At 72.8% G+C, this 57262-nt stretch carries 52 protein-coding genes and 1 pseudogene (2 of these 53 only partly in view); 34 read left to right on the forward strand and 19 right to left on the reverse strand.

Features of this window, described 5'->3' with window-relative positions; genetic code table 11:
* The 8 genes from AC4H2H_RS06530 to AC4H2H_RS06565 all read left to right on the forward strand — a co-directional run.
* Positions 1-262, forward strand: partial view of a type II toxin-antitoxin system Phd/YefM family antitoxin gene (locus AC4H2H_RS06530; protein WP_494369990.1) — the 3' portion only. 11 nt of this gene lie to the left of the window's left edge; only the last 262 of its 273 coding nucleotides appear in the window; the start codon falls outside the window, past its left edge; it ends in the stop codon at positions 260-262.
* A complete protein-coding gene (locus AC4H2H_RS06535) occupies positions 259-534 on the forward strand; it encodes a type II toxin-antitoxin system RelE family toxin (protein WP_494369991.1) in 276 nt (91 codons plus the stop codon). The genes AC4H2H_RS06530 and AC4H2H_RS06535 overlap by 4 nt, the downstream gene beginning before the upstream one ends.
* 98 nt (positions 535-632) lie before the next feature.
* The gene (locus tag AC4H2H_RS06540; RefSeq protein WP_494369992.1) at positions 633-1703 is read left to right on the forward strand and encodes a DUF389 domain-containing protein; all 1071 of its coding nucleotides are present in this window, start codon (positions 633-635) and stop codon (positions 1701-1703) included.
* A 100-nt stretch (positions 1704-1803) separates the two neighbouring features.
* Positions 1804-3693, forward strand: a complete 1890-nt coding sequence (locus tag AC4H2H_RS06545; protein ID WP_494369993.1) for an alkyl/aryl-sulfatase — start codon at positions 1804-1806, stop codon at positions 3691-3693.
* Between the two features lie 79 nt (positions 3694-3772).
* Positions 3773-5665, forward strand: a complete 1893-nt coding sequence (locus AC4H2H_RS06550; protein WP_494369994.1) for an alkyl/aryl-sulfatase — start codon at positions 3773-3775, stop codon at positions 5663-5665.
* A gap of 187 nt (positions 5666-5852) precedes the next feature.
* Positions 5853-13805 (forward strand): DUF5979 domain-containing protein, encoded by a 7953-nt coding sequence (locus AC4H2H_RS06555; protein WP_494369995.1) that lies wholly within the window; start codon positions 5853-5855, stop codon positions 13803-13805.
* Positions 13802-15595 carry a SulP family inorganic anion transporter gene (locus tag AC4H2H_RS06560; protein WP_494370098.1) on the forward strand — a complete coding sequence of 598 codons (1794 nt, stop codon included), beginning with the start codon at positions 13802-13804 and terminating at the stop codon, positions 15593-15595. Before AC4H2H_RS06555 ends, AC4H2H_RS06560 begins: the two co-directional genes overlap by 4 nt.
* A 49-nt stretch (positions 15596-15644) precedes the next feature.
* Positions 15645-16064: a phage holin family protein gene (locus tag AC4H2H_RS06565; RefSeq protein ID WP_494369996.1), complete on the forward strand. Its 420-nt coding sequence runs from the start codon at positions 15645-15647 to the stop codon at positions 16062-16064.
* Here the strand turns inward: AC4H2H_RS06565 and AC4H2H_RS06570 are convergent.
* Positions 16000-17058 (reverse strand): RNA polymerase subunit sigma-70, encoded by a 1059-nt coding sequence (locus AC4H2H_RS06570; protein WP_494369997.1) that lies wholly within the window; start codon positions 17056-17058, stop codon positions 16000-16002. The genes AC4H2H_RS06565 and AC4H2H_RS06570 overlap by 65 nt on opposite strands.
* A 98-nt stretch (positions 17059-17156) precedes the next feature.
* Between AC4H2H_RS06570 and AC4H2H_RS06575 the strand changes: the two genes are divergently transcribed.
* Entirely contained in the window at positions 17157-17948 is a 792-nt protein-coding gene (locus tag AC4H2H_RS06575) for an SDR family NAD(P)-dependent oxidoreductase (protein ID WP_494369998.1), read from the forward strand.
* Between the two features lie 20 nt (positions 17949-17968).
* Here the strand turns inward: AC4H2H_RS06575 and AC4H2H_RS06580 are convergent, their stop codons facing one another.
* Positions 17969-19747 carry a SulP family inorganic anion transporter gene (locus AC4H2H_RS06580; protein ID WP_494369999.1) on the reverse strand — a complete coding sequence of 593 codons (1779 nt, stop codon included), beginning with the start codon at positions 19745-19747 and terminating at the stop codon, positions 17969-17971.
* Positions 19748-19938: 191 nt separating this feature from the next.
* On the opposite strand from AC4H2H_RS06580, the gene AC4H2H_RS06585 reads away from it, so the two are divergent.
* Both AC4H2H_RS06585 and AC4H2H_RS06590 read left to right on the forward strand, forming a co-directional pair.
* Entirely contained in the window at positions 19939-20436 is a 498-nt protein-coding gene (locus tag AC4H2H_RS06585) for a DUF1269 domain-containing protein (protein WP_494370000.1), read from the forward strand.
* A 243-nt stretch (positions 20437-20679) separates the two neighbouring features.
* The gene (locus tag AC4H2H_RS06590; RefSeq protein ID WP_494370001.1) at positions 20680-21354 is read left to right on the forward strand and encodes a GAP family protein; all 675 of its coding nucleotides are present in this window, start codon (positions 20680-20682) and stop codon (positions 21352-21354) included.
* 19 nt (positions 21355-21373) lie between these two features.
* Here AC4H2H_RS06590 and AC4H2H_RS06595 read toward each other — a convergent pair whose 3' ends face one another.
* Positions 21374-22672: an AI-2E family transporter gene (locus AC4H2H_RS06595; protein ID WP_494370002.1), complete on the reverse strand. Its 1299-nt coding sequence runs from the start codon at positions 22670-22672 to the stop codon at positions 21374-21376.
* Positions 22673-22832: 160 nt separating this feature from the next.
* On the opposite strand from AC4H2H_RS06595, the gene AC4H2H_RS06600 reads away from it, so the two are divergent.
* The 4 genes from AC4H2H_RS06600 to AC4H2H_RS06615 all read left to right on the forward strand — a co-directional run bounded on the left by AC4H2H_RS06600 (position 22833) and on the right by AC4H2H_RS06615 (position 24767).
* Positions 22833-23240, forward strand: a complete 408-nt coding sequence (locus AC4H2H_RS06600) for a DUF7144 family membrane protein (protein ID WP_494370003.1) — start codon at positions 22833-22835, stop codon at positions 23238-23240.
* 85 nt (positions 23241-23325) lie between these two features.
* On the forward strand, positions 23326-23757 hold the full coding sequence (locus AC4H2H_RS06605; protein WP_494370004.1) for a DUF6325 family protein: 432 nt from the start codon (positions 23326-23328) through the stop codon (positions 23755-23757).
* Positions 23758-23901: 144 nt separating this feature from the next.
* A complete protein-coding gene (locus AC4H2H_RS06610; RefSeq protein WP_494370005.1) occupies positions 23902-24258 on the forward strand; it encodes an SHOCT domain-containing protein in 357 nt (118 codons plus the stop codon).
* A 26-nt stretch (positions 24259-24284) separates the two neighbouring features.
* A complete protein-coding gene (locus AC4H2H_RS06615) occupies positions 24285-24767 on the forward strand; it encodes a DUF1269 domain-containing protein (RefSeq protein WP_494370006.1) in 483 nt (160 codons plus the stop codon).
* 26 nt (positions 24768-24793) lie between these two features.
* On the opposite strand, the gene AC4H2H_RS06620 is transcribed toward AC4H2H_RS06615, so the two are convergent.
* From AC4H2H_RS06620 to AC4H2H_RS06650, 7 genes are all read right to left on the reverse strand, one after another.
* Positions 24794-25891, reverse strand: coding sequence for a sigma-70 family RNA polymerase sigma factor (locus AC4H2H_RS06620; RefSeq protein ID WP_494370007.1), 1098 nt, complete (start codon positions 25889-25891; stop codon positions 24794-24796).
* A gap of 118 nt (positions 25892-26009) precedes the next feature.
* Entirely contained in the window at positions 26010-28178 is a 2169-nt protein-coding gene (locus AC4H2H_RS06625; protein WP_494370008.1) for a SpoIIE family protein phosphatase, read from the reverse strand.
* Positions 28179-28266: 88 nt separating this feature from the next.
* Entirely contained in the window at positions 28267-28887 is a 621-nt protein-coding gene (locus AC4H2H_RS06630) for a mobile mystery protein B (RefSeq protein ID WP_494370009.1), read from the reverse strand.
* Positions 28884-29342 (reverse strand): mobile mystery protein A, encoded by a 459-nt coding sequence (locus AC4H2H_RS06635; RefSeq protein ID WP_494370010.1) that lies wholly within the window; start codon positions 29340-29342, stop codon positions 28884-28886. Before AC4H2H_RS06635 ends, AC4H2H_RS06630 begins: the two co-directional genes overlap by 4 nt.
* Before the next feature lie 128 nt (positions 29343-29470).
* Entirely contained in the window at positions 29471-30265 is a 795-nt protein-coding gene (locus tag AC4H2H_RS06640) for a 2,3-bisphosphoglycerate-dependent phosphoglycerate mutase (RefSeq protein ID WP_494370011.1), read from the reverse strand.
* A gap of 3 nt (positions 30266-30268) precedes the next feature.
* A complete protein-coding gene (locus AC4H2H_RS06645) occupies positions 30269-33205 on the reverse strand; it encodes a helix-turn-helix transcriptional regulator (RefSeq protein WP_494370012.1) in 2937 nt (978 codons plus the stop codon).
* A 104-nt stretch (positions 33206-33309) separates the two neighbouring features.
* Positions 33310-33456 (reverse strand): hypothetical protein, encoded by a 147-nt coding sequence (locus AC4H2H_RS06650; protein ID WP_494370013.1) that lies wholly within the window; start codon positions 33454-33456, stop codon positions 33310-33312.
* 235 nt (positions 33457-33691) lie between these two features.
* Here AC4H2H_RS06650 and AC4H2H_RS06655 point away from each other — a divergent pair, with 235 nt between their 5' ends.
* The 5 genes from AC4H2H_RS06655 to AC4H2H_RS06675 all read left to right on the forward strand — a co-directional run bounded on the left by AC4H2H_RS06655 (position 33692) and on the right by AC4H2H_RS06675 (position 37611).
* Positions 33692-34534, forward strand: coding sequence for an alpha/beta fold hydrolase (locus AC4H2H_RS06655; protein ID WP_494370014.1), 843 nt, complete (start codon positions 33692-33694; stop codon positions 34532-34534).
* 42 nt (positions 34535-34576) lie between these two features.
* The gene (locus tag AC4H2H_RS06660; RefSeq protein WP_494370015.1) at positions 34577-35419 is read left to right on the forward strand and encodes a helix-turn-helix domain-containing protein; all 843 of its coding nucleotides are present in this window, start codon (positions 34577-34579) and stop codon (positions 35417-35419) included.
* An 83-nt stretch (positions 35420-35502) separates the two neighbouring features.
* The gene (locus AC4H2H_RS06665; RefSeq protein WP_494370016.1) at positions 35503-36195 is read left to right on the forward strand and encodes a hypothetical protein; all 693 of its coding nucleotides are present in this window, start codon (positions 35503-35505) and stop codon (positions 36193-36195) included.
* Between the two features lie 62 nt (positions 36196-36257).
* Entirely contained in the window at positions 36258-36602 is a 345-nt protein-coding gene (locus AC4H2H_RS06670) for a UBP-type zinc finger domain-containing protein (protein ID WP_494370099.1), read from the forward strand.
* Positions 36603-36768: 166 nt separating this feature from the next.
* Positions 36769-37611: a VOC family protein gene (locus tag AC4H2H_RS06675; RefSeq protein WP_494370017.1), complete on the forward strand. Its 843-nt coding sequence runs from the start codon at positions 36769-36771 to the stop codon at positions 37609-37611.
* Between the two features lie 24 nt (positions 37612-37635).
* Here the strand turns inward: AC4H2H_RS06675 and AC4H2H_RS06680 are convergent, their stop codons facing one another.
* Positions 37636-38598 carry a helix-turn-helix transcriptional regulator gene (locus tag AC4H2H_RS06680; RefSeq protein WP_494370018.1) on the reverse strand — a complete coding sequence of 321 codons (963 nt, stop codon included), beginning with the start codon at positions 38596-38598 and terminating at the stop codon, positions 37636-37638.
* Positions 38599-38685: 87 nt separating this feature from the next.
* On the opposite strand from AC4H2H_RS06680, the gene AC4H2H_RS06685 reads away from it, so the two are divergent.
* A complete protein-coding gene (locus AC4H2H_RS06685; protein ID WP_494370019.1) occupies positions 38686-40062 on the forward strand; it encodes an FAD-binding oxidoreductase in 1377 nt (458 codons plus the stop codon).
* A gap of 34 nt (positions 40063-40096) precedes the next feature.
* Here the strand turns inward: AC4H2H_RS06685 and AC4H2H_RS06690 are convergent, their stop codons facing one another.
* Complete coding sequence (locus tag AC4H2H_RS06690; RefSeq protein ID WP_494370020.1) at positions 40097-40510, reverse strand: VOC family protein; 414 nt, start codon at positions 40508-40510, stop codon at positions 40097-40099.
* A gap of 198 nt (positions 40511-40708) precedes the next feature.
* On the opposite strand from AC4H2H_RS06690, the gene AC4H2H_RS06695 reads away from it, so the two are divergent.
* The 4 genes from AC4H2H_RS06695 to AC4H2H_RS06710 all read left to right on the forward strand — a co-directional run bounded on the left by AC4H2H_RS06695 (position 40709) and on the right by AC4H2H_RS06710 (position 43797).
* Entirely contained in the window at positions 40709-41050 is a 342-nt protein-coding gene (locus AC4H2H_RS06695) for an S-adenosylmethionine decarboxylase family protein (protein WP_494370021.1), read from the forward strand.
* On the forward strand, positions 41047-41805 hold the full coding sequence (locus tag AC4H2H_RS06700) for a hypothetical protein (protein WP_494370022.1): 759 nt from the start codon (positions 41047-41049) through the stop codon (positions 41803-41805). Before AC4H2H_RS06695 ends, AC4H2H_RS06700 begins: the two co-directional genes overlap by 4 nt.
* Positions 41806-41893: 88 nt before the next feature.
* A complete protein-coding gene (locus AC4H2H_RS06705) occupies positions 41894-42124 on the forward strand; it encodes a DUF350 domain-containing protein (protein ID WP_494370023.1) in 231 nt (76 codons plus the stop codon).
* 2 nt (positions 42125-42126) lie between these two features.
* A complete protein-coding gene (locus tag AC4H2H_RS06710) occupies positions 42127-43797 on the forward strand; it encodes a polyamine aminopropyltransferase (RefSeq protein ID WP_494370024.1) in 1671 nt (556 codons plus the stop codon).
* A gap of 138 nt (positions 43798-43935) precedes the next feature.
* On the opposite strand, the gene AC4H2H_RS06715 is transcribed toward AC4H2H_RS06710, so the two are convergent.
* From AC4H2H_RS06715 to AC4H2H_RS06730, 4 genes and pseudogenes are all read right to left on the reverse strand, one after another.
* On the reverse strand, positions 43936-44580 hold the full coding sequence (locus AC4H2H_RS06715; protein ID WP_494370025.1) for a 3-phosphoshikimate 1-carboxyvinyltransferase: 645 nt from the start codon (positions 44578-44580) through the stop codon (positions 43936-43938).
* Positions 44580-44801: pseudogene (locus AC4H2H_RS06720) on the reverse strand (carboxyvinyltransferase); the annotation flags it as partial. The gene AC4H2H_RS06715 and the pseudogene AC4H2H_RS06720, both read right to left, overlap by 1 nt.
* Before the next feature lie 55 nt (positions 44802-44856).
* Positions 44857-45624, reverse strand: coding sequence for a methyltransferase domain-containing protein (locus AC4H2H_RS06725; protein ID WP_494370026.1), 768 nt, complete (start codon positions 45622-45624; stop codon positions 44857-44859).
* 77 nt (positions 45625-45701) lie between these two features.
* Positions 45702-46469, reverse strand: a complete 768-nt coding sequence (locus tag AC4H2H_RS06730) for an SAM-dependent methyltransferase (RefSeq protein WP_494370027.1) — start codon at positions 46467-46469, stop codon at positions 45702-45704.
* 185 nt (positions 46470-46654) lie between these two features.
* Here AC4H2H_RS06730 and AC4H2H_RS06735 point away from each other — a divergent pair, with 185 nt between their 5' ends.
* Positions 46655-48076, forward strand: a complete 1422-nt coding sequence (locus AC4H2H_RS06735) for a dihydrolipoyl dehydrogenase family protein (protein ID WP_494370028.1) — start codon at positions 46655-46657, stop codon at positions 48074-48076.
* Entirely contained in the window at positions 48069-48839 is a 771-nt protein-coding gene (locus AC4H2H_RS06740) for a class I SAM-dependent methyltransferase (protein ID WP_494370029.1), read from the forward strand. The genes AC4H2H_RS06735 and AC4H2H_RS06740 overlap by 8 nt, the downstream gene beginning before the upstream one ends.
* On the opposite strand, the gene AC4H2H_RS06745 is transcribed toward AC4H2H_RS06740, so the two are convergent.
* The gene (locus AC4H2H_RS06745) at positions 48787-49227 is read right to left on the reverse strand and encodes a DoxX family protein (protein WP_494370030.1); all 441 of its coding nucleotides are present in this window, start codon (positions 49225-49227) and stop codon (positions 48787-48789) included. The genes AC4H2H_RS06740 and AC4H2H_RS06745 overlap by 53 nt on opposite strands.
* A gap of 128 nt (positions 49228-49355) precedes the next feature.
* On the opposite strand from AC4H2H_RS06745, the gene AC4H2H_RS06750 reads away from it, so the two are divergent.
* On the forward strand, positions 49356-49973 hold the full coding sequence (locus AC4H2H_RS06750) for a TetR/AcrR family transcriptional regulator (protein ID WP_494370031.1): 618 nt from the start codon (positions 49356-49358) through the stop codon (positions 49971-49973).
* 185 nt (positions 49974-50158) lie between these two features.
* A complete protein-coding gene (locus AC4H2H_RS06755) occupies positions 50159-51331 on the forward strand; it encodes a serine hydrolase domain-containing protein (RefSeq protein ID WP_494370032.1) in 1173 nt (390 codons plus the stop codon).
* Positions 51332-51363: 32 nt separating this feature from the next.
* Here AC4H2H_RS06755 and AC4H2H_RS06760 read toward each other — a convergent pair whose 3' ends face one another.
* On the reverse strand, positions 51364-51795 hold the full coding sequence (locus AC4H2H_RS06760) for a DUF1905 domain-containing protein (RefSeq protein WP_494370033.1): 432 nt from the start codon (positions 51793-51795) through the stop codon (positions 51364-51366).
* A gap of 119 nt (positions 51796-51914) precedes the next feature.
* Between AC4H2H_RS06760 and AC4H2H_RS06765 the strand changes: the two genes are divergently transcribed.
* The 3 genes from AC4H2H_RS06765 to AC4H2H_RS06775 all read left to right on the forward strand — a co-directional run bounded on the left by AC4H2H_RS06765 (position 51915) and on the right by AC4H2H_RS06775 (position 55229).
* Positions 51915-52643 (forward strand): DedA family protein, encoded by a 729-nt coding sequence (locus tag AC4H2H_RS06765; RefSeq protein ID WP_494370034.1) that lies wholly within the window; start codon positions 51915-51917, stop codon positions 52641-52643.
* 64 nt (positions 52644-52707) lie between these two features.
* A complete protein-coding gene (locus tag AC4H2H_RS06770; protein WP_494370035.1) occupies positions 52708-54387 on the forward strand; it encodes a bifunctional lysylphosphatidylglycerol flippase/synthetase MprF in 1680 nt (559 codons plus the stop codon).
* On the forward strand, positions 54384-55229 hold the full coding sequence (locus tag AC4H2H_RS06775; RefSeq protein WP_494370036.1) for a hypothetical protein: 846 nt from the start codon (positions 54384-54386) through the stop codon (positions 55227-55229). The genes AC4H2H_RS06770 and AC4H2H_RS06775 overlap by 4 nt, the downstream gene beginning before the upstream one ends.
* A 13-nt stretch (positions 55230-55242) precedes the next feature.
* Here AC4H2H_RS06775 and AC4H2H_RS06780 read toward each other — a convergent pair whose 3' ends face one another.
* Positions 55243-55665, reverse strand: a complete 423-nt coding sequence (locus AC4H2H_RS06780) for a MarR family winged helix-turn-helix transcriptional regulator (protein WP_494370037.1) — start codon at positions 55663-55665, stop codon at positions 55243-55245.
* Positions 55666-55752: 87 nt separating this feature from the next.
* Here AC4H2H_RS06780 and AC4H2H_RS06785 point away from each other — a divergent pair, with 87 nt between their 5' ends.
* Complete coding sequence (locus AC4H2H_RS06785) at positions 55753-56781, forward strand: quinone oxidoreductase family protein (protein WP_494370038.1); 1029 nt, start codon at positions 55753-55755, stop codon at positions 56779-56781.
* A 10-nt stretch (positions 56782-56791) separates the two neighbouring features.
* On the forward strand, positions 56792-57262 hold the beginning of the coding sequence (locus AC4H2H_RS06790; protein WP_494370039.1) for an aminotransferase class I/II-fold pyridoxal phosphate-dependent enzyme. 783 nt of this gene lie beyond the right edge of the window; the window shows 471 of its 1254 coding nt (coding positions 1-471); the start codon lies at positions 56792-56794; the stop codon falls past the right edge of the window.

Consider the following 57262-nt stretch of genomic DNA (forward strand, 5'->3'; position numbering starts at 1 on the left):
CCCGTTGAGCGAGGCGAAGACCAACCTGTCCGCGCTGGTGGACGGGCTCGAAAGAACGCACGAGCCGGTGACGATCACCCGGCACGGGAAGGCTGCGGCGGTGCTCATCGCCCCGGAGGACCTGGCAACCTTGATGGAGACGTTGGCGTGGCTCTCGGACCCCGATCATGCGGCTGAGATGGCTGAGGCGGAGGAGGCGATCAAGCAGGGTCGCACGTTGAGCCTGGACGAGGTGCGCGAGCAGCTGGCCGCGCGTCGATGACCGACGCCGACCGGTGGGAGGTGCGCCTGACACCTCCCGCGTCGCGCACCCTGCACGAGCTCCCGCCGCGGCTGGCCGATGCGGTGATCCGGTTCTGCTCGGAACCCTTGGCAAGCAACCCGTACCGGGTGACCAAGCCGTTGGGCGCGGAGCTCGTCGGCCAGCGCGCCGGATACGTCGGGATCGGGTTCCGCGTCCTGGTCCGCATCGACGACGACGAGCGCGTCGTCTACGTCATGCGCATGGCCTACCGTGCCGACGGCTACCGATAGGGGCTCGGCACCAGTTCGGGTGGCATCTCGCCGACCACGCTCCTACTGTTCGACGCGCCGGGGCGTCCCCGGCCAGCCGCACGTCGTGGGAGGCACACATGCCCGAGTCGTCCCGGCCGGAAGCCGTCTCGGCAGAACCGGCAGAGCGTGAACGACGACGCCGGATCCTGAGCCTGCTCGTCCCCTCGGCCCAGCGCCGCACGCTCGCCGAGGTGGCGGACCGGCTCGACCTCGACGTCGGGGACGTGCGCGCCAAGCGGTCGGCGTTCTGGACGATGCTCGTCCTGTCCGGGTTCATCGCGGTCGCGGGCGTCGTCACGGACTCCACCGCGACGGTGATCGGCGCGATGATCGTCGCGCCCCTGTCGACCCCGATCCTCGGGATGGGGCTCGGCATCGTCGCGGGGGACCGGTCGAAGATCGTGCGCTCCGCCGCGTACGTCGTGGGCGGGCTGGCGGTGGTCGTCGCCATCGGGCTCCTCGCGACGCTCGTGCTCCCCGCCTCGTCCGCGGTCGTCACCAACTCCCAGGTGACGGGCCGCACCTCGCCGGGCGTGGGCGACCTCGTCGCGGCGTTCGCGACCGGGTTCGCCGGGGCGATCGCGCTCGCGCGCCGGGACCTCGGCGACGTCCTGCCCGGGATCGCCATCGCGATCTCCCTCGTCCCGCCGCTCGGCGTCGTCGGCGTGTGCCTCGGCGAGGGCCAGCCGGCGCTCGCGGCCGGAGCGCTCCTGCTCTTCGTGTCCAACGCGGTCGCGCTCGTCGTCGCCGCCACGGTGGTCTTCTCGGGCGCCGGGTACCTGGACGACGCGCGGGCGGCGCATATCGGGGCGGCGGCTCCGCGGCGTCGTACCGCCGTCGTCGTGGCCACGGTCGCCGTGCTCCTGGTCGCCGTCCCCATGGTCGCGAACACCGTGCAGGCCACGCTCTCGGATCTCTGGCTGAGCCAGAGCCGCGCGGCCGCGGAGGCGTGGCTCGGCCAGACGGACGGCGCGACGGTCGACGACGTGCACTGGCAGGGTCAGGACCTCGTCGTCGAGGTCCGCTACCCGGGCGACGTGCCCGACGTCGCGCCCCTGCGGGAGCAGATCGACGCCCTGATCCCGTGGCGACCGGAGATCGTCGTCGTGCACACGGTCGGCGAGCGTGTGGAACCCGCGACCGGCTGACCGGGGCCCCGCACGACCGGCCGCTGAACGGACATCCGCGTGATTTCGGCCCACGGACGCTCCGGATGCACGACCTTTCCGCGGCTGGGACTCTCGAAGCATGTCGACTCCGAAGCCAGCAACGCCCGCCATCGTCCAGCAGCAGCAGGCTCTCCTGGAGTCGCTGCCCTTCTCCGACACCCAGGACTTCGACGACGCCGGTCGCGGTCTGCTCGGTTCTCGCGAACCGGGCGCGGTCACCCAGGACGACGGCAGCGTCGTCTGGGACGGCGACACCTACTCCTTCATCGAGGGAGACGCACCGGACACGGTCAACCCGAGCCTGTGGCGCCAGTCGCAGCTCGTCGCCCGTCAGGGCCTGTACGAGGTGGTCGAGGGGATCTACCAGGCGCGCGGGTTCGACCTGTCGAACATCACGTTCGTGGAGGGAAAGACCGGCGTCATCGTCATCGACCCGCTGATCTCGACGGAGACCGCCGCCGCCGCCCTCGCCCTGTACCGCGAGCACCGCGGCGACCGCCCGGTCACGGGCGTCATCTACACGCACTCGCACGTCGACCACTTCGGCGGGGTCAAGGGCGTGACGTCGCAGGAGGACGTCGACGCCGGTCGCGTCCCGGTCCTCGCGCCCGCCGGGTTCGTCGAGCACGCAGTCTCGGAGAACGTGTACGCGGGCACGGCGATGGGCCGTCGGGCCGGGTACATGTACGGCGCCGCGCTCGCGCGCGGGCCGCAGGGCGCGGTCGGTGCCGGCCTGGGCCAGACGACGTCGACCGGCACGGTCACGCTGATCCCCCCGACGCTCGAGATCACGACCACCGGTCAGGAAGAGGTCGTCGACGGCGTGCGGATCGTCTTCCAGATGGCGCCGGACACCGAGGCGCCGTCGGAGATGCTGTTCTTCTTCCCGGACCACAAGGCGCTGTGCGCCGCGGAGGACGCGACGCACAACCTGCACAACCTGCTGACCCTGCGCGGTGCGCTCGTGCGCGACCCGCACGTCTGGTCGCACTACCTCACCGAGACGGTCGACCTGTTCGGGAGCGACGTCGAGGTCGTGTTCGCCTCCCACCACTGGCCGACGTGGGGCAACGAGCGCGTCGTCGACTTCCTCAGGATCCAGCGCGACCTGTACGCCTACCTGCACGACCAGACGCTGCGCCTGCTGAACAAGGGTCTGACCGGTTCGGAGATCGCCGAGGAGATCACGCTGCCTCCGGCGCTGGAGAACGCGTGGAGCACGCGCGGCTACTACGGGACCGTGAGCCACAACGTCAAGGCGATCTACCAGCGCTACATGGGCTGGTTCAACGGCAACCCGGCCACGCTGTGGGAGCACGTCCCGGTCGAGCGAGCCACGCGCTACGTCGACTACATGGGTGGCGCGGACGCCGTCGTCGAGAAGGCGCGCGCGGCGTTCGACGCAGGGGACTTCCGCTGGGTCGCGGAGGTCGTCAACCACGTCATCTTCGCCCAGCCCGACCACGCCGGTGCGCGCGACCTGCTCGCCGACACCTACGAGCAGCTCGGCTACGGCTCGGAGAACGGCACGTGGCGCAACTTCTACCTGTCGGGTGCGACGGAGCTGCGCGACGGCCAGTTCGGCACGCCCACGGTCACCGCGTCGCCGGACATGGTCGCCCAGCTCTCGCCGGCGATGCTGTTCGACGCCCTCGCGGTCCAGGTGGACGGCCCGAACGCGTGGGACGAGACGCTCTCGATCGACGTCGTGCTCACCGACGCGGACGAGCGGTACCGCTTGCGGCTCGCCAACGGTGCGCTCACCTACAGCGCCGCACCCCAGCAGGGCGACGCGGACGTCACGCTCACCACGTCGAAGCGCGCGCTCCCCGCGCTCGCTGCCGGCGCCCTCACGCCTGACCGTCTCGCGCAGGCCGGCATCGAGGTCGGCGGCGACGCGTCCGTCCTCGGCCGGCTGGGCGCGGTCCTCGACCCCGGGGACTCGGACTTCGCGATCGTCACGCCCTGACGACGGCGCCCGAGCGGGCCGTCGCGCGCGGGTCGTGCTTCCGGATGCACGACCTGCGCGCCGCTGCGACGATCCGAGCATGACGACGACACCGAAGCCAGCAACTCCGACCATCGTCCAGCAGCAGCAGGCCATCCTCGAGTCGCTGCCCTTCTCGGACACCAGCGACTTCGAGGACGCCACGCGTGGGCTGATCGCGAGCCGTACCCCCAACGCGGTGTCGGCCGAGGACGGCACGGTCGTGTGGGACAACGACACGTACGACTTCCTCCAGGGCGACGCCCCGGACACGGTGAACCCGAGCCTGTGGCGGCAGTCGAGGCTCAACATCGCGCAAGGTCTGTTCGAGGTCGTCCCCGGCATCTACCAGGTGCGGGGCATGGACCTGTCGAACACGTCGTTCATCGAGGGCGACGAGGGCGTCGTCGTCATCGACACCCTCCTGACGGTCGAGACGGGCCGGGCGGCGCTCGAGCTGTACCGCGAGCACCGCGGGGACCGACCGGTCAAGGCGATCGTCTACACGCACTCGCACGCGGACCACTACGGGGGCACCCGGGGCTTCGTCTCGCAGGAGGAGGTCGACTCCGGTGCGGTGAAGGTCTTCGCGCCCGAGGGTTTCGTGGAGCACGCGGTCTCGGAGAACGTGTACGCGGGCACGGCGATGAACCGCCGCGCCGGGTACATGTTCGGCGCTGCGCTCGCGCGCGGCCCGCAGGGCGGTGTCGGTGCGGGGCTCGGCCAGACCCTGTCGACGGGCGAGGTCTCGTTCATCCCGCCGACGGACATCGTCTCGACGACGGGCGAGGAGGTCGTCGTCGACGGCGTCCGCATGGTGTTCCAGATGGCGCCTGGCACCGAGGCCCCGTCCGAGCTGCTGCTGTACCTGCCGGACCACAAGGCGCTGTGCGCGGCTGAGGACGCCACCCACACGCTGCACAACACGCTGACCCTGCGCGGCGCCGTCGTGCGCGACCCGCACGCGTGGGCGCACTACCTCACCGAGACCGTGGACCTGTGGGGCGGCGACGTCGAGGTCGTCTTCGCGTCCCACCACTGGCCCATGTGGGGCAAGGACCGCGTCGTCGAGTACCTGCAGGTCCAGCGCGACATCTACGCCTACCTGCACGACCAGACGCTGCGCATGCTCAACAAGGGCCTCACCGGCCCGGAGATCGCCGAGGAGATCACGCTCCCGCCGGCGCTCGAGAACGCGTGGCACGTGCGCGGCTACTACGGGTCCGTGAGCCACAACGTCAAGGCGATCTACCAGCGCTACCTCGGCTGGTTCAACGGCAACCCCGCCACCCTGTGGGAGCACGTGCCCGTCGAGCGCGCCAAGCGATACGCGAAGCTCGCCGGCGGCGTCGCCGCGCTGGTGACGAACGCGCGCGAGGCCTTCGACGCCGGCGACTTCCGCTGGGCCGCCGAGGTCGCCAACCACGCCGTCTTCGCCGAGCCGGACCACGCCGGCGCGCGCGAGGTGCTCGCCGACACCTACGAGCAGCTCGGCTACGGGTCGGAGAACGGCACGTGGCGCGACTTCTACCTCGCTGGCGCCGTGGAGCTGCGCGACGGCCAGTTCGGCACCCCGACCGAGACGAACGCGCCCGACGTCATCGCCAACCTCTCCCCGGAGATGCTGTTCGACGCCCTCGCGATCCAGGTGAACGGCCCGCGGGCCTGGGACGAAAAGCTGTCGATCGACGTCGCCCTGACCGACGTCGACGCCCGGTACCGCCTGCGCCTGGCCAACGGCGTCCTCACCTACAGCGCCGCACCGCAGCGGGGCGACGCCGACGTCACGCTCACCGGGACCAAGCGCGCGCTGCCGGTCCTCGCGAGCGGGAACGTCACACCGGACACGCTCGGCCAGGCGGGCATCGAGCTCGCCGGCGACGCGTCCGTGCTCGGGCGACTCGCCGCCGTCCTCGACCCGGGCGACAAGAACTTCGCCATCGTCACCCCCTGACGTCGACCTGACGCCCGCGTCGCCCGCTCCGGAGAGCGGGTCCGACGCGGGCGTCGTCGTGCCCGCCGGGGCGCGGAGACGGCTGATTCTTTCGACGCGCCACCGTGAAGAGCCTGTGGCAGTGTCGGAGCGACGGGGCGCACGACGTGGTGCGCCGGGGGTCTGGGCGTGACCGGAGGGCGGCGGCATGGCGAACGGAACGACGAGCAGCACCACGCGCAGGGGGCAGGGTCAGGCGGCCCGGCGCGCGTCACGGCTGCGTCGCGCATGGGCGGCGCTGGGGACCGCTCTGCTCGCCCTGCCGCTCGTTCTCGTCCCGGCGGTCCCGGCCTCTGCCGCGTCGTGGGGGATCCAGAAGACCGAGCTCAGCGCCCCCCCGTACGAACCGGGCGACACCGTGACCTGGGTCGTCACCGTCTCGTGCTCCGACCCGAACGACGACCCGTGCGTCCCCACCACGATCACCGACCCCCTTCCGGAAGGCGTGGAGCTGGTCAGCGCGACGATCCAGAGCCAGGGTGGCGCGACCGGCGGAGAGCTCGTCGCCGACACGGACACGGTCACCTACACCGCGGACAGCGTCCCCAACGGGGACCAGGTCCAGATCCTCATCACGGCCCAGGTGGACCCCGACCTGCCGTACAGCGAGAGCGGGGTGCCGATTACCAACACCGCGACGGTCGAATCGGACAACGCCGCGGAACAGTCGGCGTCCGACGACATCGCCCCGATCGTCCCGCTCGTGCTCGACTCCGAGACGACCAAGACGATCGACCCGGAGGGCGCGATCGCCGAGCCGGGGACGCCGGCCACGGTGACCATCGGCAGCACGAACACCTCGAACGACACGGTGGACTCTCTCGTCATCTCCGAGCCGGTCGACCCCGCCGCGGACCCGAACCCCTTCACCTACCTCGAGTTCACCGGTTTCGGTCCGACCGGCGACGGGACCGGTGTGACCTGGCCCGCGGGCGCGACGTCCGCGACCGTGACGTTCGCGTGCGCCGACGGTTCCGCCCCCGTCGAGAGCACCACGACGGTCGGCACGCTGCCCAACCCGCCCGCGGGGTGCGACGTCGAGGGCTACACCGTGGAGTTCGCCGGCGCGATCGAGCAAGGCGCCACGGCGACGATCCCCTTCAGCGTCGTGCAGAGCGAGGAGGTCGCCGAGCTGACCGAGGCGACGACCGTCACCAACGACACGTCGTCCTACGTGATCGATGCCGAGGGCGGCGAGTCGGTGCCGACGACGGCCGCCGACACCTACGTCATCACCCCGCCTAACAACGCGGTGACCGCCTCCAAGTCGTTCGACCCTGCCACGGTGAGCGCCGGTGACCCGACGACGGTGACGATCGGCGCCACCAACGACGGCGACCCGACGACGTCGCTGGTCATCACCGAGCCCTCGCCCGGCACGCCGAGCCCGTTCGAGGGCGACGACCCGCTGACCTTCACCGGGTTCGGTCCGGACGGGGACGGTACGGGCGTCCAGTGGCCGACGGGCGCCACGGCGGCGAGCGTCAACTTCACGTGTGCCGACGGCTCCACGCCCACGCTGGAGACGACCACGGTGGGCACTCTGCCCAACCCGCCGCCGGACTGCGTCGTCCTCGGCTTCTCCGTCGAGTTCACGGGCGACATCGTGTCCGGCGGCGCTGCGTCGATCCCGTTCACCGCGGACACCGATCCCGACCAGGTCGTCGACGACGTGACGCACCCGAACGAGATCACGGCCGACATCCCGAACGCCGAGGACACGGCGTCCGCCGACCTCGTGACCCTCGTGGACCGGCTGGCGACGAACACCGACAAGCTGATCTCGCCGTCGACGATCCCCGCCGTGCCCGGGCAGAACGTGATCGTGCAGCTGCCGACGCAGCTGCTGCCGTTCGGACCCGACGGTTCGACGGCGAACGCCGACCAGGTCGTCATCCAGGACCCCACCGACCCTGAGAACCCTGGGCCGTTCTGGGACAGCTTCGTCCCGACGTCGGTGCGCACGACGGACGTGCCCGCGGACTCGACGCTGACGATCAACTACTGGGACGGCGACTCCTGGGAGCCTGCCCCGGGCTGCGGCCCCTACACCGGTCCGGACACGGTGAGCTGCGACCTCCCGCCCGATGCCGAGGGCGTGCAGTTCGTCTACGACTCGACGGGCGACGGCTTCCCGCCCGGCACGACGTTCCAGCCGAACTTCATCGCCACGTTCACCGGGCCCGAGGGTGCCGACGACCCGCTGGAGAACTGCGGTGCGTCGAGCGCGTCGTCGAGCACAGTCGACCCGACCGACCCGGCCGAGGGCTGCGCCACCGTCGACCCGTTCCCCGTCGACGGCACGGGCGACCTGGACTTCATCGAGAAGTCCTTCCTCGGCGAGGATCCGGTCAGCGTGCTGGCCCGCTCGGACGGCCAGGTGACCGCGCAGATCACCTGGTCGACCAACGGGTTCTCCGGCGTCGACCCGTTGGTCATCTCGGACATCGCGGACCCCGAGACGACGGCGATCGGGGACTCGTTCTACGACGCGTTCAACCTCGTCAGCGTGGACCCGATCGACGCTTCTGTGGACCCGCTGATCGAGTACGACCTGATCGAGAGCGTCGAGCTGTTCGACGGCACCGAGTGGGTCGAGGCGTCGGGCGATCCGTGTCCTGCCGCCTGCGACGGCACCTTCCCGGGCTACACGCTGACCGCCGACGAGCAGGCGTCGACCACCTCGGTGCGGCTGACGTACACCGAGAGCCCGAGCCGCGGCACGGGCGACCCGCTCGCTCCGCAGCCGGGCGACGGCGTCGCCCGGTCCACGCAGGCCGACGGTCGGCACCTCGACCTCACGTTCCAGGTGCGGGACGACCGGCGCAGCGACGGTTCGCCGGTGCTCGGCTCGACGAACGGCACGATCTACAACACCGGCGACCCGGGGCTCGTGAACGACACCGCGCGCGGCACCGCGACGTTCGACGGCACCGACTACACGGACGCCGACGACGACGACGTGCTGATCATCGACCAGCCGCTCAACGTGTCCGTGGTCAAGGACTGGACCGGCGGCCCGATCTCGGTGCCTCCGCCAGGAACCCCCGCCGAGTTCTACCCGTCGACCGACGTCGTGATCACCGGGACGAACGAGTCGGCGGCCAAGGTGGACCAGCTCCGGCTCGTGGAGCCCGGCATCGCGACGTCGGGCGAGGTGCAGACGGCGGAGGGTACCTCGCCGTTCAACGTCTTCGACCTCACCGCGATCGACCTCACCCCACCGGCCGGCGCGACCTCCACGACCGTCACGCTCACCTACGACGACGGGACGACCGAGGACTTCGACGAGGCCGACGCCGAGGCGTTCGCCCCTGACGACCTCGCCGACGTCGTCGGCGTCGAGGTGTCCTACGACGGCCTCGTCGAGGCCGGCGCGTCGGGGAGCATGGACCTCACGCTCCAGCTCCGCGAGACCGACCGCTACACGGGCGTGCCGATCCTCGACGAGGAGGGGACGATCGTCACGACGAACCCGGTCCCCGACGGTGCCGTCGCGACCATCGACGACCCGGGCGGCGTTCCCGGCGAGGACACGCGTCTCGCGTTCGACGACGCGACCATGCCGCTGCAGACGGCCTCGATCGCGCTCGAGATCACCAAGGCGTTCAACCCCGACACGATCGTCGAGCCGAACAACGGCACGGGCGAGAACGGCGACCTCCCGGCCGTCATGACGCTGACCGGGCAACCGCTCGGCCCGTCGCGCAGTGTCGAGATGGTGCTGACCGACGACGACCCCCAGTTCTGGAACCAGTACGACTTCGTCGCGTTCGACCCGAGCGCCGCGCTGGCGACACCGATCGACCAGGTGCAGGTGGACGCCTTCACGGGCGGCACGTTCAGCGGGGAGCCGGGCTCGCCCGACCCGGTCGAGGTGACGGGCGGCGACTGGGCGCTGGGCGAGCCGTCGGGCACGTTCGCGCTCCCGGCCGGCGTCGCGCCGGAGGATGTCCAAGGCCTGCGCCTCACGTTCACGCGGGCCGACGGGGACATCTGGGAGAACCCGGCCACCCCGACGCAGACGGTGCCGATCCAGATCCTGCGCCGCGACGAGATGCGCTCCGGGGACCCGGTGCTGCCCGACCTCGCGGCCAACCCGCCTGGTCCCGGCGAGACCGCCCCCGGCGTCGCGAGCAACTCCGTCGACGGCACGACGACGGGCGAGGACCTCGTGATCGACCCGGAGACGGGCGAGGTCGGCCCGGTGACCGCCGCGGACTCCGCGGACGCCTCGATCCTGTACCAGCACGCCACCAACGGCGTGGAGATCGTCAAGGACTTCAACGGCAACGTCAGCAGCGCGTCTCCGCCCGACGCCGTCATCGCGATGAACATCACGATCGAGAACACCGGCGACCGGCCGATCATCGACCCCATCGTCATCGACGACCCCATGCCGACCGACGCCGAGGGAGCGCAGCTCCGCCTCGCCCCGAACGTCGCCGAGCCGTTCAGCTACGCCCTCACGGGGGCGGACCCCGACACGAGCACCCCCGACCTGCCGACCGACGCCGCCGAGGTGACGGTCGACCAGGCCGGGGACATCGACTCGCTGGAGTTCGCCTTCCCGCCCGGGTCGGTGCTCGAGGTCGGGCAGGTCTACACGATCACCGTCCAGGTGCAGTTCCGCGTCGGGCTCCCCGCGCAGACCGTCGTCGCGAACACCGCGGGGGTCACGGGCGACCGGCCGTGGGACGAGTGCGTGGCGCGGCTGAACCCGGAGACGGGGGCGTGCGAGGCCGACGCCGACATCAGGCCCGTCGGGTCGGCGGTGATCGCGGAGTCGAAGTACGTCAAGGCGACGGCGGACGACCAGCTCGACGTCATCGTCGCCCCGGAGTACACGGGCCCGGACATCGAGTGCGAGCCCAACGTCTTCGGCTTCTACGCCTACCCCTGCACCCCGGTCATCGCGCCGGGGCACGCGGAGACCTGGCGCGTGCGGGTCGACAACGTCGGCAACCTGCCGCTGGACAAGGTCGTCACCGTCGACCGGCTACCCAAGCCCGGCGACACGGCGGCGGCGTCCACCGATCCGTCGACCGCCCGCAACTCGCAGTGGACTCCCATCCTCACGAGCGACCCGCCGCCGACGGTCGTCAACGCGCCTCCCGGCTCGACCACCGAGTTCTTCTACACGACGTCCGACGACTACTGCCTGGACGACCTGAACTTCCCGAACGAGGAGCCCGTGTGCCCGACGGGCGACCCGGTGACCGGCTGGGTGCAGCTCACCGGCTCCGAGAGCCAGGAGCTGTACGAGACGATCACGGCCCTGAAGTCCGTCATCACGTTCCCCGAGGACAACCTCTTCCAGCCGGGCCAGTTCATCGCTCTGGAGGCGACGACGCTCACGCCGGCGACCGCGCCGGAGGCCGGGGACCGGTCGATCGCGTGGAACTCGGCGGCGGCGAACGGCGTCGGGGTGACCCCGCAGGGCGACCTCAACCTCCTGCCGACCGAGGGCACCAAGGTCGGGGTCGCGACGGCGACCGGCTCGCTCGAGGTGAACAAGGTCGTCACGGGGGACGGGGCGCAGTACGCGCCCGAGTCGTTTGCGCTCGCGGTCCAGTGCACCTCGGCCATCGGCACGCCGGTGGAGACCGTGCTCGACCCGATCCCCATCACCGTGACCCCGGGGACGCCCGTGACCGTGCCGAACCTCCCGTACGGCGCCGAGTGCACGATCACCGAGGACCCGTCGGCGGGGCAGACCGAGCTGCTCGTCGGGACGGTGACGATCGGTGAGGAGCCGGACGTCGTCTCGATCACCGCGGTCAACCGGTACGACCTGTCGAGCATCGACCTCACGAAGGAGGTCGTGACGGACGCCGTCGACCAGGACGGCGTCCCCGTCCCGTTCGGCCCGTTCGAGGCGACGGTCGAGTGCACCTTCCTCGGTGAGCCTGTGTACGCCGAGGGCTACGGACCCGACGACCCGATGGTGGTCACCCTCGAGGACGGCGACACGGTCGAGCTCACGGGTCTGCCCGTCGGCTCGGAGTGCACGGTCACGGAGACCGGTACGGGCAACGCGTCGTCGGTGACGATCACGGTCGACCAGGGCCTACCCGGTCACCCCGTGACCACGGACGGCCCGACGACGGACCTCACGCTCACGCCCGACGTGCTCGGGGCGTCCACCAACGACGTCACCCTGACCAACACGTACGACGTCGGAGCGATCAACCTCCAGAAGGTGGTCGCCGGCGAAGGCGGCCCCGCGTACGGGGCCGGGCCGTTCACCGTCTCGGTGCTGTGCACGTACGACGACGACGGCGACGGGCCGGGCGATCCGCGCACGGTCTACGACGCCGACGTCGTGCTCGGCGCCGCGGGACCGCTCGAGACGCAGATCTCGAACCTTCCGACGGGCGCGGTGTGCGACATCGAGGAGGTCGACGACGCGGGGGCCACGGACTCCGTCGTGGTGCCGGACGAGGTGACCGTCGGCAGCGGTGACATCGCCGAGGTCGTCATCACCAACACGTTCGACGTCGGCACGATCCAGGTGGACAAGGAGCTCGCCGGCCTCGGTGCGCTCTACGGCCCCGGACCGTTCACGTTCCAGCTCGCGTGCACTTACGGGGAGGACGCCGAGGGCAACCCTGTCCCGATCCCGATCCCGGGCGGCGACACGCGGGTTGTCGAGGGCGGTTCCACCGCCACATACGACGGCCTGCCCGTCGAGTCGGAGTGCACGATCACCGAGACGGACACGTTCGCGGCGTCGTCCGTGGAGATCAGCGTGGACGACGGCCGCGACCCGGAGGAGTTCCCCGACGACCCGGAGAACCCCTCGGTGGCGGACATCACCGTCCCGCCGGCCGACGACGGCGCACCGACCACCGTGACGGTCACCGTGGAGAACACGTTCGACACTGCGCCGCTGCTCGTGCAGAAGGTGGTCGACGGCGACGCGGCGGCCTTCGCCCCGCCGATGCCGCCGCTGCCGGACCTGCCGACGACGGTCGAGGAGCTCATCGGGTTCGACTGGAGCACCATCCCGTACGACGAGTTCCCGTACGCGGTGTCGCTGGCCTGCACGACCGCGACGGGCGAGCCGGTGGAGACCATCATCGGCGGGCCGACGCGGCGGTTCGGTCCCGGCGTCCCGGCGGCGTACTTCGGCCTCCAGGACGGCGACTCCTGCACCGTCACGGAGACGGAGACCGCCGGGGCGACGTCGTCCACGGTCGCGCCGAACCCTGTCGTCGTCGAGGGTGACCCGTTCCCCGCGGACCCGGTCCAGGTGGTCGTCACGAACACGTACGACGCCGGGTCGATCGAGGTCACCAAGGTCGTGGACGGTGCGGGCGCGGAGGCCTTCGGCGCGGGCCCGTTCACCGTGAGCGCGGCGTGCACGTTCCAGGGCCAGGACATCGAGGTTCCCGGCGGCGCCACGCGGGAGGTCTCCGGCGGCGAGGTCGCGGTCTACGACGGCCTGCCGATCGGCGCCGAGTGCGTGGTGACCGAGACGGCCACAGGTGGCGCCTCGTCATCGACCGTGTCCGCCGTCGCGGACGGCGAGCCGGGCGTCGTGACCATCGCGGCCGACCCGGCCGCGCTGACGGTGACGAACACGTTCGACGTCGGCCAGGTCGTCGTGACGAAGGAGATCGACGGACCCGGTGCCGCGGAGCACCAGGACGACGCGTTCGTCGTCTCGCTCGCGTGCACGTGGGACGTGGACGGCGTGGCGACGGACGTCGTCGTCCCGGGCGGGGCCGAGCGCACGCTCTCCGCGGCGGACGACTGGACCGCGGTCTACGAGCAGGTCCCGCAGGACGCGACGTGCACGCTCGCGGAGACCGACGCGGGCGACGCCGCCGAGGTGACGGTCGCCGTCGCCTCGACCGAGGTGACGGTGGCCCCGGGGGACGGGACGCCCACCTCGGAGGCGTTCGCGGTGCCCGTGGGTACCTCGACCGACGTGACCGTGACGAACACGTTCCCGGCCACGCCCGGCGGCGACCTCCCGGCGACGGGCGCGAGGGTCGGCGCGATCGCGGTCCTCGCGGTCCTGCTGACGGGTGTCGGTGCGCTGCTGGCGAGCAACCGCCGGGTCCGCGTTCGGACGGGCGGGGGTGGCGCCTGAGCGAGGAGAGCCCGCGCGGCTCCGCCCCGGGGCGCGCGCTCCGGGCCTGGTGGGACGGGGTCCGCCCCGCGAAGGGGACGTTCCGGCGCTCGGCGGGCGCCGGCGTCCCCGGCGCCGTGGGCGGCGTCCCCGACGGCATGGCGTCCGCCACGCTCGTCGGCGTCAACCCGATCCACGGCCTCTACGCCACGGCGGTAGGGCGCATCGTCGGCGGCGTGACGGTCGACTCGCAGCTCATGATCGTCACGACGACGAGCGCCGCCGCCCTTGCCGCCGGGTCCGCGCTGGCGGAGGTCGCCCCGGAGGACCGGCTGCCCGCGCTCATCCTGCTCACGACGCTCGCGGGCGTCGTGATGGTCGCCGCGGGGCTCGCGGGCCTGGGTCGTCTCACCGGCTTCGTGTCGCACTCCGTCATGACGGGCTTCCTCACCGGGGTGTCGGTCAACATCCTGCTCGGGCAGCTCGACGACCTCACCGGTACCGAGCCGACCGCGTCGCTCGCGATCGCGCAGGCGTACCAGGTGCTCTCCGCACCCGGCACGTGGAGCTGGCCGACCGTCGTCGTCGGGGCGGGCTCGATCGTGGTGCTGCTCGCCCTCGCCCGGACGCGGATCGCCCCGTACGCGGCCGTGGTGGCGCTCGTCGTCGCGTCGGTCGGGGTGTGGCTCGCGCAGGCGGGCTCGGTGCGGCTCGTCGCGGACGCCGGGGCCATCCCCGTCGGCCTGCCGGTGCCCCAGGTCCCGGACCTCGGCCTGCTGTCCGTGGACGTCGCGGTGGGGGCGTTCGCCGTCGCGGCCATCGTGCTCGTACAGGGCGCCGGGGTCGCGGAGTCCGTCCCGAACCCGGGCGGAAAGCGGGCGGACCCGAACCGGAACTTCCTCGCGCAGGGCGTCGCGAACATCGCGGTCGGGTTCTTCCGCGGCATCCCGGTCGGCGGCTCCGTGGGCCAGACGGCGGTCAGCACGTCGGCCGGGGCGCGCGACCGCTGGGCGGGGATCATGTCGGGCGTCTGGGTGCTCGTCGTGCTCGTCGCGCTGTCCGGACCGGTCGGCCTCGTGCCGTCGGCGACGCTCGCGGCGCTGCTCGCGGTGGCGTCCGTCCAGTCGATCCGCCTCGCGGCCATGGCGACCGCGTGGCGCACGGGAAACCAGTCGCAGGTCGCGATGATCGCGACGTTCCTCGCGACGCTCCTCCTGCCGGTCGCGGCCGCCGTCGGGATCGGCGCGGCGCTGTCGATCCTCCTCCAGGCGAACCGCGAGTCCCAGGACCTGCGCATCGTGCGGCTCGTCCCGCTCGACGACGGGCACTACCGCGAGGAGCGCTCGCCCCGGCTGCTCGGGGACGAGTCCGTGACCGTGCTCGACGTCTACGGGAGCCTCTTCTACGCCGGTGCCCGGTCGCTCGAGGCGGCGCTGCCCGACCCCGGGGCGGCCCGCGACGCCGTCGTCGTGCTGCGCCTGCGCGGGCGGGCCACCCTCGGCGCGACGGCCTTCACGGTGCTCGCCCACTACGCCGACCGGCTCGGCGAGCGGGGCGGGCGGCTCTACGTGAGCGGCGTGGACCCGGCCCTCGCCGAGAAGTTCGCGCACGTCATCGACGTGCGGCTGCACGAGCGCATCGCGGTCTTCCCGGCCCGTCCCACGCTGGGCGAGTCCACCGCCGACGCCGTGAAGCACGCGGAGGCGTGGCTCGTGCGCGGCGTCGAGACGGCGCCGATCCCCGTGGTGCGACCGCCCGGCCCGGTCAAGCGGCTGTGGTCCCGCATGCGGTCGGCCCTGCACCGGAAGTGAGCTGCGGCCAGCGGTTGCGGAACCTGCGGGGTCGGAGCACGGTTACGGCATGATCCGGTTCCTGCTCAGCTTCGCCATCAACGTGGTGCTCGCGGCCGTGGGCCTGCTCGTCGCCTCGAGCCTGTTCGAGGACGTGACGCTGCACGCGTCCGGCTTCGTCGTCGCCGTGCTGATCTTCGCGGTCGCGCAGGCTGTCCTCGCGCCCTTCGTCTTCAACATGGCGCGCAAGTACGCGTCGGCCGTGCTGGGCGGCATCGGCCTCGTCTCGACGTTCCTCGCCCTCTGGGTCGCGACGCTCATCGGCGACGGCCTCGAGATCTCGGGCACGGCGACGTGGGTCGGGACGACGGTCGTCGTCTGGCTGATCAGCGCGCTCGGCGGCTGGCTCCTCGGATGGCTCGTGCTCACCCGCTGGTGGGACCGCCGCCAGGAGCAGAAGCGGATCCGCGCCGCCACTGCCGGGCAGTGACACCGGCGTCGAACCGCGTCATCGCGCTCACGCGGTCGCCTGCGAGCGTCAGGACCAGGAGCCCCGTCGCCGGCTGAGGACCGCCGTCCCCTCGGAGGTACATGCGGAACGCGGGCTGTCCGTTCGCGCGCGTCCCCACGAGGTCGAACCGCCGCCCGGCGCCGAAGATCGCACCGCAGAGCGCGGCCACCGCCTCGCGACCGACGTACTCGAACGGCATCGGCGGCATCGAGGCGACGACGTCGTCCGTCAGCAACGCGACCAGGGCCTCGAGGTCGGCCGCCTCATAGGCGCGAACGAAGCGCGCGACGACCGCTGCCTCGGCCTCGGAACCCGGCGAGGGCGGCACGTCGTGCGCGTCGGCACGCCGTCGCAGCGTGGCGCGTGCATGCCGGAGCGCGCTCGTGACCGCGCCGACGGTCGTCCCCGTCACGGCCGCCACCTCCCGGGCGGGGAAGCCGACGACGTCACGCAGCACGAGGGCGGCGAGCTGGCGCGGGGACAGGAGCTGGAGCGCGGTCACGAACGCGAGGGAGATCGCCTCGCGACTCTCGTAGCGGGCTTGCGGGCCGGGCTCCTCGGGCGTCCCGACGAGGAGCGCGTCCGGGAACGGCTGCACCCACGTGACCTCTCCGAGCCGGGTCGGCCGCGGGGGTTCGACACCAGGCACGTCCCATGCCTTCGCGGGTCGCCGCCGTGCTGTGCGCAGGGCGTTCAGGCACCGGCGGGTGGTGATCCGGTAGAGCCAGGTGCGGACCGACGCGCGGCCCTCGAACCGTGCCAAGCCCTGCCAGGCCGCGAGCAAGGACTCCTGCAGCACGTCCTCGGCGTCCTCGTACGACCCGAGCATCCGATAGCAATGAACCAGGAGCTCTCGCCGGTAGGGCCGGCACAGCGCGTCGAACGACACGTCGTCGCCGGCGCGCGCCCTCGCGAGCAGGCCGGCCTCGTCGTCCACTGCGCCACCACCTTCGCTCTCGGTCGTGGTGCCCACTTTCCCACCTCCGCGGTGTCAGTACCGTCGACGGCCGTCTCGCGCCGTCGTCCGCGTCCACGAGGCGGGCGCGCGCCGCGCCCGGATGGAGGAGCACCATGCTGCTGGCAGACAAGATCGCGGTCGTGTACGGGGCCGGTGGCGCCGTCGGCGGCGCTGTGGCCCGGAGCTTCGCACGCGAGGGCGCGCGCGTCCACCTCACAGGACGTCGCCGGGAACCGTTGGAGGCCGTGGCGACCGACATCGTCGCGCGGGGCGGCGCGGCGGAGGTCGCCGAGGTCGACGCCCTCGACGAGCAGGCGATCGACGCGCACCTCACGGCGGTCGTCGACCGTTGGGGCCGGCTCGACGTGTCGTTCAACGCCGTCGGCGTCCCCGACGCGAGCGTCGTCGGCGTGCCGCTCGTCGACCTCGACGCCGCGCGGTTCTCGGGTCCCGTGGCCGACTACGCGAGCTCCTACTTCCTGACCGCGCGCCACGCGGCGCGCAGGATGCTGGCGCAGCGGTCGGGAGTGATCATGACGGTCACGGCGCTCCTGGCGCGCACAGGTGCCCCGCTGGTCGGCGCGTACGGTCCCGCGATGGCAGCGAAGGAGGCTCTCACGCGCGGGCTGTCGGCCGAGCTCGGTCCTCACGGCATCCGCGTCGTCGGACTCCGCCCGCAGGCGATGCCCGAGTCGAGCACCATCCGGGAGGCGTTCGAGCCGCGCGCGGCGGCAACCGGCCTCACGTGGGAGGAGTGGCAGGAACGCCTCGCGAGCAGGACCCACCCGCGACGGCTCATGACGCTCGCCGAGATGGCGGAGGTTGCCGCCTTCGCGGCGTCCGACAGGGCGAGCGGCCTGACCGGGACCACGATCAACCTGACGATGGGAAGCCTCGACGACTGAGCCGGTCACCCCACGACGGCCTAGACAGCCGGGCCGGCGTCGGTCTCGGCGGTGATCGCGCTGTCGATGTCGGGGTACAGCGTCGGCCGTTCGTCGCGCCCGACGACGGCGCGCAGCTCGTCGCGGACCTGGCCGACGTCGCGCGCCAGGACGAGCGTGGCGCCGAGGCGTCCGAGGTCGGTCCGGAGCGTGATGAGCATCTGGGCGGCGGCGGAGTCGAGGAACGGCACCGTCTCGGCGTCGATGACGACGGTCCGCGGACGCTCGGCCGTGGTGAGGTCTCGGATCGTGCCTCGCACGGCGTCGGCGTTGGCGAAGAACAGGCCGGACTCGACACGCACCACCAGCACGCCGGGGACGTCCTCCCCGGCCGGCTGGCCGAGCGCCGCCCGCCGTGCGCCGTCGACCCAGGTGCCCTCGGGGCTGCGGACGAGGCGCGCGACGTGCGGGCGCGAGGCGCGCTTGAGCAGCAGGAGCAACGAGAGCAGCACGCCGATGACGAGGCCCGGCAGGGTGTCGAAGACGAGCACGCTGGCGGTCGTCGCGACCGCGGCCCAGAAGTCGTGTCGAGCGGTGCCGCCGTAGAGCCGTCTCGAGAGGTGGCTCGCGTACCCGTACAGGCGCCGCAGCGACCTGACGTCCACGAGCTCGATCACCGCCGCGATGACGACGGCGGCGAGCGTGGCCTCGGGCAGCGACTCGAACACGGGCGTGAGGAACAGGAGCGTGAGGACCACGAACACCGCCGCGGTGAGCCCCGAGACCTGGCTCTTGGCCCCCGCGCCTCCGTTGACCGCGGTCTTGGACAGGCTGCCGTTGACGACCATCCCGGACGCGATGCCCGAACCGAGGTTCGCGGCCCCCATGCCGATCAGCTCGCGGTTCGGGTCGATGTCGTAACCCTCGCGCGCGGCATACTCCTTCGCCGCGCCCAGCGCCTCGGCGAACCCGACGAGCATCACCCCGGCGCACGGACCGATGAGCGCCGTGTAGTCGGCCCAGCTCATGTCCGGGAAGCCGAGGGCGGGCAGGCCGGCGTCGATCGGGCCGACGATCTCCACGCCGCGGTCGTCGAGGGAGAGCAGCAGGATCGCGCCGATGCCGAGGAGCACCGCGACGAGCGAGCCCGGCACCTTCGGTGCCCACCGCTTGATCGCGAGGAGGATCGCGAGCGTCACCAGGCCCAGGACGACCGTCGTGCCGCTCGCCGTGCCGAGCTCGGTGAGGATCGCCCACAGCTTCTCGAAGAAGTTCCCCTCACCCTTCTCCACCCCGAGCAACGCAGGTACCTGACCGATGATGATGATCAGCGCCATGCCCACGATGAAGCCCTTGAGCACGGGCTCGGAGATGAACGACGCCACGAACCCCAGTCGCGCCGCGCCCGCCACGAGGCACAGCACCCCGGTGACCAGGGCGATGCCCGTGGTCAGCGCGGCATAGAACGCGGCATCGCCCGGCGCGAACACCGCCACGACGCTCGCCGACAGCGCTGCCGTCGCCGACATGGGCCCCACCACGAGGTGCCGCGAGCTGCCGAACACGGCGTACAGGATCAACGACGGCACCGCCGCGTAGAGGCCCACGACCGGCGAGACGCCCGCGATCGTCGCGTACGCCAACGACTCCGGCACGAGCACCGCCCACACCGTCAGCCCCGCGACGAGATCGCCTTGCAACCACGCCTTCTGGTAGCCCCGCAAGGACCCGAAGAGCAGCGGGGTCCGACGTCGGGCGACGGCGGCCCCCGCCTGCCCGGCGGCGTCTGCCGCGGGCCGCCCGTTCCCGGAACCTGACATCGACCTGACCTCCGCTCGTGGTGAACCGTCCGGGACCGATCCTTCCGGGATCCGTCGGGACCGCCACCCGAGCGGCCTCCCCGACGCCGGGCGCCGCTCGCCGCGCGGAACAGGGCCCCCGGCGATACGTTCGACGCGACTCGCGCGGCCACCGCGCCGACGCACTGCTCGAGAACTGAGAGAGGTCAGACGTGGCAACGCTCACCGTGTGGAAGTTCGACACCCCTGACGGCGCCCAGCGCCTCGAGGACGCGCTCCTCGCCCTGCAGAAGCAAGAGCTCATCCAGGTCCAGGACGCGGCGACCGTGTCCTGGGAGGAGGGCAAGAAGAAGCCGAAGACCCGCCAGGGGAACAGCACCAGCGCGGCCGGCGCGCTCGGCGGCACGTTCTGGGGCCTGCTGTTCGGCCTCATCTTCTTCATCCCGCTGCTCGGCGCCGCGATCGGCGCGGCGTCCGGCGCCATCGCCGGTGCGCTGACCGACGTCGGCATCGACGACGACTTCATCGACTCCGTGCGCAGCAAGGTCACCCCGGGCACGTCGGCGCTCTTCGTGCTCACCTCGGGTGCCGTGCTCGACCGCGTGCACGACGCGCTCCAGGCCGAGGGCATCCACGGCGAGCTCATCCAGACGAACCTCTCCGAGGACGAGGAGGCCAAGCTCCGCGCGGCCTTCGACGAGAACGCCTGAGCTCCCGCGCGGCTCCCGCCGGAGCTCGTCGAACAAGTGAGGCGCGGGGGGCGGGTCGTGCCGGGTCTACCATCCGCGGCCTCGTTCCTCGGCCGCTCCCGCCAGACCCACCACGACCCGGCACGACCCGCCCCCCGCACCTCACCCGGTCGCGCCACCTCCCGCACCTCACCCGGTCGCGCCACCTCCCGCACCTCACCTCGGCACGTCACCCCGCACCTCACCGTCATCTAGGAGGCCTGCATGGGCGCTGCGATCGGTCAGTCCCTCCCCGTCGCGGTCGGTGTGCTCATCAGCCCGCTGCCGATCGTCGCCGTCGTGCTCATGCTCGTCAGCGGGCGAGCGAAGGCGAACGCGTTCTCGTTCCTCATCGGGTGGTTCGTCGCCGTCGGTGCGGTGACGCTCGTCGTCGCCCTGCTCGCCGGCGCCGGCGCGGACGGGGAGGACGCCGGCCCCCCGCTCTGGGCGGCGATCCTCAAGATCGTCCTCGGCCTGGCCCTGCTGTTCCTCGCCGTGAAGCAGTGGCGCGGACGTCCGCGTGAGGGCGTCGAGCCGCCCGCGCCGAAGTGGATGGCAGCGATCGACGGCTTCACGCCGCCCAAGGCGGCGGGGCTCGCGGTGCTCCTCGGGGCGATCAACCCCAAGAACCTGCTGCTCGTCGTCTCCGGCGGGGTGGCGATCGCGACGGCGGCCGGCGACGACACGAACGCCAAGGTCGTCGCGTCGGTCGTCTTCGCGCTCGTCGCGAGCGTCGGCGTCGCGACGCCGGTCTTCATCTACCTGTTCATGGGTGATCGCGCCGCCACGATGCTCGACGGGCTCAAGACCTGGATGACCCACAACAACGCCGTCATCATGGCCGTGCTCCTGCTCGTGCTGGGCGCCAAGATGCTCGGCGACGGCATCGCGTCGATCTGACGGACGGGTCGCGGGACGGTTACTCGATCCCCTGCTCGCGGCGCTCGTCGACAGTCCGGGCCGCCTCCCGGGCGGCCTCCTGGTTGGTGCGCCGCCGGCGAGCCTTGCGGTCCCGCTTGTCCTGGCCCGAGCCCCCGTGGTCCTTCTTCTCGGGGTCGCGCAGCATGTCCGACTCGATGAGCTCGTGCCGCTGGAGGTAGGTGTTGGCCACGGCCTGGATCGTCGCGGCGATCGGCAGCGAGAGGAAGGCACCCAGGGCGCCGAACACCGCGCCGAACGCCAGCACGACGACGAAGCTCACCGCCGGGTTCATCTCCAGCGCGCGGGCGGAGACCTTGGGTGAGAAGTACAGGTTCTCGAGCTGCTGGTACCCGATGATGAACGCGAGCACGGCGAGCGCCTGCGGCAGCCCCTGCGACGTGAGCGCCACCGCGACGGGCAGCGCGCCGCCGATGTAGGTACCGATCGTCGGGACGAACTGCGAGACGACACCGGTGAAGACGGCGAGCGGCAGCGCGTACGGGGTCTGGACGATGAGCAGGAACACGAGCGTGAAAGCGCTCGAGAGCGCGGCGAGGACGATGCGCGAGTTGATGAAGTCGGAGACCTTGACCTGGGTGATCTCCCACAGGCGCAGCACCTCCTCCTGGCGGTTCGGGGTGAGCCAGCGGCACACCCCGGCGCGGAAGCGCGGCCCGGCCGCGAGGAGGTAGTAGGTGACGAGGAGGATCGTCAGGGCCGCGAAGATCGCGCCGATGATCGTCGTCCCGACGAGGATCGCCCCGGACGCGACGTCCTGGCCGAACTGCTCGAACGCCTGACGCAGCAGCTCGTCGGACTCCGGGAGGGCGAGGTCGAACCGCTCCTGGACGAACTCGCGGATCTGCTCGTACACCTCCGGGAGGGTCTGGACGAGCTGGATGAGCTGCTGGACGAACAGGTTCCCGAAGAGTGCGAGCACGACGAGCACGACGAGGATCGACCCGATGAGCGAGACCCCCGCCGCCGCGCCGCGCCGCCACCCGTGCCGGACGAGCCACACGACGATCGGCTCGAGAGCGAGCGCGATGAAGAACGCGATGAGGATGTTCACGCCGAGCGCCTGCAGCTGACCGAGCGCGTACCACGCGAAGATCGCGACGAAGACGGCGACGACCCCCATCGCCAGGGCGCGCGAGACCCAGCGCGGCGGACGGCGGGAGTCGTGCTGGACGGGGCGCGTGCCGTCGTCGGGCACGCCCGACCACGGGTCGTCCGCCCGGCGCTGCGGCCGGTCCGTCGGGTCGGCCGGTCCGTCGGCGGGAAGGGACGTCGTCATGCGACGAACCTAGCGGCGTGACGGTGCGGTGGCCCGGCGGCCACGCCGCGACGTCCCTCCCGACGGGTGGGCTCGTCTTCCGGATGCCGAGCGCGGCGGGTAGTGCCACGATCGACGCGCACGCCCACGTCTCGCCGTCCGGATGCCCAGGAGGACTCACATGGCACGTTCGTCGCAGGTCTCGGCATGGGTCGGCTGGGTCTGGTTCGCCGGGATCGTCCTCGTGACGCTCGGATTCTTCAACGCGATCAGCGGGCTCGTCGCGGTGTTCTCCCCGAAGAGCCTCGTCGGCGTGACCGACGCCGGGGTGGTCGTCCTCGACGTGTCGACGTGGGGCTGGATCCACCTCGTGATCGGCGTGCTGCTGGTCCTCACCGGCTTCGCCCTGCTGTCCGGCAAGGGCTGGGCACGCATGGTCGCGATCGTCCTCGTGGTCCTCAACGCGATCGCGCAGTTCACCACGCTGCAGGTCACGCCGTGGTGGTCGCTCGTCACCATCGTGCTCGACGTCTTCGTCCTGTGGGCGCTCGTCGTCCACGGCGACGAGGCGGAACGTGCCGCACGCTGACGACCGCACCGGAGCCCGTCGAGAACCGCGGGCAGAACGCACCCGAGACCCCGTCACCGAGAAGCACCCGACGCTAGGAGCACCCATGGCAACGTCCACGTTCGGTCCGGTCGAGATCGTCGCGATCGCCTTCCCGGCCGACCGCATCCCGGCCGACGTCCAGACCTCGGTCCTCGACGTCCTCTCCGCGGGGACGGTCACGCTGCTCGACCTCGCCGTCGTCCGTCGCTCGGAGGACGGCGACGTCGAGCTCCTCGAGGTCACCGACCTCGGCGACGAGCTCGAGATCACCGACGTCGAGCTCACCGGCGCCGGCCTCGCCGGCGAGGAGGACCTCGACGACATCGCGGCGGGTCTTGCGCCCGGCACGTCCGCGCTCGTCCTCGTCGTCGAGCACACCTGGGCACGCGGCGTGATCGCGGCCACGAACGACGCAGGTGGTGTGGTGCTGCTCAGCGAGCGCATCCCCGCCGAGGTCGTCAACGAGGTCGCGGACCTCGCCCTCGTCGAGGACTGACGCCGCGCGTGACCCGGACGCCCCGCAGCGCGATCCCGCGGAGCATCCTGGGGCACGTCCGGAAGAACGTCCCGAAGAACGCTCAGAAGAACTCTGAAGACCTCTGAAGACCTCTGAAGACCTCTGAAGACTTGGAGTAGAACGATGCCCCTCCGCCGCATGGGCCGCCCCGGCCTCATCGGGACCGCCGCCCGCACCGCCGTCATCGCAGGCACCGCATCCGCCACCGCCGGCGCCGTCCAGCGCCGCCAGACGAACCGCCAGCAGCAGTCGTGGGAGGCGCAGCAGGCCGCCGCCCAGCAAGAGCAGGCGCGCATCGACGCTGCCGCTCAGCAGGCCGCCGCGCAGTACGCGCAGCCCGCTCCCGCTCCCGCCGCAGCTCCGGCCACGACCGGTCAGGATGACCTGCTCGCCCAGCTCGAGCGCCTCGGTCAGCTCCACGCGTCCGGCGTCCTCAGCGACGCGGAGTTCGCCGCCGCCAAGGCCAAGCTGCTCGGCTGAGAGCCCCGGGACGAGAGGAGCCGACGATGGCCACGTTCACCGTGTGGAAGTTCGACTCTCCCGAGGGAGCCGACGAGGCGTCGTCGATCCTGCACGGCTCCGCGTCCGAGGGCGCGATCAGGATCGTCGACACGGCCGTCGTGTCGTGGCCGGAGGGCGCCGCGAAGCCGACGACGCGCCGCGGCCACCAGGACGAGTGGCGCGGCAGCGGGTGGGGCGCCTTCTGGGGACTCCTCCTCGGCTCGTTGTTCTTCGTGCCCGTCCTGGGGGTGGCCGCGGGTGCGGCGATCGGGGCCGCGTCGAAGGCGATGGCCGCCGTCGGGATCGACTCAGACCAGCTCGACCGCATCCGCGCCGGGGTCACGCCGGGCTCGTCCGCGCTGTTCGTCGTGACCGAGGACGGCGACGTCGACAGGGTCGGTGAGCGGTTCCACGGTGTGCACGGCACGCTCGTGGCGACCAACCTCACCGAGGCCGAGCGGAGCGCGCTGCTCGAGACCTTCGGCTGACCCGCTGCCGGCCTGCCGAGAGCCCCTCAGTCCTCGAGGCGCTCCGGCAGGCCGAAGAGCGGAAACCACGCCGCCGTGTCCAGGAACGCGTTGATCGCCGTGACGCGCCCGCCCTCCGTCTCGACCACCTGGAGCGCCCACGGCTCGTACCCGCCGCCCTCGGCGCGGCGGTACTGGCCGTAGCCGAACGTCCCGTTCACCGCCACGGGGATCAGCCGCGAACCCTCGCACTCCCACCCGGGGCCCGTCATCCACTGCACGATGTCGTCCGTGCCCCGCATCCACAGCGGGTACGGCGGCATGGAGAGGGTGGCGTCCGCGTGCAGGAGGGCGACGAGCGCGTCCATGTCGTAGCGCTCGAACGCGTCGAGATACCGCTCGAGCAGCTGCTTCTCGTCCGCGCCCAGCTCCTGGTCCACGGGGGCCGACGGCATGGCGGCCCCGGCGTCGGAGGGGGCGTCGCCGCCGGCGAGGTCCTCGTCGCCGCCGAGCCCTGAGCTGTCCCAGTGCGCGCGCGCCGCCAGCGTGGCGCGGGCACGCTGCAGCGCGCTGTTCACCGACGCCACGGACGCACCGAGCAGCTCGGCGACCTCGCTCGCCTGCCACCGCAGGACCTCGCGCAGCAGCAGGACCGCACGCTGCTTGGGCGGGAGGTACTGGAGCGCGGCGACGAACGCCAGGCGGATGCTCTCGCGACCGACCGCGACCTGGGCCGGGTCGCCGTCGTGCGGCAGGACGCGGTCGTCGGGCACGGGCTCGACCCAGGTCTCCTCGGGCAGGACCTGACCGAGGTACTCGACCTCGGCCGGCTGCGGCCCGCCCAGCCCCATCGGGCGCTCTCGCCGCTTGCGCGAGCCGAGCATGTCGAAGCAGACGTTGGTCGCGATGCGGTAGAGCCAGGAGCGCAGGGACGATCGACCCTCGAACCGGTCGTACGATCGCCACGCGCGCAGGTAGGCCTCCTGCACCGCGTCGTCCGCCTCGAAGGCCGAGCCGAGCATGCGGTAGCAGTAGCCCGTGAGCTCGCGCCGGTGACCGTCGAGCACGGCGTCGAGCTCGTCGCGGTGGGGAAGGGGAGCTGGTGCCGCCGTCCGGGCGGAGGACGTCGTGGCGAGGTCGGTCATGGTTGCTGCCTCTCGGTGTCTCGAGGGTCTCGAGGGTCGTGAGCGCGCGGCTCGGCCTGAAGGGAGGTGGCCCACGTCACACGTTACGCCGGGCCTCCGACACGGCACAGGGGCAGGCTCAGCCGTCCGTCTCGAGCTCGAACCAGACCGTCTTGCCCGGGACGTCGTGGTCGCGCTCCGTGCCGGCGTGCTGGTCGACGCCCCAGCGCGCCGCGCACCGCTCGAGGAACTGCACCCCGCGCCCACCGGTCTCGTGCGGGCCCGGCGACATCAGCCGCGGAGGAGTCGTCGACCCGTCGCGCACACCGATGCGGAGCAGGCGGTGGGCGACCTCCAGCTGCGCCTCGACGGGCGCGGCTCCGTGCTGGACGGCGTTGGTCAGCAGCTCGCTCGTGAGGAGCATCGCGATCCGGCGCACCGCGGGCGCGACATCGCAGCTCTCCAGGACGTCGTCGACCCAGCGCCGCGTCGGCCCGATGTCCGCGGACGTGTGCCCGACCGCACGCGTCAGCACGCTGGGCCGGCCGGGCGCGGGCCGGCGCACGACCCGGTGACGCACGCGCAGCGCGAGCACCGCGACGTCGTCGCGCGCCTCGCCGGCCACCAGCCGGCGCACGAGGGCGTCCGGGAGCGCGGACGTCGCGGTGCCGGCGAAGCCGGCCAGCGTCGCCCGCAGCTCGGCGAGCCGAGCCTGGTACGACGTGCCGCGTCGCTCGACGAGGCCGTCCGTGTAGAGCAGGAGGGTGTCCCCGGGCGCGAGCTCGCCCCGGTGGTCGTGGCGCTCGGTGCCGGGCAGCACGCCGAGCATCAGGTCCGGGTGGGCGTCGAAGGTGTCGACCGTGCCGTCCGCACGCAGCACGAGCGGCGCGGGGTGGCCCGCGTTCGACCACGTGACGTCGAAGCCGCGCGGGCTGCGGTCGAGCCGCAGGACGAGGGCCGTCGCGCTGGCCTGCAGCGCCAGTCCGCGGTTCGCGCGGTCGAGCAGCCGCAGGAGCGTCGCCGGCGGCTCGTCCTGGCACCACGCGAACGTGCGCAGCATCGAGCGGAGCTGACCCATCTGGGCCGCGGCCCGCATGTCGTGGCCCGTGACGTCCCCGATCATGAGGACGAACGCGTCGTCGTCGAGCACGACGGCGTCGTACCAGTCACCGCCGACCTGGTCCGTGCGCGTCGCGGACGCGTACGTCGCGGCGAGCTCCGCGCTGTGCACGGCAGGGAGCTCCGTGAGCATCGCGGCCTGGAGCGTCGTCGCCACGCGGTGCCGCTCCTCGAGCAGCCGGACCCGGTCGAGGGCGTGCGCGACGTACGACGCGATCGCCGTCTCGGTCTTCAAGGCGTCGGCGTCGAACTCGCGCGGCCCGTCCCACGCGAGGGCCACCACACCGAGCAGCCGCGCGCCGGACACCACGGGCAGGAACGAGCGGGCCTCGACGCCGTCCGGGGCGAGGAGTGCCGCGGCCTCGGGCAGCGCGCGGGTGTACTCGTCGTGGTCGCGGAAGAACACGGGCTCGCGCGTGCGCGCCGCGATCGCCGCCCCGCGCTGCGCGTCGAGCCGCATCCGCCGGAACGAGGCGGGGACGCCGGGCTCCAGGTGGTCGAGGCTCGCGTACTCGAGCCGCGTGCCCGACGCGTCGAGCATGGCCAGCCCTGCGTACCGCGCGCCGATGACCGCGCCGACGGTGACCAGCCGCTCGGCCACGTCGTGCACCGACGTCGCCGCCGCGAAGGACTCCGAGAGCTCGAGCAGGAGTCGCGACCGCCGGTTCGCCGTGAGCGCGACGCGCTGCATCCGGCGCGCCCGCTCGCGTGCGAGCCGCAGCCGCAGCTCCGACGTGCACGCAGAGGCGAGGTCGGCGAGGGTCGCGAGGTCCTCGTCCGACCAGTGACGCGGCATGCTGTCGAACGCGCAGAGCGAGCCGACGGCGCGGCCGTGGGGATCGAAGATCGGGAACCCGGCGTAGGACACGACGCCGATGTCGTCCACGGCGCGCAGCTGCGCCAGGTGCGGCACGGCGCGGGCGTCCTCGACGACGAGCGGTCGCGCGTCGCTCGTGACGAACTGGCAGAAGGTGTGGCTGAGCGGCGTGCGCCGCTCGGACTGGTAGGGCTCCGGCAGCCCCAGCGCGCCGGGCAGCACCGCCTCGTCCGCGAGCACGAGCGTGACGAGCGCCGACGAGACCCCGAGCTGGCGCCGCACGAGCCTCGCGAAGCGGTCGAACGACTCGTCCGCGGCGGGCTCGGCAAGCCCTGCCTGCACGAGCTCGCGGATCGCCTGGGCCTCGGTCATGGTCCAGTATCACCAGGACGAGGCCGACCAAACAGTGCAAGCCGCGCCACTCCGGCACACGCCGGGGTGAAATCGGAAGGCTGCGCCGTCAGGACCGCGCGAAACTCACCAGTGACGCGAGCGCCTGGGGATCGTCGGGTGACCGGTCCAGGCCGCGCAGCGCGGCGAGGTAGGCGTCCCGTGCGGAGGTCGCGCTCTGGAGGTTGCCGCGCGCGCCCCAGGTGAACAGGGGCTGCCCGGCCGTGCGCGCGAGCAGGTCGGTGTACGCGCGTGCCAACCGTCCGTTCCCGTTCGGGAACGGGTGGATCGCGACGAGCCGGTGATGGACCTTGCACAACGCCTCGTCGCGCGAGATCCAGGTGGTGTCGGGTGCGAGCCAGAACGGGGCGTCCGCCATGAGGTCACGCACGGCCATCGGCACCTGCGACGGGTCGATCCCGATGTTGCGCTCGGTGGTGCGGTAGGTGCCGGCCCACTGCCACACCTGCCCGAACATGCGCGTGTGCACCTCCCGCAGGAAGGCGTCGTCCAGCACCCGGGCGACGGCGTGCCGGCGTCTCGGGGCGAACAGGTACGTCAGCGCTTCGCTCACGTTCTCCTGCTCGACGGCGTTGAGCTCCTCTCTCGTCGCGATCCAGTCCGCGAGCAGACCCGAGCGCTCGTCGTCCGCCAGCGGCGTCGCGCCGTCCGGATCCGGGCCGAGCGTCATGCGTCCAGGCGCCACAGCTCGCGCGAGTCGCGCAGGGCGTGCGCCCGCTCCTCGCGCAGGCGTGCGCGCTCGGACTCGCTGGTGCGCTGGTCCTCGAGCGCCATCGTGGCGTCCACGCGACGGATCTCCGCCTCGGCCACCGACCGTGCGTGCTGGTCCACGAATCCCTCGAGCGTCGTGCGCGGGACGAAGGCGTAGACGAGGTCGCAGCCCATCGCGTCGGCCGCGCGCGCCAGGGTGTCCAGGCGCACGGTTGCGGCCCGCTCGCTGTTCTCGAGCTTGCGCACGGCCACCGGAGTCACGCCCAGGCGACGGGCGAGGTCGCTGGTCGACATGCCCAGCGCGGACCGGATGGCGCGCACCCAACCGCCGGCAGGGCGTGCGGTGGCCGCCCGGTGCTCGCGCAGCGGTGCCACGCGTCGGTCGATGGTACGGCGGATCGTCGGCGTTTTCATCACCTGGAGGTTTCTTCAGAGGGAGCGAGCAAGTACCTACAGGTTACGCTACACCGCCTACGAGGAAAACCCGTAGGTTACTCATTCGCTGAGCGCACGTAACCCTGAGGTGTCGGAGCGACGGACGTTCAGGTTCCGCCGCGCGAGCGCAGGGCCGTGATCGCGTGCTCGGCGCCGTTGGCGTCGAGGTAGGTGCCGCCGCGGACCTCGGGGACGAGCGCGCCGTCGGGCCCGGCCGTGAACCGGTGGACGAGCGGGTGCCCGGTGGGCAGGTCGAGGTCCTGGACCTCCTCGGGCGTGAGGTCGTCGACGAGCACGGAGAGGGCGCGCAGCGAGTTGCCGTGCCCGACGGCGAGGAGCGACTCCCCGCGAGCGAGCGCCGCCTGCGTCGCCGCCCAGAGCGGCCGCAGGCGCTCGACGACGTCGGCGAGGGACTCGGCGTCCGGGCGCAGCTCGGCGCGCGCGGCGTCGGGCAGCCGCAGGAGGGTGTCGTCGACGCGGCGTCGGGCGGGGTCGTCATCCCCGAGCGGCGGAGGCCGGTGCAGGTACGAGCGCCGGTAGCGCCAGTACGCGGCCTCGCCGTAGTCGCGGCGGACGACGTCGCGCGGCTTGTCGGTGAACGCACCGTAGTGGCGCTCGACGAGGCGCCACTCGACGACGAGGGATAGTGGCCCGGGCAGCGCGTCCAGCACGATCGCGGCCGTCCCCGAGGCGCGGACGAGGGGCGACGTCACGACGCGTCGCGGCGCGAGGCGGGGGTCGCGGGCGACGGCGTCCGCCAGGAGGCGTGCCGCGCGTCGGGCCTCGGCGACGCCCGCCTCCGAGAGCGGGACGTCGAGCAGCCCGGTGAAGCGGTCGCGCGCGTTGAACGTGCTCTCGCCGTGGCGCAGCAGCAGGAGCACCCCCGGGGCGGGTGGGCTCACGCCTCAGACCTCGAGCAGCCCGCGCTGGTGCGCGAGCGAGACCGCCTCGGCCCGCCCGGACGCGCCGAGCTTCGCAAGGACGTTGGACACGTGCACGCTCACGGTCTTGCCCGAGATGAACAGGCGCTCCCCGATCTGCCGGTTCGTCAGCCCCTGCGCGACGAGGAGCAGGACCTCCTCCTCGCGGTCGGTGAGGACCGCCGTCGTCGAGCGGCGCACACCGGGCAGGTCGAGGCGACCACGGCGGGCCAGCGCGCGGACGGCCTCGGCGAGCGGTACCGCGCCCATCGACTCGGCCTCCTCGAGCGCCTGCCCCGCCTCGATCTCCGCGGCGTTGCGGTCGCCCGCGCCGAGCAGCGCCTCGGCCCAACGGAAACGGGAGCGGGCCACCTCGTAGCGGTAGCCGTAGTCGAACGTGCGCGTCGTCTCCTCCCACAGGGCGGGTTCGTTCTCCCCCGTGAGGCGGGAGTGCTCCGCGGCGGCGCGCGCGAGCCAGGCGCGGCCCTCGGGGCCGAGCCGTCCACCGCGCGGCCGGCCTCGCTCGGCCGTCGTGCGGGCCGCCTCGAGCAGGTCGGCACCGCGGGCCACGAGGTCGGCCACCTCGGCCGAGCCCGCCGCACCGTGCAGCCGGGCCGCGGACGCCGCGTCGGCGAGGGCCGCGAGCGCGAGCGCCGACAGCCAGATGCGGCCGAGGAAGTAGTCGCTCCACGTGCGGCCGAGGTGCACGACGAGCTCCACGGCGAGCGCCACCGCCTCCTCGTACCGTCCGGCCCGCGTCAGCGCGTCGATGGAGCACCCGCCCGAGATGAGCGCGATCTGCCCGTCGCGCGACCACTCACGGCGCAGCGCGGCGCCCCGGCGGATGGCGTCCTCGTCGCCGCGCGCGACGGCGGCGTAGAGCTGGACGCACGACAGCGCCGCGGCAGAGCCCTCGGGCATGGTCTCGCCCGCCGTGTCCGTGGGGGTGAGGTCTCCCAGGGCGTAGCGGACGAGGTCGTGGAACAGGCGCAGCTCGACGCCGTACACGCTCCAGCCGAGACCGGTCGCGCGGGCCCTGTCGACGCCGTCGCGCGAGACGTCCAGCGCCGCCTCGAGATGGCCGGCGTAGTAGCGGTTCGCCGCGATGTTGTACCAGCAGCGCAGCTCGGTGACGATGTCGCCCGCCTCGACCGCGCGCTCGCGGGCCTGGGCGAGGAGGGAGGCGGCGCGGTCGTCGTCGGCGACCTCGAGGACCGCCATCGTCGTGAGCACGTCCGCCTCGACGTCGGGCGCGTCGAGTCGGTGCGCGACGTCGAGCGCCTCGCCGGCGACCTCGACCGCGAGCTCGTCGAGGTCCGCGTTCATCGCGGCCCGCGCGCGCATCGCGAGCGTCCACGCGCGATCGAGCGACGGCGGCTCCACGGGCAGGACGGCGAGCGCGGCCTCGGTGTGCGCGAGGACCTCCTCGACCTCCTCGCTCAGCAGGTACCGCGACACGACGTGCCGCAGCGACGCCTGCCGCAGCGGGTCGTCCGCGGTGCCCTCGACGACGCGGCGCGCGAGCGCGACGGCGCGGTCGGGCTCACCCGCACGGCTCGCCGCCCCCGCCGCGGCGAGCGCCACGGTGACGCGGTCCTCGCCGAGGAGGGCCTCGGCGTCGGGCACGGCCTGCCACAGCGACAGGACCTGCTCGAGGTGCCGCAGCTCCTCCGCCGGCGCGAGCACACGCGCCGCCTTGCGGGCCGCCGAGCGGGACGCCGTGAGCGCGGCGGGGAGGTCGTGCGCGGCGAGCGCGTGGTGCGCGCGCAGGGCGGGGGAGCCGAGGGTGGGATCGTCGTCGAGCGCGTGCAGGTACGCCCGGTGCACGCCGACGCGCTCGCCGGGCAGCAGGTCGGACGCCACGGCCTCGGCGAGGAGCGCGTGGCGGAACACGACGACGTCGCGGCCGCCGTCGCCCTCGACGGCCAGGACGTTGTGGGCGATGGCCTCGCGCAGCGAGCGGTCGAACGGGTGGTCGGGCAGGTCCGTCGTGCCGTCGGCCGCATCCCGCGCGACGGCGGCGCGCAGGAGCGGCTCGTTCACCTGGCGGCCCGAGACCGAGGCGACGCGCACGAGGTGCTGCACCGCCGGGTCCAGGGCCTCGAGCCGGGCGCGGAGGACGTCCGCGAGCGACCACGGGAGCTCGTCGCCGAGGCCCGACTCGACGAGCTCCTCGGCGAAGTAGGCGTTGCCCTCGGAGCGCGTCCGCACGGACTCGAACGCGTCGTCGGGCAGGGGGCCGCCCGCGACCGCGGCGGTGAACTCGCGCAGCTCGCGCTCCGTGAACGGGGAAAGCTGGACGTGCTCGACGCGCGGGTGGCGCAGCAGCTCGGCGAGGACGGGGCGCAACGGGTGGCGGCGGTGGAGGTCGTCGGCGCGGTAGCTCGCGACGACGAGGACGTGCTCGGCACGCAGCCGCGCGACGACGAAGCGCAGGACGTCGCGGCTCGACGGGTCCGCCCAGTGCAGGTCCTCGACGACGAGCACGAGCGGGGACTCGGGCGTGCCCGACGCCGCGATCGCCGCCGCGATGCTCTCGAAGAGCTGGAGCCGCTCGCCCTGGCTCTGCTGCTCGTCGGCGGGCGTGGCCGCGTCGAGCAGGCGGGCGAGCGCCGGCCGGGCCGCGACGGTCTCGTCGACCGCGTCGTGCTGGGAGCGCAGCGTGGCGAGGGCCTCCGAGAACGGGAGGTAGGGCAGCCCGACCTCGCCGAGGTCGACGCAGTGGCTCCAGACGACGGTCGCCCCGCCCTCGGCCGCGAGCTCCGCGGCGCGGGTCAGGAGGCGCGTCTTGCCGACGCCCGCGTCCGCCCCGACGAGGACGACGCCGGGCTCCCCACGGCGCGCCCGGTCCACCGCTGCGGCGAGCACGTCGAGCTCGGCGGCGCGGGCCACGAAAGGCGCGCGCGAGGAGGGTCGGGGCACGGTCCCCATCCTCGCAGCGGGCACCGACACGTGACTACCGGTTACCTCAGGGGACACGACGACGCCGCCGACGAGACCCTCGTCGACGGCGTCGGGCGGCGCGGTCACCGCGCCGGGTGGTCGTGGCGCTGACGGCGTCCGCGCCACCAGTGCAGCAGCGCGGGCTCGTCGTTCCGGAAGTCCTCGCGCAGCCGCTGCGTGCGGTAGGTGAGATCCGCCTCGAAGGTCGGATCGAGCTGCGTGCTGTTCATCGTGTCGTCCCCGTCTCTGCAGGCACCCTGCCTGTCCGACACTGACGTTCCACCTGAGCCCCCCGGTGTCGCATCGGTCGACCGCTCACAGTTCCCCGGTGGGTGCCTTAGGTGGCGACACCACGAGGGCCTCGGGCGTCTGAGGCGGGTGGGGCGGCCTAAGGGGGCCGATGATCGTTCCCGCGACGACATTCGTCCAAGACTGGTGGTCGGCGGCCCGTGCAACATCTCTCGCATGAGCGAGAACGGTGTCGAGAGTTCGCAAGGGATGCACGTGGTGCACGACGGTCCGCGGCAGGCGCCGCCGCTGCTTCTCATCCACGGATCGGGGGCATCGGGTGCCTCGTGGAGCCCGGTGGTCCCGGCACTTGTCGACCAGCACCACGTCATCCGGGTCGACCTCCCGGGCTGCGGCCAGTCCCCACCGCCGTCGTCCTATGACGTGCCCGTGCAGGCGAACCGGGTGGCGGCGGTGCTCGACGACCTCGGCGTGCGTCACGTCGCCGTCGTCGGGCACTCCAGCGGCGGCTACGCCGCCACCGCACTCGCCGAGCAGCGCCCCGACCTGGTGCGGGCGGTCGCGCTGATCAACAGCGGCCCGCGTCCGGATGCGCTGCTGCCCCAGCCGGTGATCCTTCGGGTCCTGCTGGGGCCGCCCTTCGGCCCGCTGATCTGGTCGAGGCGTTCGGACGCGATGATCCGCAAGGGGATCAACGCAACGACCGCTCGCCCGGTGGACGTGTCCGACGAGGCGATCGCCGATTTGAGGCGGACCACCTATCGCGCCTTCAGGATGGCGTCGCTCGGGAACGTCGCGTACATCGCGGAGCGAAGCGTGCCCGATCGTCTCGCCGCCCTCACCGTCCCCGTGCTGGTGGTCTTCGGTGCTGCCGACCCTCGCTGGGACCCGTCGTCGGCGCACCAGTACGAGGTGGTGCCGAACGCGCGGATCGAGATGCTGTCCGGGGTCGGGCACATCCCCATGCTCGAAGCGCCCGAGACGACCGGCGAGCTGCTGCTGGACTGGACCTCGCGGCAACGAAGCGTCGGCAACCCGCCCCTGGTTCCCGATGCCTAGACTGGCGACGTGATGTCGGCCGGGGCACCAGACTGGACCACGGTGGACGTCGCAGTCCCGCGCCGCTCGGATCGGCTGCCGGGGATCAGCATGGCCGGGTTCGGCAAGCGTCTCCCCGCTCCCCTGGACATCACCATGGTCGCGCACCCGGCCGTCACCCTGCTCATCGACCTGAGCGAGGGACGCGGCATCGTCTGCGACACCCGCGGCCGGCGCGAGCGCGGCAGCGTCGTCATCGGGCTCCTGCCCGGAGAGCTGCGGGCAGGTGGCTGCGTGGGCGAGTGTCTCCAGATCCGGCTGGAGCCGGACGTGGCGGCTGCCGTGCTCGGCGCATCACCCGAGCTCAGCGGGGCGATGGCACCCCTCGCGGACGTCTGGGGTCGCGACGCCGGGCGGGTCGAGGACAGGTTGCGCGCCGCCACGTCGTGGGACGAACGGTTCACGATCGCGGCCGACGTCCTCGGGCGACGGCTGGGCGCGCGCCCACCGGTCGATCCGGAGGTCGCCCACGCCTGGCGGCGGACGCGGACCAGCCGAGGACTGGTACGGGTCGACAGCCTGGCGAGCGAGGTCGGCTGGAGCCGCAAGCGCCTGTGGTCCCGCTTCGGATCTCAGCTCGGGACCAGCCCCAAACGCGTCGCCCGACTGGTGCGGTTCGACCACGCGGCCCACCTCCTCGCCGCGGGTCACGCCCCCGCCGGCGTCGCCACCGAGAGCGGATACGTCGACCAGTCCCACCTCCACCGCGAGGTCAAGGCGTTCACCGGGCTCACACCCTCGGCCGTGGCCGTCGCGCCGTGGCTCGCGATCGACGACGTCGCGTGGCCTGCCTCGTCGAGGGCAGGACGAGCGGCCTGTGCGAACGACGCCCCACCCCGGATGTGACCGGGATCACCGCTCCCGTTGCCAACGCCCGGACCCCGGCGCAGACTGGACGAAGAACCCGGACCCGCTGTGGGGGTGACCTTGTGACCGACACCTACGACATGCTGCCGATGCTGGGACGTGGCAAGCACCGGAACCCGAAGAAGGGCGCGTGCTTCATGGAGCTCGCGTCATACCTCGCGGGCGAGAAGTGGAGCGACCATCCACGGTGCACGCACCCGCTCCTCGCGATGCTGGCACGCGCGGTGAACGACCTCACGGTCGACCCGGAGCGCCCGAAGCTCGCCCCGCTCATCCCGTCGGTCATCGGCCTCGCGAGCGACGACCCGCACTGGGACGTGCGCATCGCGCTGCGCGCCGCCGTGACCGCGCTGCCGATCGCCCCGGCCGACCGGCAGCAGACGCTCGCCGTGGCGATCATCGGCGCCGAGAAGATGCTCGACGTGCTCGACGACCGTCCCGCCGGCACGCTCAGCGCCCAGTCGGCCGACGCGCTGGCGAGCTGCCCGCGCACCGCGCGCTGGGCGCAGCGGTTCTGCGAGGGAGCGCGCCTGCGGCCGAGCCGGTTCGTGCGCGACGCCGCGCCGAGCATCATCTCCGCGGCCGTCCAGGGCATCGCGGAGGCGTGCGTCCCCGACCCGGACGAGCGGCTGCGCGGCCTCCTCGCCGCGACCATCGACGACTGCCGCGCCTGGGCCGCGGCGGAGCCGGCACCGGCACTCGATCCCGAGTCGTGGGCGCCCGTCGTCCGCGCCGCGGGCGCGGGGGCGCGGTGAGCGCCGACCGCGCGCCGAACGTCAATGGTGAGGGTCTCGACGACCCGGTCCTGGCGGCCGCCCTGGCGACCGCCGTCGACCCTGAGATTCCTCCGAGCGGCACCGGGTGCGCCGAGTGCGACGAGGCCGGTGGGTGGTGGGTGCACCTGCGCCGCTGCGCCACGTGCGGGCACGTCGGCTGCTGCGACTCGTCGCCCGCGCAGCACGCGACCACCCACTTCCAGGAGACCGGGCACCGGCTCATGCGCTCGTTCGAACCGGGGGAGGACTGGTACTGGGACTACGAGACGTCCCAGGTGCTCGAGGGCCCGCACCTCGCCGCACCCCTGTCGCACCCGCCGGAGCAGACCGCACCCGGTCCGGCCGACCGCGTCCCCTCGGACTGGCAGTCGCTCATACACCGCTGACGCCGACACCGGTCGTCGGCCACATCTCGGGGTTCCCGCACTCTGCCGTGGGGCGGCAACCCCGTCGACTACTGGCCCGGCACGATCGACGACGTGCGCACGTTCGACCGCGCGCTGTCCGCCTTCCGGGCAGGACAACGCGGCCCGACGGAGGGACGCTGGAGACATGGCAGCCCACCTCCCCCGGACCTACCCGCACGGAGTGCCGTGCTGGGTCGAGCTCGAGGCGCCCGACGTCGACGCGGCGCTCGCGTTCTACGGCGCGCTCTTCGGCTGGCGCTTCACGGAACGACCGGGCGGAGCGGCCGGCCGGTACGTCGTCGCCTCCGTCGACGGGACCGACGACTCCGCCGTCGCGGGGGTCGCCGGCGGCCGGGACGCGAGCGCCGCATGGAGCACCTTCCTCGCGGTCGACGACGTCGACGCCGCGGCCGCGCGGGTCGCCTCGCTCGGCGGCGTCGTCGTGACGCCGCCGGAAGCCGTGGGCCGGCCGGGCGACGTCGCCGGCCGGACGGCGACGATCCGTGACCCCCAGGGCGTCGAGAGCCGGCTCTGGCAGGCGGGCACGCGCCCTGGCGCGCAGCGCGTCAACGAGCCCGGGACGTGGAACTTCAGCAACGTCCTCACGCCCGACCCGGACGGTGCGCTCGCGTTCTACGGCGCCCTGCTCGGCTGGGAGGTCGACCCGGACCTCGCGGCGGGGATGGCCCGCGTGCCCGGGTACGGCGACCACCTCGCCCGCACGTCCGACCCGGGCATCCACGAGCGCCAGGCGGGCTTCGCCCCGCCCGGGTTCGCCGACGCCGTCGCCGGGATCGTGCCCGACGACGGACCGGCCCGCTGGGAGGTCGCGTTCGCCGTCGCGGACCGGGACGCCGCCGCCGACGCCGCCCGCGTGGCGGGCGCGGAGGTGCTGTCGACGACCGAGGACCCGTGGGCGCGGTACGCGACCGTGCGCGACCCGCAGGGCGCGGTGCTCGTGCTCTCCCAGTTCGCGCCGCAGGCATGAGCCAGCCGCTCTCGTGAGCAGCTCCTACCCGGCGTACAGCGCGCCGACCTGGGCGGACACGACCCGCATCTGGGCGCGGGCCTCGTCCGGCCACAGCACCTCGACGTCCGGGCCGAACTGGAGCAGGTGCCGGACGGCCTCCACCACGGGATAGGTCATCTCCACCTCCACCCACCCTGGGTCGCCGTCCGCGGAGGAGGGTTGTCCCACGAAGTAGGTACCGGCGATCCGTCGCACCCTGTCGAGCCGTGCGCGGCGCACCCGCACGCCGACCACGATCCCGCCGTCGCGGTCCTCCACCTTGCGGCGCAGATCCGACCAGATCTCGTCCAGCTCGACACCCGGTCGGCGGCACACCGGGGACGAGGTGAGCGAGACGGACGCGATCCGGTCCGTGCGGTAAAGACGGGGCGTACCTCGATGGTCGGCCACGAGATACCAGGCACCGGCCTTGGCCACGAGCCCGTACGGGTCGACGGTGTAGGAGCGCTCGCGGGGGTCGTCGCCGTGCCGGTAGCGGATGCGGACCCGCTGGTCGCTCACGACGGCGTCGTGCAGGCCCGCCACGTCGGCGTCCGGACCGGGCGCGGCGAGCCAGCGTTCCGGGTCGACGAGGATCCGGCGGCTGGTCAGCTCGGCCGCGGGACGGTGGGGTGCCGGCAGGGCGGCCATCACCTTGCGCAGTGCGGCCCGCAGGGCGGCGTCGAGGCCGAGCGCCGAGTGCGCGCTCCGGGAGGCGAGCACGAACAGGGCGCGCGCCTCGTCCGCCGTCAGGCCGGTGACATCGGTGCGGAATCCCTCCAGCAGGGCGATGCCACCGTGCTTGCCCCGCTCGGCGTACACGGGCACGCCCGCCGCCGACAACGACTCCACGTCGCGATAGATCGTGCGCGGCGACACCTCGAGGCGGTCGGCGAGCTCCTTCGCCGTTACCAGCCCTCGGTTCTGCAGCAGGAGCACGATCGAGAGCAGGCGGTCGAACTTCACCGCTCGACTGTAGGGCGCAGATATGACGGCGGCTGTCATGTTTCGGCCCGCATGGTGTCCCCGACCGATCGAGCGAGGGAGTCAGGAATGACCATCATGCAGACCGACGGACCGGTGCTGGTGCCGGGACAGGACGGGTTCGACGAGGAGCGCACGGGCTTCAACCTGGCCGTCCGGCACCGCCCGGACGTCATCGTGGGCGCCACCCTGGCACAGGACGTCGTAGCAGCCGTGCGGTACGCGACGGAGCGTGGATGGCCGGTGGCCGTCCAGAGCACCGGCCACGGTGCGTCCGTGCCGCTCGACGGCGGGATGCTCGTCTCCACCCGCCGGATGTCCGACGTGCACGTGGACCCGGCGACGAGGATCGCCCGGGTGGGGGCCGGTGCCCGTTTCGACAGGGTCGTCGAGGCCGCGACGGTCCACGGGCTCGCGCCCCTCAACGGCTCGGCGCCGCACGTCGGGGTCGTCTCCTACACCCTCGGTGGGGGGCTCCCCCTCCTGGGCCGCAGCCACGGGTGGGCGGCAGACCGGGTGCGCTCCATGGACGTCGTGACCGCCGACGGACGTCTGCGCCACGTCGACCCCGGCGACGAGCTCTTCGGAGCGCTGCTCGGTGGGCGGGACAACTTCGGCATCGTCACCGCACTGGAGTTCGAGCTGGTGCCGGTGACCCACGTCTACGGAGGCGGGCTCTTCTTCGACGCCGACCAGACCCCAGGACTGCTGCAGGCGTACGTCGAGTGGGCGTCCGACCTCCCCCGGAGCCTGAACACCTCGCTCGCCCTGGTCCCGTTCCCCGACGACCCGCTCCTCCCGGAGGCGATGCGCGGACGTCGCGTCTACCACGTACGCATCGCCTGCACGGAGGGCGCCGAGGTCGGCGAGCGCCTCGTGGCCCCGTTGCGGGCGATCGGTCCGCGGCTGCTGGAGACGCTCTCCGTCCTGCCGTACGCCGAGAGCGCCTCCATCCACGACGACCCGCCCGTCCCCATGGCGTGGGCGGCCGACAACGCCCTGCTCTCTGACCTGGACGGGCGAGCCGTGGAGCTGCTCCGCGGCCATGTGGGCGCGGAGGCGGCCGTCCCGACGATCGTCGAGCTCCGCCGCCTCGGTGGCGCGCTGTCCGACCCGCCCCCGCACGCGAGCGCCGTCGGGCACAGGTCGGCCGCGTACATGCTCGCCGTCCTGGCCCCGCTCGACGGCACGGGCACGCGCGAGGCGCACGGCGTGCTCGACCGCCTGTTCCACGACCTGGGCCCCTGGACGACGGGAAGATTCCTCAACTTCATGGGGCACGGCGAGAACGCCGACCGCACACGCACCAGCACGGCGTACGAGCCGGACGACCTCTCGCGGCTGACCGCGCTCAAGGCCGTCCACGACCCGGCGAACACGTTCCGTGCCAACGCGAACATCCCGCCCGCCCAGCGAGCCGCCGCCTCCCCGAAGGAGACTCCGTGAAGCTCACCGTCCTCGGCCCCCTCGACGCTGTTCGTCAGGTCGAGGCGGCCACGTTGACCATCCACGCGATGCCGAACCGGTCGGTGACCATGCCGAACTCGTCGCCCCACGGCGCGGTCTCGATCGCCATGACGTCGCGGGCGCCCTCGGACAGCGCGGCGAACCACCGGTGGAGCTGGTCGCGCTCCTCGGGTCCGCCGGACAGCGCGACGGACGCGTTGCCCGACACCGACATCCCGGGCGGCACGTCCGACGCCATGACCGTGCCCGAGCCGGGGATCTCGACCTGGGAGTGCATGACCTTCTTCGCCTGCTCCGGGTCGTCGACCGGGCCGGCCGAGTCGTAGGTGTCGATCGCCGGCTCCGCGCCGAACACGGACCCGTAGAACTCGATCACCTCGCGGGCGTTCCCGTCGAAGTTCAGGTAGGGGCTGAGCTGCACGGCCATGACGGCTCCTCGTGCGGTAGGGACAGGGATCTCGGCGATCACCGTGCGTCCAGTCTCGCGCCGCAGATCGCGGACCGCGCGGTGTACCGGTTCCGCTAGGGTGTGCGCGGCCCGACGACGCGGCCACCGGTCCCGTGGGTCGCTCGCCCGCACGCCGGGTCCGAGATCGCGAACGAGCTTTGCCAGGGGGACGTGGACGTGCAGCGCAACCTCGTGCACGTCTTCGACGTGTCGGGCGCGGACCCGCGCCTGCTCGACGACGACCCGACGGTCCGCGGCTGCCTCGACGCGATCGTCCGCCAGGCGGGGATGACCCCGCTCGGCGAGGCCTCCCATCGCTTCGAGCCCCAGGGCACGAGCATGGTGATCCTCCTCGCGGAGTCGCACCTCGCCGTCCACACGTGGCCCGAGCACGGCACCGCGTACGTGACGCTGACGACGTGCCGGGCGCCGTCGTCGGCCACGTTCACCGACGACGTCCGCGAGCTGCTCGCCGACGTCCTGGGCGCGCGCGACGTCGCCGTGCGGAGCCTCGTGTGAGCGGGTCGCGCCCCCGGCTCGCGATGCGGGTGGGCGAGGAGCTCGTCGGCGCGCCGCCGCAGCGGGCGACCCCGCGCGCCGTCGCCGTCCTGGCGACGCGGCAGGACGGGTCCACGTACACGTGGGAGGAGTGGCAGCTCCTCGCGCACGACGGCTCCGACGTCTGGGTCGAGTACGACCACGACACGCGCGACGTCACGCTGTTCCACCCGACCGAGGCGTGGCCGCCGGTCGTCGACCTGGACGGCCTGCACCCGGGGCGCACGCTCGAGCTGCGGCTCGACGGGCAGCCGCACCGGCTCGCGGTCCGCGAGCACGGCACGGGACGCGTCGAGTCGGTCGAGGGGCAGTTCGCGGAGCCGTTCGTCGTCGGGCAGCAGGTCGAGTTCGTCGACCTCGCGGGGCACGGGTTCGTCGTCGCGGTCGAGCGCACGACCGGCCCCCTCGGCCCCGTGACGGCCGTCTACCGCGGCCGGCGGATCGACGTCGCCGAGCAGCGGCGCCTCTTCGGGCGCCGGCTCGCCCCGCGCCGGACCCTGGGCAACCGCGTGGTCGCCGTCGCCGTCGGGATCGTCGCCCTCGTCACGTTCGGGGCGTGCCAGGCGAACGCCGACCGCGACGACTCGTCCTCCTGCACGCCCCGCACCGTCGTGACGACGTCACCGACGACCGGCCAGACCGGCACCTACGAGGAGAGCGGCAGCTGCGTGCGGCGCTCCGTGTACGGCGGCGGTGGCGGGGGTCTCGGCAAGTGACCGTCCCGGCCGACCGACCTGCCCGGCGACCCTCGCGTCGTCGTCCCGCCCGCCAGCCCGTCCTACCACCTGACCACCGGGAGACACCGTGATCGCCACCGCCGCACCACTCGCGTTCCTCTGGGCCTTCTTCTCGACGATCCTCTACTCGGTGCTCGGCATCGTGCTGCTCCTGCTCACGCTCGTCGTCGCGAACAAGATCTTCCGCCTCAACCTGCACCGCGAGCTCGTCGACGAGCACAACACCGCGTTCGGAGTGATGATCGCGGGCCTCGCCATCGCGATCGGCCTCATCATCGCGGGGACGATCACCTCCTGAGCATGCCTCCGCACGACACCGCGACACTCGAACCCGACGCCGAGCCGACGACGTCGGCGCCGGCCTCGACCGGGTCCGACGCCGCGGCGGGCGGCCCCGCGCTGCCCCGGACCGGGCGCACGCGGCGCATGGACCGGCCGACGGTCTTCGCCGCGGCGCTGCTCGTCGCGGTCGGCGGGATCGTCTACGAGCTCATCCTCGGGACCGCGGCGTCGTACCTGTTCGGCGACTCGGTCGTCGCGTTCTCGGTCGCGACCGGGCTGACGCTGTTCGGCATGGGGCTCGGCTCGCTGCTCGCGCCGCGGCTCCAGCGCACGGCGGGCCTGAGCTTCGTCCGGAACGAGCTCGTGCTGAGCCTGCTCGGTGGTACATCCGTGCTGGCGCTGTTCTGGGCGTACGCGCAGACCGAGCTGTACTGGCTCGTCTTCGTCCTGCTCTCGCTCGCGATCGGCACGGCGATCGGCGTCGAGATCCCGCTGCTCGTCGCGGTGCTCAAGGAGCGGGGGAGCGAGGGGTCGGTCTCGCTGCTGTCGAAGGTGCTCGCGCTCGACTACTTCGGCGCGCTCGCGGCGTCCCTGCTGTTCCCGTTCCTCCTGCTGCCGTACCTCGGCCTCGTGCGGACGGCGTTCGTCGTCGCGGTGCTCAACGTCGCCGTCGCCGCGTTCATGCTCGCGCGCATGGGCCACCCACCGCGGTGGACGGCGCTCGCCGCGGTGACGCTCGTCGTGCTCCTCGGCGGCTTCGCCGCGTCGTCGTGGCTCGAGACGCGCATCAGCGCGGGGATGTACCAGGATCCGGTGGTGGCGCAGGAGGCGAGCGCGCACCAGAAGCTGGTCGTCACCGAGTACCGGGGCGACACGCGCCTGTACCTGAACGACCAGCTCCAGTTCTCGTCGGTCGACGAGGCCCGGTACCACGAGACCCTCGCGCACGCGACGATGACCTCGGTCGCCGCGCCCGCCTCCGTCGCGATCCTCGGCGGCGGCGACGGCCTGCTCGCGCGCGAGGTGCTGCGGTACGGCTCGGTGCGCGACGTCACGCTCGTCGACCTCGACCCCGCCGTCACCGACCTCGCGCGCGAGAACCGCCTGCTCGCCGACCTCAACGAGCACGCGCTCGACGACGAGCGCGTCACTGTGGTCAACGCCGACGCGTTCCGCTGGCTCGAGGAGACGGCCGACACGTTCGACGTCGTGCTCGTCGACCTCGTCGACCCGTCGGGGGAACGCGTCGCCAAGCTGTACTCCCAGGAGTTCTACGGCCTGGTCGTCGCGCACCTGCGGCCGGGCGGCGCGTTCGCGACCCAGGCGACGTCGTCGTACTTCACGCCGAACGCGTACTGGCAGATCGTCTCCACGGTCCGCGCCGCGGCGCCCGAGCGCGCCGTCGTGCCGCTCACGGTCAACGTGCCGTCGTTCGGGGAGTGGGGCTTCGTGCTGTCCCTGCCGGGAGGTTCAGCGGGCGAGGCGGGCGGCACGCTGCCCGACGACGTCCCCGGCCTCTTCGCGCGCACGTCCCTCCCCGACGAGCTGCGGTTCCACGACGCGGAGTCGCTCGCCGCGACCACGCACCTGCCCGCCGACAACCCGCCGCGCGACCTGCCGTCGTCGACCCTGCTCTCCCCGACGGTGCAGCGCACGTACCAGCAGGACATGCGCGACTGGCGCTACTGACCGGTGTGTGCGTCCCGACTGGTAGATGGTGTGCGTGAAGACCAGTAGGCCCTGTGACCAGCCGGTTCACGTCCCGACCGCGCTCCTCTGGCCGTGATCTGCGCGTCTGGCGCGTGCCTCCGTCGAGGGCGCCCCGGATCAGGCAGTGGTCGGTGCCCCCGCCGTGACGACGTCAGCCAGGACACGATGGAACGTCGGGAACGTCTTCTTCACGCATTCCGGGTCGTCGAGGGTCACGCCGCCCTCGACGGCCAGCCCGGCGATGCTGAATGCCATCGCGATCCGGTGATCCCGGAAGGTGCGGATCTCTGCGGTGTGCGGGACGGCTGGCTGGATCTCGATCCAATCGGGACCCGTCTCGACATCGACGCCCATGCCGCGCAGGTTGAGGGCGCACGCTTCGAGTCGGTCGCACTCCTTGACGCGCGTGTTGGCGACGTCGACGATCCGGGTCGGGCCGTCGGCGAACGGGGCGATCGCGGCGAGAGTCGGCATCGTGTCGGAGATGTCGCGCATGTTGACCGTGATGCCGCGTAGCCGACCGACGCCGGTCACCGTCGTGGCGCCGGCACTCTGCTCGACGGTCGCACCCATCTGTGCGAGGACGTCGACGAACCCCAGGTCGCCTTGGAGGGCGCCAGCACCGAGGCCCGGCACCGTGACCGTCGTGCCGAGCAGCGCTGCCATCGCGAAGAAGTAGCTCGCCGACGAAGCGTCGGGTTCGATCCGGTAGCGCCGAGGCTCGCGACCGGCGGCCCGGACGGGACACCGTCGATTGACCACTCCGTGGGGCCGACCTCGACCCGGTAGCCCAGCCGGCGCAGGCCCTCCACGAACGCCTCCGCGTCGTCGGACACGAGCGGGTCGACCAAGGTCGTGCGTCCCCCCGCAGCCGCAGCGAGGAAGAGCGCTCGGGCGGTGATCGACTTCGATCCGGGAATCTCGACGGTGACCACGTCTCGACCGTAGTGCGAGCGCCGACCGCGCCCGCCGAACGACCACACGCTGGACCGCAAGCCGAGCGCATGGTGCCAATCGACGCTGCTCTGCGGTCCTCAATCAGCGGTCGAGGGCCACGACGAAGAGGGTGACGGACGCGAAGAACCTGGCGGTCGTCAGGTGGTCGGTCCAACGGCGGGAGGCGTCGGCGGTGAGGTACCCCGCTTCCCGTGCTCGCTCGGCCACCCGTCCGAGGCCCAGGACCCTGTCGGCCTCGACGACGTCATGGAAGACGGCTGTCACGGGGACGACTCGATCGACCGTGAACCCGGCACGATCGGCGAGCCTGGGGAGCTGGCGACCGATCCACGAGTTGTGCACGACCTCCTGAACGACGAAGGCCTGGTACGCGCTGGTCGTTGCTGCGTCCGGCCCGTCGATCGCGAGGGTTCCCCAGTCCGGTTCGGCGAGCACCGCACGTCCGCCTGGACGCAGGACGCGGAAGATCTCGTCGACCACGCGGCTCGGATCGGCGACATGCTGCAGCACACGGTCCGTGTGAGTGCGGTCGACGCTCTCTGCTTCGAGGTCGAGTGCGTGAGCATCGCCCGCGCTGACCTTGACGTTGCCTGCGGCCGCGACGAGCTCGTGCGCGGCAGCGACCGCGTCGACGTCATGGTCGATGCCCAGGACCGATCCGTGGGTGCCGACCGCTGCGCTGAACGCCAGGAGATCGGCACCCGGCCCGCACCCGACGTCGACCACAGTCTGGCCTTCGGACAGGTCGAGCTCGGAGGTTGCCATCGCTTTGTAGCTCTGCCCCAGATCCGATGCGGCGAGGCGCATGAGGTACTCGTCAGGCCGCGTTGCCTCGAAGATGTTCGCCATCCAGCGATTCTGGAGCGTCGCCGGCGCGGGGTGGTGGTGCAGGAGGGGCGGGCGCCGTGCCGGAGCTGTGAAGTTCTTCAAGGACGCGTGACGGTCGCCCGGCCCGGGTGCAGGACCAGCGTGACGAACCCGAGACCGCCGCGGTACCCGTGGAGCCAGCCGTCGCGGTGCTTCTCGACCTCGGCGAGCACCTCACGCGCCTCGGGGTGGCCTGGGTTCTCGACCGCCCAGCGAGCGGGTGCCCCCGTCCACGCCCACTCGTAGTCGTCCCACTCCTCCTGCGTGCTGACGTGCCCGTGCACCGTCGCCCACCCGTGCCGCGTCACGAGGTCGACGGTGCCGGGCAGGTCGAGGTACTCGTCCGCCGAGGCGCCACCCAGGCCGTCGAGGACGGCCGCTGTCGGGGGCGCGGGCCAGAAGCAGTCGCCGAGCAGGAGCAGCCCGTCGGTGGCGAGGTGGCCGCGGGCGGCGTCGAGCGTGGGTCCGAGGCCGCCGAACGCGTACGCCGCGCCCACGCTGAGCACCGCGTCGAACGGCGCCTCGCTCACGTACTGCCGGGCGTCGCCCTGGACCAGCGTCAGCCGGTCCGCCACGCCCGCGGCAGCGGCGGCCTTGGCCAGCGTCTCGGCGAACCCGACGTCGGACGTGTCCACGCCTACCGCGGTGAGGCCGGGTTCCCGGCCGAGCGCCCGCAGCAGCCACGTGCCGTCACCGCACCCGAGGTCGAGGACGCTCCGTCGCCCGCCTGTCGTCCGGTCGAGCAGGCCCTCGACGCGCGCATCGCTCAGCGGCGACGCGATCGGGTGCTCGGAGTGCGCCAGGCGGACGAGCGTGGATCGTCCCATCCCCGGACCCTAGGCGAGGAGCGATGGTCGGGACCCGGATCTCTCCCCGACGCGATGAGCCGGACGATGACCTTCGTCGCGACGATCTCCATGGGGCCGCGCACTCTCCACGGCCCTACTGTGGATGGACCTGCGTCTCGGGTTGACCGCAAAGGCTTGGAACGACTCCGTCGAGAGGAACCACCGTGAGACACGACGCTCCGCGACCTCAGGGTGTCTACGACCTCGTGGCGGTCGGGGGTGGCACGGCAGGCCTCGCGGCCGTCGAGACGGCAGTGCAGCACGGGGCACGCGCGCTGCTGGTGGCCGAGGGCGACCTCGGCGGCGACTGCACGTTCACCGGGTGTGTTCCGTCGAAGACGCTGTTGGAAGCGGCCGCACGTGGCGACGACTTCGCGACAGCCGTGCGGCGGGTGCGCGAGACGGTGGCGCAGATCGCCTCCACCGAGGACGAGTCGGTGCAGCGTCGGCACGGGATCGAGGTGTGGCGCGGCCGGGGACGGCTGCTCGGCCAGGGTGGTCGGGGTGATCGGAGTGCAGGTCGCGATGAGGTGCGGCACGAGCTCGAGGTGGACGGGAAGCGCGTGCTCGCGCGGCGGGTCGTCCTCGCGACGGGGACGACGCCGGTGCTTCCGCCCCTCACCGGCATCGACGACCTGCCCGCGGACCGTGCCGTCCTGACGACGGACACGGTGTTCGACCTGACCGAGGCGCCGAGGTCGCTCGCCATCCTGGGCGCTGGCCCGACGGGCTGTGAGCTCGCGCAAGCGTTCGCCCGCCTCGGCGTGCCGGTGACGCTCATCGAGGCGGGCGACCGTCTGCTGCCGGACGCCGAGCCGGACGTCTCTGCCGTGCTGACCCGGGCACTGGCCGCGGACGGTGTCGAGGTTCGGACCCGGACGTCCGTCGCGGATGTCGCCGAGATCGACGCCGAGCGCATCCTCGTCACGACCGGCCGACGCCCGGTGACAGACCGCCTCGGGCTCGAGGGGTCTGGCGTGCGCACCGACGCGCGCGGTTTCGTCGTCGTCGACGAGCATCTCGCCACCACGGTCGAAGGCATCTACGCCGCGGGCGACGTGACCGGCCTGTCCGGGCACACCCACGACGCCTTCGCGATGGGGCGGGTCGCTGCCCTGGCGGCGCTGCGGCGCCGGTGGCGGCCCACGTTCTCCGCCGCCGCGAGCCCGGCGGTGATCTTCACCGACCCCGAGGTCGCCACGGTCGGTGTCACGGAGTCCGACGTGGCGGGCTCCCGTGCTCGCGTCGCCTACCTTCCGATGTCTGAGGTGGACCGAGCCGTCACGGCCGACGCCACCGCAGGCTTCGTCCGGTTGGTGGCCGGGCCGCGCCCGATCATCGGGCGCCTCGGAGGCGGCAGGGTGCTGGGCGCGACCATCGTGGCCCGCCGTGCCGGCGAGATGATTCACGAGCCCACCCTGGCGATACGCACCAAGATGCTGACCGGACGGCTGGCCCAGACCGTGCACGCCTACCCCACGTGGTCGGTCGCGGTGCAGCAGGCCGCTGCCCAGTTCTTCGGCACCTTCGGCGGCCGGACCGCCCGCCCGGCCCGGCGGTACGCACCGCCGGACGCCGGTGCGTGAGCTCGGCGAGCCGGTGTGGCGGACCTACCTGTCCGACTACCACGACGCTCGCCCGGCGATCACCGAACGGTTCCTGGCATTGTGCGACTCCTCGCCCTACCAGTGGCTGGTCGACGGGCTCGGCGGGGTACCCGACAGCGGGCCCGTGCTCGACCTCGCCTGCGGGTCGGCGCCCACGCGCGACCTCCTGCCAGGCCGCCGTTGGGTCGGCGTCGACCGGTCCCCGGGAGAGCTCGCCGCCGCGACCCGAGCCGGGCGCGGCCCGCTGGTTCGCGCCGACGCCACCGCGCTCCCCTTCGCGCGGGGTTCGTTCGCCGCGGTGTGCGCGGCCATGTCACTGCATGTGCTCACCCCGACAGAGGTCGTCCTCGCGGAGATCCATCGGGTGCTCGAGCAGGGCGGTCGTGTCGCCGCCCTGCTTCCCGCCCGGCCCGGCCCGCGCCACGCCTGGGGTTGGATGCCCGTCCTGCGGGCGCTGCGCACGTGGCGCCTCTACTCGCCCGAGCCGGCGATGGTCTCGGCGCCCGGGCGAGCGCTACGAGCGGCCGGCATCCACGTCGAGAGCGACATCCGGCGCGCATTCCCGCTCCGCCTGCGCGATCCGGACCACGTCACCGTGCTGCTCGACGGCCTGTATCTCCCGGGCCTGTCCGCCAGCCGGGCCCAGGCGGCCCGCGACACGCTGCAGGCCCGTATCCGACGCCGACCGCTCACGCTCCAGGTCCCGCTACGACGCGTGATCGCCCGGTCCGTCGGCCCCTGAGGTCGCTACGCCGTCCCCAGGCGACGAGGGCGAGCACGATCGCCTCGACCGTGGTGAAGATCGCGACCACCTCCGTCCCGGGCAGCAGGAACAGGTGGGTGAGAGTCGCGCCGGTCAGGACGCCGATGAGCCCGAGGGCTGCCAGCGAGGACAGCCGTGGGATCAGCAACCCGACGGCCCCGGCCACCTCGAGCACGCCGGTCACGATGCGCAGCCACTGGCCGAGACCGATGGCATCGAAGGTCTCGACGACCTCGGGCTGCGCGGCGAGCTTGGTCACACCGCCATAGGCGAAGTGTGCGGCCAGCAACGCCTGCGTGACCCACAGAGCGACGGTGATCGCCGGGCGGCGGGTGCGCGCTGTGGTGTCGATCTCGTTCACGGCCATGGCAATCCTCCGGGTGACGGCGAAGCGTGGGAACTACACAGTGTGACTACTTGGCGAAAGTACTCTCTGTGTATAGTTCGTGGCAAGTGATGTGCGCCACGACCAGGGCACAGCCAGAGGAGGTAGTGATGAGCGGATCGATCGCGGTCCCCTCCAACGCACGCAGCCGGCGCACGCGCGCCGCCCTGCTCGCCGCCGCGCGTGCGCTGCTGGAGGAGCTCGGCCCGGAGGCGCTGACGATGGACGCCACGGCCAGACGGGCCGGGGTGACGCGGCGGACGGTCTACCTCCACTTCCCGGCCCGGGCGGATCTGCTGCTAGCCCTGTACGACCACGTGGCCGAGGTCGAAGGGCTGGCCGATTCCGTTCGTCGAGTGCTGAACACGGTGGACCCGGTCACGGCGCTGGACGAGTTCGCGGCCCATCTCGCCAGGCTCCGTCAACGGGTCCGGCCAGTCGCGATAGCGATTCACCGGCAACGGCGCCGCGACCCCGACTTCGCCGCTCACTGGGAGGTGGTCGCCGCCAACCAGCGCAGGCTCTGCAGCCACCTGGTCGAGGCGCTGCACCGCGACGGCCTGCTGAAGCCGTCGTGGACGGTCGACGACGCGACCGACATGCTGTGGGCGCTCATGTCCCACGACCTCATGGACAACCTGATGATCGACCGCGGCTGGTCCACCGAGAAGTACGTGGATCACCTGTCCGGACTGCTGCGGGCGGTCTTCGTCGTCCCCGCCGCCTGAACCGACGGTTGAGGTTCGCCCCCGTCGCGTCGTCCCGACCGGGTGCGCGCGCCGACACGCCCGGGTGCGCGCGCCTACGCGCGACCCTCGCGCGCGGGGGCGTACCCCCGCGTGGGGCACAACCCTCCGCGTGGAGCCCCGATATCGACGGGACACCGCGCGGCGTCCGGCCTACCCTCGAGGGCATGAGCCCGCTCGACGACGAAGGTCTCGCTGGTCTCGACGCCCACCTGCGCGCGAGGGCGGACGACGACGCGTTCTCCGGCGTCGTCCGGATCGAGCGCGACGGCGAGCCGGTGTTCGAGGAGGCGTACGGGATCGCGTCGCGGCGCTGGGGCGTCCCTGTCCGCGCGAGCACGCGGTTCGACGTCGCGTCGATCACCAAGCTCTTCACCGCCGTCGCGGTGCTCCAGCTCGTGGGCGACGGCCGGCTCGGGCTCGACGACCGCATCCACGACCACGTGGACCTCGCCGGCACGGCCATCCCCCGCGAGGTGACGATCCGGCACCTACTCACGCACACGTCGGGGATCGCGGACGACGCCGACGAGGAGGCCGGCGAGTCCTACGAGGCGCTGTGGGTGGACCGGCCGAACTACTCGGTGACCCGCACCGCGGACTTCCTCCCGGGCTTCGTCCACAAGGAGCCGAACTTCCTGCCGGGCGAGGGCTGCCGGTACTGCAACGTCGGGTTCGTGCTCGCGGGCCTCGCGCTGGAGGCCGTCACCGGGTCGACGTACCGCGACCACGTCCGCGAGCACGTGTTCGCGCGCGCCGGCATGGACCGCTCCGGGTTCTTCCGCATGGACGAGGCCGAGGCGGACGTCGCGGAGGGGTGGGAGCCGGTCTACGACGGCCCGCGCAGCGAGGGCCGCCTCACCGGGTGGCGGCAGAACGTCTACTCCTACCCGCCCGTCGGCTCGCCCGACGGCGGCGCGCACGTCACGGCGGGCGACCTCACCCGGTTCTGGGCGGCGGTCCGCGGGGGCGAGCTCCTGCCGTCCGACCTCACGCGCGCGTTCCTCACGCCCCAGGTGAAGCACGACGACGGCGACACCGACGAGACGGACGACAAGGACGCGCCGACCGTCGAGCGAGCGGCGAGCGTGCACTACGGCTTCGGTCTCGAGTTCGAGCTCCTCGCCGACGGCAGCCTGCGCTCGGCGTACAAGGAGGGCATCAACACCGGGTCGAGCGCGATCCTGCGGCACTACCCGGACGCGGGTGGTGCGACGGCGGCGGGCGACCTCCCGCCGGCCGCGGCACCCGGGGTGACGGTCGCCGTCGTCGCGAACGCCGAGTGGGACGCCTGGGAGCCGGTACGTTTCATCGACGCGCTCGTCGTCAGCACCGGGTGACCGCGGGGGGTCCCCTCGTGCTGACAACTCTTTCAGCGCACTGACGCGACGGCCTTGTCGATGCGGCGCTGGCGCGTCTCGGGCGTCTTCGCGGCCTCCAGGGGCTCGACGATCGCGCGCTGCTTCGAGTACGACAGCGCGTCGAACGCCTCGCGCACCCCGGCGGTGCCGAGCGCGTCGGCGAGGTCCGCGGGGACCTCGACCGTGCGCGGCGCGTCGTCGACCTCGACGTCGATCTCCACCTCGTCGCCCGCGGCCACCCCGGCCGCCTCCCGGTTGGCCGCGCTCAGCGAGATGACGAACTGCCCGCGGTAGAACACGAGGGACGAGCGGTACGTGTGCCCGCCGATCGTCACGCGCACGGGGAACTTCCTGCCCCGCCCGAACGACAGGGCGACGTCCTCCGGGACGGGCAGCCCCGTCGTCGTGCCGCCGCCTGACTCGACGGTGGTGGTGATCCTCATGCCGACTCCTTCTCCTTGGCCGAGCGTCCGGACGCTTCCCGACGCTCCCACGAGACCTCCACATGCTCTCGAACTCATCGGTGCCTCGCGCCCGCGCCGCTCGCCTAGGCTCGTGAACCATGCCCACCGGACTCTCCGCAGCCCTTCCTGCCGCCTCGACGGCCGCGGAGCCCGCGCTCGACGGCGTCGCCGGGTGGGCCGTGAACCTCATGGAGACGCTCGGCCCGGTGGGCGCGGCGCTCGCGATCGCGCTGGAGAACCTCTTCCCGCCCCTGCCGAGCGAGATCATCCTGCCGCTCGCGGGGTTCACCGCGAGCCAGGGCAGCTTCGGCCTGGTCGAGGCGATCCTGTGGACGACGGCCGGGTCGGTCGTCGGCGCCCTCGCGCTCTACGCGGTCGGGGCGCTCGTCGGGCGCGAGCGCACGCGCTGGATCGCGGAGCGGCTGCCGCTGGTCAAGGTCGAGGACGTGGACCGCACGGAGCAGTTCTTCCTGCGGCACGGCGGCGCGACCGTCTTCTTCGGCCGCTTCATCCCGATCTTCCGCAGCCTCATCTCCATCCCCGCGGGCGTCGAGCGCATGCCCCTGTGGAAGTTCACCGGCCTCTCGGCCGCGGGCAGCGCGATCTGGAACACGCTCTTCGTGTGCGCGGGCTACCTGCTCGGCGAGCAGTGGCACGTGGTCGAGCAGTACGCTGGCGTGTTCCAGAAGATCGTCATCGGCGTCGTCGCGGCGGCCGTCGTGTGGTTCGTCGTGACGCGCGTGTGGCGCGCGGTGCACGACGACGAGCGCCCGGCCCACGTGCGCCGGCGCGGCACGACGTCCGCCCCGGACGACGACGCCTCGTAGGTCTCGTGCTGCCGGCGGGGTGACCGCGGGTGCGCCGGGCAGGACCGTCCCGGATGATCTGACGGTGAGCCCTACCGCTGATCCCGGGACCGTCGCCTCGCCGCTCGACGAGCAGCGGCGCCGTGTCCGGGTCCGGGTTGTGACGGCGCGCGTCGTCCTCGCGCTCGCCGTCCTCGGGCTCGTCGCCGTCGTGGTCCGCGGGCTGTGGTCGCACCTGACGCTCTACCGCGACGTCGTCCCCGGCCTGACGCCGGGCAGCGCGTCGTCGACGCTCGTGCTCGTCTCCCTCGTGCTGTTCCTCACCGCGCGCGGGCTGCGGCGCGGGCACCGGCTGGCGTGGGCAGTCACCGTCGTCGTGCTCGGGCTCACCGCTGGTCTGCACGTGGCGCGCGGCGTCGACGTCGTCCCGTCGGTCCTCGTGCTCGCGGGCGTCGGGTGGCTCGCGACCCGCTGGCGGTCGTTCCCCGTGCTCCCTACCCGGCGCGCCGTCCGGCGCGCCGTGCTGCTCCTGACCCTGCTCGTGGTGGCGTGGGTGCTCGCGATCGCGGCGCTCGTCGTCGTGGTGCTGCGCGCCGACGACCCGGAGGCCGCGCTCGACGACACGGTGGTGCAGGTCGTCGCCGGCGTCTCCACCGTGGTCGACCTCGCCGTCGTCGCGCTCGTGCTGTGGTGGCTCCTGTCTCCGCGCGCCGCGACACGGCTGTCGCCCGGGGAGCGTCGTGAGGAGCGGGAACGGGCGCGCGCCGTCGTGCAGCGGTACGGCGGCGGGACGCTCGACTACTTCGCGCTGCGCGACGACAAGGACTGGTTCTTCGTCGGACGGTCCGTCGTCGCGCACTCGGTGCGCGGCGGGGTGTGCCTCGTGTCGCCCGACCCGGTCGGGCCCGAGGACGAGCGCGAGACCGTGTGGGCCGAGCTGCTCGACCACGCCGCGGCGTCGGGCTGGTCGGTCGCCGTCGTCGCCGCGGCCGCGGAATGGCTGCCCGTCTACGAGCGGTCCGGGCTGCGCAGCGTCTACCTCGGCGACGAGGCCACCGTCGACTGCTCCACGTTCACGCTCGCGGGGCACGACCACAAGTCGCTGCGCCAGGCGGTCAACCGCGTGGCCCGCGCCGGGTACACGACGACGTTCCACGACCCGGCGACGATCGACCCCGGCCTCCGGGACGCGATCCTCGCCATGAGCGACGAGTCGCGGCAGGGCGAGGACGAGCGGGGGTTCTCCATGACGCTCTCGCGCCTGTTCGACCCGGACGACACGGGCCTCGCGCTGTCCGTGACGCGCAACGCCGAGGGCAGGGTCGACGCGTTCTGCCAGTGGGTGCCCGCCGCGGCGATCGACGGCTGGTCGCTCGACGTCATGCGGCGCCGCACCGATGCCGACGACGTGCCCAACGGCCTCATCGACGCCACGATCGCCGCGACGATCGCCGAGCTCGCCACACGTGGGATGCGCGGGCTCGGGCTGAACTTCGCCGTGCTGCGCGAGGTGCTCGAGGGTGAGCGCGAGGGGCGCCTCGACCAGCTCGTCCGGCCGATCCTCGTGCGGCTGTCCCAGGGGACCCAGATGGCGACCCTCGGCGCGTTCAACGAGAAGTTCGACCCCGTGTGGACCCACCGCTACGTCGTGCTCGACTCCGCCGAGTACGCGGCGTCCCAGGCGATGGTCCTCGCGGGGGCCGAGGGCGTCACCGAGATCCCGGTGATCGGCCGGTTCCTGCGCGGCGTGGGGGCAGCGTCATGATCCTGTCGGTCGCCGCGGCCGTCGCGGCCGCCGTCGCCTACGCGGTGGCCACGATCATGCAGGCGGTCGCGACGCGGCGCACGCACGGCATGGCCGCGGTGCGCCACCCGCTCGTCATCGGCGGGCTCGCGCTCGACGGCGTCGCGTTCGGCCTGTCCCTGCTCGCCCTGGACCATCTGCCGCTGTTCGTCGTCCAGGCGATCATCGCGTCCTCGCTCGTCGGAGTCGTGATCCTCGCCCGCGTGGTGCTGCACGCGACGCTGCGGCCCACCGACCTCGCCTCGATCGCGGTGGTCGTCGTCGCGCTCGTCGTGCTCGCCCTCTCGGCCGGGGAGCAGCCCGCGGCCGAGCCGCCGGCCGGATTCGCGACCTGGACGATCGTGGCGGGCGCGGTACTGGTGGTCGCCTTCCTGCTCGCCTACCGCCGCGGGCACCCGATCCTCCTCGCGCTCGTCGGCGGGCTGGGCTACTCCGTCGCGGCGATCGCCGCGCGCGGGGCGCACGCCTCCGGCGACATCCTCGACACCGTCCTGCAGCCGCTCACGATCGCGATCGTCCTCGCCGGCGCGGCGGGCGTCCTGGGGTACCTCCGTGCTCTGGAGAAGGGCAACGTCGGATCCGTCGCCGCCACCGTCTCCGTGGTCGAGGTCCTCGTCCCGGGCGCGGTAGGGCTCCTCGTCCTCGGCGACGTCGTGCGCGACGGCTGGGCGGTCCCGGCCGTCCTCGCCACGGTCCTCGCCGTCGCGGGCTGCGTCGTCCTCGCGACCAGCCCAGCCAACGCCGCCGCCGAGGAGCCGACGGGCGCGGGAAGCACACCCGAGCCCGCCCCGGAGAGCGCGTAGGCGGCCTCCGAGGTCAGCCGAGCGCCTTGCGCACCAACGCCGTCAGCTGGTCCTGCTCGTCGGGCGTGAGTCTGCCGACGGCCGCGCGCGCGAAGGTGAAGGTCTCCTGGAAACGGCGGTCGAGCTCGTCTCCCTGGCGGGTTCGCGTCACCCGTCGTGCGCGACGGTCGGCGGGGTCCGGTTCGCGGGCCACGAGGCCCGCCGCCTCGAGTCGGGCGACGATCTGCGTGACGTTCGACGCGTCGCACCCCAGCTCCCGGGCCAGGGCGCCCATGCCTCGGGGTTCGTCGAGCCGTCCGAGGACGCAGGCCTGAGCGGCGCTGAGCGACAGTCTGGCGGCCGCCTCCTCGTAGGCGCGGTCGTACACGTCGACCAGGTCGAACAGCACGACCTCGGCCTCGGACGTGGTGGCGGTGGGTCCGCTCGGCAAAGCCATGCGACACAGCGTAGCCAGAATGCTTGATGCGCTCAAGCAACGCTGGTACGTTGCTGCTTTATTCGATCAAGTACCTGAGGAGGACCGATGGACGACCACCCCGCGGCCGCGCCGGACGCCGCGACCGACCTGCCCCGCATGCGCGCGGCCGTCCTCGACCGGTTCGGCGGCGTGAACCGGCTGTCGCTGCGTCGCGTGTCGCTCCCGGAGGTGGGAGCGCGTGACGTCCTGGTCCGGGTGGAGGTCGCCGGCGTCGGGTCGTGGGACGCGGTCGAGCGCGAGGGTGCGTACGACGGCGCGTTCGGCGTCGACTCGACGTTTCCGTACGTGCTGGGGTGGGACGCCGCGGGCCGGGTGGCCGCCGTCGGGCGCGACGTCACCCGGTTCGCCGTCGGCGACCGCGTCTACGCGGCGACCGTGCCGGTCGGTCGCGGCGGCTTCTACGCCGAGTACGGCGTCGTCGAGGAGGAGCACGTGGCGCGCGTGCCCGACAGGCTGTCGACCGAGCAGGCCGGCGTGCTGGCCTGGGACGCGCTGACCGCGCTGAGCGGGCTCGACCTGCTCGACCAGCGACCGGGGGAGTCGCTCATGGTCTTCGGCGCCAGCGGCGGGATCGGGCACCTGGCCGTCCAGGTCGCGCGGCACCGTGGGCTCCGGGTCCTCGCCGTGGCCTCGGGCGCGGACGGCGTCGCTCTCGCCCGGCGGCTCGGCGCGGACGCCGTCGTCGACGGTCGCCGGGACGACGTCCTGGCCGCGGCGGCAGAGCTCTCGCCGGACGGGCTCGACGCGGCGCTCGTCACCGTGGGCGGCGAGACGACGGAACGCTCCCTCCGTGCGGTCAAGCGCTCCGGGAGGATCGCCTGGCCGCACGGCGTGCTGCCCCTGCCCTCGACACCGCCCGCCGCGACGGTGTCCCACTACGACGGGGACCGGAGCCGGTCCGCCCTCGAGCGCCTGAACGCGATCATCGACGCCAGCTCCTTCGAGCCCCACGTCGCCCGGACCTTCCCGCTCGAGCGGGTGCAGGACGCGCACCGCGCCCTCGCTGACCACTACGTCGGCAAGCTGGCGCTCCGGGTCGCGCCCGCGGAGGTCGACGAGGCGGGCCCGCCCTAGGGTGGGTCGGGTGAGCACCGCGGCCTCTCCTCCTGCCCCCCGGGCGACGCCTCTCGACGCCCCCACCCTGGACGAGCTGCGCCGTCGGACGTCGTTGAAGTGGCGCGCCTACCCGCCGGACGTGCTGCCGCTGTTCGTCGCCGAGATGGACGTCGCGCCGTGCGAGGCGGTGGTCGACGCCGTCACGACGGCGGTGCGCGCCGGCGACCTCGGCTACGACGACGGCACCGCGTACGGCGAGGCGTACGCCCGGTTCGCCGAGCGGCGGTGGGGCTGGACGTTCGACGGAGCCGCGACGCGCACGCTGCCCGACGTCATGCTCGCGGTCGTCGAGGTGCTGCGCGTGCTCACGTCGCCGGGGGACGCCGTCGTCGTGAACCCGCCCGTGTACCCGCCGTTCTACGGGTTCGTGCGCAACGAGGGCCGGCGCGTCGTGGAGGCCCCGCTCGGCGCCGACGCGCGGCTCGACCTCGCCGCGCTC

The organism is Cellulosimicrobium sp. BMG9.22 (assembly GCF_059159975.1).

Coding starts and splice junctions, on each gene's coding strand:
- AC4H2H_RS06535 (WP_494369991.1), top strand. CDS start 259: ATGACCGACGCCGACCGGTGGGAGGTGCGCCTGACACCTCCCGCGTCG.
- AC4H2H_RS06540 (WP_494369992.1), top strand. CDS start 633: ATGCCCGAGTCGTCCCGGCCGGAAGCCGTCTCGGCAGAACCGGCAGAG.
- AC4H2H_RS06545 (WP_494369993.1), top strand. CDS start 1,804: ATGTCGACTCCGAAGCCAGCAACGCCCGCCATCGTCCAGCAGCAGCAG.
- AC4H2H_RS06550 (WP_494369994.1), top strand. CDS start 3,773: ATGACGACGACACCGAAGCCAGCAACTCCGACCATCGTCCAGCAGCAG.
- AC4H2H_RS06555 (WP_494369995.1), top strand. CDS start 5,853: ATGGCGAACGGAACGACGAGCAGCACCACGCGCAGGGGGCAGGGTCAG.
- AC4H2H_RS06565 (WP_494369996.1), top strand. CDS start 15,645: ATGATCCGGTTCCTGCTCAGCTTCGCCATCAACGTGGTGCTCGCGGCC.
- AC4H2H_RS06575 (WP_494369998.1), top strand. CDS start 17,157: ATGCTGCTGGCAGACAAGATCGCGGTCGTGTACGGGGCCGGTGGCGCC.
- AC4H2H_RS06580 (WP_494369999.1), bottom strand. CDS start 19,747: ATGTCAGGTTCCGGGAACGGGCGGCCCGCGGCAGACGCCGCCGGGCAG.
- AC4H2H_RS06590 (WP_494370001.1), top strand. CDS start 20,680: ATGGGCGCTGCGATCGGTCAGTCCCTCCCCGTCGCGGTCGGTGTGCTC.
- AC4H2H_RS06595 (WP_494370002.1), bottom strand. CDS start 22,672: ATGACGACGTCCCTTCCCGCCGACGGACCGGCCGACCCGACGGACCGG.
- AC4H2H_RS06600 (WP_494370003.1), top strand. CDS start 22,833: ATGGCACGTTCGTCGCAGGTCTCGGCATGGGTCGGCTGGGTCTGGTTC.
- AC4H2H_RS06605 (WP_494370004.1), top strand. CDS start 23,326: ATGGCAACGTCCACGTTCGGTCCGGTCGAGATCGTCGCGATCGCCTTC.
- AC4H2H_RS06610 (WP_494370005.1), top strand. CDS start 23,902: ATGCCCCTCCGCCGCATGGGCCGCCCCGGCCTCATCGGGACCGCCGCC.
- AC4H2H_RS06615 (WP_494370006.1), top strand. CDS start 24,285: ATGGCCACGTTCACCGTGTGGAAGTTCGACTCTCCCGAGGGAGCCGAC.
- AC4H2H_RS06620 (WP_494370007.1), bottom strand. CDS start 25,891: ATGACCGACCTCGCCACGACGTCCTCCGCCCGGACGGCGGCACCAGCT.
- AC4H2H_RS06625 (WP_494370008.1), bottom strand. CDS start 28,178: ATGACCGAGGCCCAGGCGATCCGCGAGCTCGTGCAGGCAGGGCTTGCC.
- AC4H2H_RS06630 (WP_494370009.1), bottom strand. CDS start 28,887: ATGACGCTCGGCCCGGATCCGGACGGCGCGACGCCGCTGGCGGACGAC.
- AC4H2H_RS06635 (WP_494370010.1), bottom strand. CDS start 29,342: ATGAAAACGCCGACGATCCGCCGTACCATCGACCGACGCGTGGCACCG.
- AC4H2H_RS06650 (WP_494370013.1), bottom strand. CDS start 33,456: ATGAACAGCACGCAGCTCGATCCGACCTTCGAGGCGGATCTCACCTAC.
- AC4H2H_RS06655 (WP_494370014.1), top strand. CDS start 33,692: ATGAGCGAGAACGGTGTCGAGAGTTCGCAAGGGATGCACGTGGTGCAC.
- AC4H2H_RS06675 (WP_494370017.1), top strand. CDS start 36,769: ATGGCAGCCCACCTCCCCCGGACCTACCCGCACGGAGTGCCGTGCTGG.
- AC4H2H_RS06685 (WP_494370019.1), top strand. CDS start 38,686: ATGACCATCATGCAGACCGACGGACCGGTGCTGGTGCCGGGACAGGAC.
- AC4H2H_RS06690 (WP_494370020.1), bottom strand. CDS start 40,510: ATGGCCGTGCAGCTCAGCCCCTACCTGAACTTCGACGGGAACGCCCGC.
- AC4H2H_RS06710 (WP_494370024.1), top strand. CDS start 42,127: ATGCCTCCGCACGACACCGCGACACTCGAACCCGACGCCGAGCCGACG.
- AC4H2H_RS06725 (WP_494370026.1), bottom strand. CDS start 45,624: ATGGCGAACATCTTCGAGGCAACGCGGCCTGACGAGTACCTCATGCGC.
- AC4H2H_RS06730 (WP_494370027.1), bottom strand. CDS start 46,469: ATGGGACGATCCACGCTCGTCCGCCTGGCGCACTCCGAGCACCCGATC.
- AC4H2H_RS06745 (WP_494370030.1), bottom strand. CDS start 49,227: ATGGCCGTGAACGAGATCGACACCACAGCGCGCACCCGCCGCCCGGCG.
- AC4H2H_RS06750 (WP_494370031.1), top strand. CDS start 49,356: ATGAGCGGATCGATCGCGGTCCCCTCCAACGCACGCAGCCGGCGCACG.
- AC4H2H_RS06755 (WP_494370032.1), top strand. CDS start 50,159: ATGAGCCCGCTCGACGACGAAGGTCTCGCTGGTCTCGACGCCCACCTG.
- AC4H2H_RS06760 (WP_494370033.1), bottom strand. CDS start 51,795: ATGAGGATCACCACCACCGTCGAGTCAGGCGGCGGCACGACGACGGGG.
- AC4H2H_RS06765 (WP_494370034.1), top strand. CDS start 51,915: ATGCCCACCGGACTCTCCGCAGCCCTTCCTGCCGCCTCGACGGCCGCG.
- AC4H2H_RS06775 (WP_494370036.1), top strand. CDS start 54,384: ATGATCCTGTCGGTCGCCGCGGCCGTCGCGGCCGCCGTCGCCTACGCG.
- AC4H2H_RS06780 (WP_494370037.1), bottom strand. CDS start 55,665: ATGGCTTTGCCGAGCGGACCCACCGCCACCACGTCCGAGGCCGAGGTC.
- AC4H2H_RS06785 (WP_494370038.1), top strand. CDS start 55,753: ATGGACGACCACCCCGCGGCCGCGCCGGACGCCGCGACCGACCTGCCC.